General features: G+C 44.0%; 56 protein-coding genes, 1 tRNA gene and 1 pseudogene (2 of these 58 only partly in view). 29 read left to right on the plus strand and 29 right to left on the minus strand.

Annotated features, from left to right (window positions below; translation table 11 throughout):
- The 7 genes from ligD to CO230_RS06515 all read left to right on the plus strand — a co-directional run.
- Positions 1 to 306, plus strand: the 3' end of a protein-coding gene (ligD, locus tag CO230_RS06485; RefSeq protein ID WP_122027854.1) for a DNA ligase D. 1,551 nt of this gene lie to the left of the window's left edge; 306 of the gene's 1,857 nt are visible here — the last part of the coding sequence; its start codon lies beyond the left edge, outside the window; its stop codon occupies positions 304 to 306.
- A 53-nt stretch (positions 307 to 359) separates the two neighbouring features.
- Positions 360 to 797 carry a DUF6526 family protein gene (locus tag CO230_RS06490; RefSeq protein ID WP_122027855.1) on the plus strand — a complete coding sequence of 146 codons (438 nt, stop codon included), beginning with the start codon at positions 360 to 362 and terminating at the stop codon, positions 795 to 797.
- A 29-nt stretch (positions 798 to 826) separates the two neighbouring features.
- Complete coding sequence (locus tag CO230_RS06495) at positions 827 to 991, plus strand: phosphatidate cytidylyltransferase (protein ID WP_122028916.1); 165 nt, start codon at positions 827 to 829, stop codon at positions 989 to 991.
- 11 nt (positions 992 to 1,002) lie between these two features.
- Positions 1,003 to 1,860 (plus strand): glucose 1-dehydrogenase, encoded by an 858-nt coding sequence (locus CO230_RS06500; RefSeq protein ID WP_122027856.1) that lies wholly within the window; start codon positions 1,003 to 1,005, stop codon positions 1,858 to 1,860.
- Between the two features lie 31 nt (positions 1,861 to 1,891).
- Positions 1,892 to 3,001, plus strand: coding sequence for a DNA topoisomerase IB (locus CO230_RS06505; protein WP_122027857.1), 1,110 nt, complete (start codon positions 1,892 to 1,894; stop codon positions 2,999 to 3,001).
- 19 nt (positions 3,002 to 3,020) lie between these two features.
- The gene (locus tag CO230_RS06510) at positions 3,021 to 3,296 is read left to right on the plus strand and encodes a hypothetical protein (RefSeq protein ID WP_122027858.1); all 276 of its coding nucleotides are present in this window, start codon (positions 3,021 to 3,023) and stop codon (positions 3,294 to 3,296) included.
- A gap of 230 nt (positions 3,297 to 3,526) precedes the next feature.
- Positions 3,527 to 3,608, plus strand: a tRNA-Leu gene (locus CO230_RS06515).
- Between the two features lie 140 nt (positions 3,609 to 3,748).
- On the opposite strand, the gene CO230_RS06520 is transcribed toward CO230_RS06515, so the two are convergent.
- The 4 genes from CO230_RS06520 to CO230_RS06535 form a co-directional block, all read right to left on the minus strand.
- The gene (locus CO230_RS06520) at positions 3,749 to 4,426 is read right to left on the minus strand and encodes a DedA family protein (RefSeq protein WP_122027859.1); all 678 of its coding nucleotides are present in this window, start codon (positions 4,424 to 4,426) and stop codon (positions 3,749 to 3,751) included.
- A 72-nt stretch (positions 4,427 to 4,498) separates the two neighbouring features.
- Positions 4,499 to 5,311: a hypothetical protein gene (locus tag CO230_RS12260; RefSeq protein WP_185140485.1), complete on the minus strand. Its 813-nt coding sequence runs from the start codon at positions 5,309 to 5,311 to the stop codon at positions 4,499 to 4,501.
- Positions 5,312 to 5,578: 267 nt separating this feature from the next.
- Positions 5,579 to 7,789, minus strand: a complete 2,211-nt coding sequence (gene katG / locus CO230_RS06530; RefSeq protein WP_122027860.1) for a catalase/peroxidase HPI — start codon at positions 7,787 to 7,789, stop codon at positions 5,579 to 5,581.
- 306 nt (positions 7,790 to 8,095) lie between these two features.
- The gene (locus CO230_RS06535; RefSeq protein ID WP_122027861.1) at positions 8,096 to 8,701 is read right to left on the minus strand and encodes a DUF4142 domain-containing protein; all 606 of its coding nucleotides are present in this window, start codon (positions 8,699 to 8,701) and stop codon (positions 8,096 to 8,098) included.
- Between the two features lie 242 nt (positions 8,702 to 8,943).
- Here CO230_RS06535 and CO230_RS06540 point away from each other — a divergent pair, with 242 nt between their 5' ends.
- The 4 genes from CO230_RS06540 (at position 8,944) to CO230_RS06555 (ending at position 13,019) form a co-directional block, all read left to right on the plus strand.
- On the plus strand, positions 8,944 to 9,948 hold the full coding sequence (locus tag CO230_RS06540) for a cyanophycin synthetase family protein (protein ID WP_162989995.1): 1,005 nt from the start codon (positions 8,944 to 8,946) through the stop codon (positions 9,946 to 9,948).
- A gap of 135 nt (positions 9,949 to 10,083) precedes the next feature.
- Entirely contained in the window at positions 10,084 to 11,586 is a 1,503-nt protein-coding gene (locus tag CO230_RS06545) for a Mur ligase family protein (protein WP_122027863.1), read from the plus strand.
- Between the two features lie 9 nt (positions 11,587 to 11,595).
- Positions 11,596 to 12,432: a cyanophycinase gene (locus CO230_RS06550; protein WP_122027864.1), complete on the plus strand. Its 837-nt coding sequence runs from the start codon at positions 11,596 to 11,598 to the stop codon at positions 12,430 to 12,432.
- A gap of 155 nt (positions 12,433 to 12,587) precedes the next feature.
- Positions 12,588 to 13,019: an SH3 domain-containing protein gene (locus CO230_RS06555; protein ID WP_122027865.1), complete on the plus strand. Its 432-nt coding sequence runs from the start codon at positions 12,588 to 12,590 to the stop codon at positions 13,017 to 13,019.
- Between the two features lie 56 nt (positions 13,020 to 13,075).
- Here CO230_RS06555 and CO230_RS06560 read toward each other — a convergent pair whose 3' ends face one another.
- Together CO230_RS06560 and CO230_RS06565 are read right to left on the minus strand one after the other, a co-directional pair.
- Complete coding sequence (locus CO230_RS06560; protein WP_122027866.1) at positions 13,076 to 14,821, minus strand: endonuclease; 1,746 nt, start codon at positions 14,819 to 14,821, stop codon at positions 13,076 to 13,078.
- The gene (locus tag CO230_RS06565) at positions 14,811 to 15,365 is read right to left on the minus strand and encodes a tRNA methyl transferase PRC-barrel domain-containing protein (RefSeq protein WP_228438054.1); all 555 of its coding nucleotides are present in this window, start codon (positions 15,363 to 15,365) and stop codon (positions 14,811 to 14,813) included. The genes CO230_RS06560 and CO230_RS06565 overlap by 11 nt, the downstream gene beginning before the upstream one ends.
- A gap of 399 nt (positions 15,366 to 15,764) precedes the next feature.
- Here CO230_RS06565 and CO230_RS06570 point away from each other — a divergent pair, with 399 nt between their 5' ends.
- Complete coding sequence (locus tag CO230_RS06570) at positions 15,765 to 17,867, plus strand: type IA DNA topoisomerase (protein ID WP_122027868.1); 2,103 nt, start codon at positions 15,765 to 15,767, stop codon at positions 17,865 to 17,867.
- Positions 17,868 to 17,971: 104 nt separating this feature from the next.
- Positions 17,972 to 18,472, plus strand: coding sequence for a peptidylprolyl isomerase (locus tag CO230_RS06575; protein WP_122027869.1), 501 nt, complete (start codon positions 17,972 to 17,974; stop codon positions 18,470 to 18,472).
- 219 nt (positions 18,473 to 18,691) lie between these two features.
- On the opposite strand, the gene CO230_RS06580 is transcribed toward CO230_RS06575, so the two are convergent.
- Positions 18,692 to 19,405 (minus strand): 3-ketoacyl-ACP reductase, encoded by a 714-nt coding sequence (locus tag CO230_RS06580; protein ID WP_122027870.1) that lies wholly within the window; start codon positions 19,403 to 19,405, stop codon positions 18,692 to 18,694.
- A gap of 471 nt (positions 19,406 to 19,876) precedes the next feature.
- Between CO230_RS06580 and CO230_RS06585 the strand changes: the two genes are divergently transcribed.
- Together CO230_RS06585 and CO230_RS06590 are read left to right on the plus strand one after the other, a co-directional pair.
- A complete protein-coding gene (locus tag CO230_RS06585; RefSeq protein WP_122027871.1) occupies positions 19,877 to 20,290 on the plus strand; it encodes an HNH endonuclease in 414 nt (137 codons plus the stop codon).
- 154 nt (positions 20,291 to 20,444) lie between these two features.
- Complete coding sequence (locus CO230_RS06590; protein ID WP_185140486.1) at positions 20,445 to 20,834, plus strand: ATP-binding protein; 390 nt, start codon at positions 20,445 to 20,447, stop codon at positions 20,832 to 20,834.
- Positions 20,835 to 21,019: 185 nt separating this feature from the next.
- Here CO230_RS06590 and mnmE read toward each other — a convergent pair whose 3' ends face one another.
- The 3 genes from mnmE to CO230_RS06605 form a co-directional block, all read right to left on the minus strand.
- Positions 21,020 to 22,405: a tRNA uridine-5-carboxymethylaminomethyl(34) synthesis GTPase MnmE gene (gene mnmE / locus CO230_RS06595; RefSeq protein ID WP_122027872.1), complete on the minus strand. Its 1,386-nt coding sequence runs from the start codon at positions 22,403 to 22,405 to the stop codon at positions 21,020 to 21,022.
- Positions 22,406 to 22,627: 222 nt separating this feature from the next.
- Positions 22,628 to 23,164 carry a hypothetical protein gene (locus CO230_RS06600; RefSeq protein WP_122027873.1) on the minus strand — a complete coding sequence of 179 codons (537 nt, stop codon included), beginning with the start codon at positions 23,162 to 23,164 and terminating at the stop codon, positions 22,628 to 22,630.
- 1 nt (position 23,165) lies between these two features.
- Positions 23,166 to 24,290 (minus strand): hypothetical protein, encoded by a 1,125-nt coding sequence (locus CO230_RS06605; RefSeq protein WP_122027874.1) that lies wholly within the window; start codon positions 24,288 to 24,290, stop codon positions 23,166 to 23,168.
- A 365-nt stretch (positions 24,291 to 24,655) separates the two neighbouring features.
- Here CO230_RS06605 and CO230_RS12365 point away from each other — a divergent pair, with 365 nt between their 5' ends.
- From CO230_RS12365 to CO230_RS06615, 4 genes are read left to right on the plus strand one after another with little or no spacing between them, the layout of a single operon-like run.
- On the plus strand, positions 24,656 to 24,898 hold the full coding sequence (locus CO230_RS12365; RefSeq protein WP_228438221.1) for a hypothetical protein: 243 nt from the start codon (positions 24,656 to 24,658) through the stop codon (positions 24,896 to 24,898).
- The gene (locus CO230_RS12370) at positions 24,895 to 25,290 is read left to right on the plus strand and encodes an MFS transporter (protein ID WP_262601759.1); all 396 of its coding nucleotides are present in this window, start codon (positions 24,895 to 24,897) and stop codon (positions 25,288 to 25,290) included. Before CO230_RS12365 ends, CO230_RS12370 begins: the two co-directional genes overlap by 4 nt.
- Before the next feature lie 8 nt (positions 25,291 to 25,298).
- Positions 25,299 to 26,117 (plus strand): MFS transporter, encoded by an 819-nt coding sequence (locus tag CO230_RS12375; protein WP_228438056.1) that lies wholly within the window; start codon positions 25,299 to 25,301, stop codon positions 26,115 to 26,117.
- A gap of 33 nt (positions 26,118 to 26,150) precedes the next feature.
- Positions 26,151 to 27,314 (plus strand): M20 aminoacylase family protein, encoded by a 1,164-nt coding sequence (locus CO230_RS06615; RefSeq protein ID WP_122027875.1) that lies wholly within the window; start codon positions 26,151 to 26,153, stop codon positions 27,312 to 27,314.
- 71 nt (positions 27,315 to 27,385) lie between these two features.
- Here the strand turns inward: CO230_RS06615 and CO230_RS06620 are convergent.
- The 3 genes and pseudogenes from CO230_RS06620 to gyrA all read right to left on the minus strand — a co-directional run bounded on the left by CO230_RS06620 (position 27,386) and on the right by gyrA (position 33,375).
- Positions 27,386 to 29,157, minus strand: a pseudogene (locus CO230_RS06620) (aminopeptidase P family protein).
- Positions 29,158 to 29,298: 141 nt separating this feature from the next.
- Positions 29,299 to 30,687, minus strand: coding sequence for a tetratricopeptide repeat protein (locus tag CO230_RS06625; protein ID WP_122027876.1), 1,389 nt, complete (start codon positions 30,685 to 30,687; stop codon positions 29,299 to 29,301).
- A gap of 24 nt (positions 30,688 to 30,711) precedes the next feature.
- Positions 30,712 to 33,375, minus strand: coding sequence for a DNA gyrase subunit A (gyrA, locus tag CO230_RS06630; protein ID WP_122027877.1), 2,664 nt, complete (start codon positions 33,373 to 33,375; stop codon positions 30,712 to 30,714).
- 149 nt (positions 33,376 to 33,524) lie between these two features.
- On the opposite strand from gyrA, the gene CO230_RS06635 reads away from it, so the two are divergent.
- Positions 33,525 to 33,839, plus strand: a complete 315-nt coding sequence (locus CO230_RS06635) for a DUF4286 family protein (RefSeq protein ID WP_122027878.1) — start codon at positions 33,525 to 33,527, stop codon at positions 33,837 to 33,839.
- On the opposite strand, the gene CO230_RS06640 is transcribed toward CO230_RS06635, so the two are convergent.
- Complete coding sequence (locus CO230_RS06640) at positions 33,836 to 34,870, minus strand: acyl-CoA reductase (RefSeq protein WP_122027879.1); 1,035 nt, start codon at positions 34,868 to 34,870, stop codon at positions 33,836 to 33,838. The two genes, CO230_RS06635 and CO230_RS06640, sit on opposite strands and share 4 nt — an antisense overlap.
- A 79-nt stretch (positions 34,871 to 34,949) precedes the next feature.
- The gene (locus CO230_RS06645; RefSeq protein ID WP_122027880.1) at positions 34,950 to 35,438 is read right to left on the minus strand and encodes a CinA family protein; all 489 of its coding nucleotides are present in this window, start codon (positions 35,436 to 35,438) and stop codon (positions 34,950 to 34,952) included.
- Between the two features lie 90 nt (positions 35,439 to 35,528).
- On the opposite strand from CO230_RS06645, the gene CO230_RS12540 reads away from it, so the two are divergent.
- From CO230_RS12540 to CO230_RS06685, 8 genes are all read left to right on the plus strand, one after another.
- Positions 35,529 to 35,942 (plus strand): FAD-dependent oxidoreductase, encoded by a 414-nt coding sequence (locus CO230_RS12540; protein ID WP_122027881.1) that lies wholly within the window; start codon positions 35,529 to 35,531, stop codon positions 35,940 to 35,942.
- Positions 35,943 to 35,947: 5 nt separating this feature from the next.
- Entirely contained in the window at positions 35,948 to 37,030 is a 1,083-nt protein-coding gene (locus tag CO230_RS12545) for an FAD-dependent oxidoreductase (RefSeq protein ID WP_410492875.1), read from the plus strand.
- 7 nt (positions 37,031 to 37,037) lie between these two features.
- Entirely contained in the window at positions 37,038 to 37,268 is a 231-nt protein-coding gene (locus CO230_RS06660; RefSeq protein ID WP_122027883.1) for a hypothetical protein, read from the plus strand.
- Between the two features lie 286 nt (positions 37,269 to 37,554).
- Positions 37,555 to 37,905 carry a 4Fe-4S binding protein gene (locus CO230_RS06665; protein ID WP_122027884.1) on the plus strand — a complete coding sequence of 117 codons (351 nt, stop codon included), beginning with the start codon at positions 37,555 to 37,557 and terminating at the stop codon, positions 37,903 to 37,905.
- A 78-nt stretch (positions 37,906 to 37,983) separates the two neighbouring features.
- On the plus strand, positions 37,984 to 39,048 hold the full coding sequence (serC, locus tag CO230_RS06670) for a 3-phosphoserine/phosphohydroxythreonine transaminase (protein WP_122027885.1): 1,065 nt from the start codon (positions 37,984 to 37,986) through the stop codon (positions 39,046 to 39,048).
- 15 nt (positions 39,049 to 39,063) lie between these two features.
- Entirely contained in the window at positions 39,064 to 40,023 is a 960-nt protein-coding gene (locus CO230_RS06675; RefSeq protein WP_122027886.1) for a D-2-hydroxyacid dehydrogenase, read from the plus strand.
- 7 nt (positions 40,024 to 40,030) lie between these two features.
- On the plus strand, positions 40,031 to 41,275 hold the full coding sequence (locus CO230_RS06680) for a DUF1015 domain-containing protein (RefSeq protein WP_122027887.1): 1,245 nt from the start codon (positions 40,031 to 40,033) through the stop codon (positions 41,273 to 41,275).
- 48 nt (positions 41,276 to 41,323) lie between these two features.
- Positions 41,324 to 41,680 carry a diacylglycerol kinase family protein gene (locus tag CO230_RS06685; RefSeq protein WP_122027888.1) on the plus strand — a complete coding sequence of 119 codons (357 nt, stop codon included), beginning with the start codon at positions 41,324 to 41,326 and terminating at the stop codon, positions 41,678 to 41,680.
- A 67-nt stretch (positions 41,681 to 41,747) separates the two neighbouring features.
- Here CO230_RS06685 and CO230_RS06690 read toward each other — a convergent pair whose 3' ends face one another.
- The 5 genes from CO230_RS06690 to CO230_RS06710 form a co-directional block, all read right to left on the minus strand.
- Entirely contained in the window at positions 41,748 to 43,691 is a 1,944-nt protein-coding gene (locus CO230_RS06690) for a prolyl oligopeptidase family serine peptidase (protein ID WP_122027889.1), read from the minus strand.
- Positions 43,692 to 43,779: 88 nt separating this feature from the next.
- Positions 43,780 to 45,171 carry a dihydrolipoyl dehydrogenase gene (gene lpdA / locus CO230_RS06695; protein WP_122027890.1) on the minus strand — a complete coding sequence of 464 codons (1,392 nt, stop codon included), beginning with the start codon at positions 45,169 to 45,171 and terminating at the stop codon, positions 43,780 to 43,782.
- A gap of 85 nt (positions 45,172 to 45,256) precedes the next feature.
- Positions 45,257 to 45,886: a DUF305 domain-containing protein gene (locus CO230_RS06700; RefSeq protein ID WP_122027891.1), complete on the minus strand. Its 630-nt coding sequence runs from the start codon at positions 45,884 to 45,886 to the stop codon at positions 45,257 to 45,259.
- 103 nt (positions 45,887 to 45,989) lie between these two features.
- Complete coding sequence (locus tag CO230_RS06705; RefSeq protein WP_122027892.1) at positions 45,990 to 48,419, minus strand: thiamine pyrophosphate-dependent enzyme; 2,430 nt, start codon at positions 48,417 to 48,419, stop codon at positions 45,990 to 45,992.
- 161 nt (positions 48,420 to 48,580) lie between these two features.
- Entirely contained in the window at positions 48,581 to 48,790 is a 210-nt protein-coding gene (locus CO230_RS06710) for a hypothetical protein (protein ID WP_122027893.1), read from the minus strand.
- 331 nt (positions 48,791 to 49,121) lie between these two features.
- On the opposite strand from CO230_RS06710, the gene CO230_RS06715 reads away from it, so the two are divergent.
- Positions 49,122 to 50,702, plus strand: coding sequence for a helix-turn-helix domain-containing protein (locus tag CO230_RS06715; protein ID WP_162989996.1), 1,581 nt, complete (start codon positions 49,122 to 49,124; stop codon positions 50,700 to 50,702).
- An 82-nt stretch (positions 50,703 to 50,784) separates the two neighbouring features.
- Here CO230_RS06715 and CO230_RS06720 read toward each other — a convergent pair whose 3' ends face one another.
- From CO230_RS06720 to CO230_RS06760, 9 genes are all read right to left on the minus strand, one after another.
- Positions 50,785 to 51,030 (minus strand): putative signal transducing protein, encoded by a 246-nt coding sequence (locus tag CO230_RS06720; protein WP_122027895.1) that lies wholly within the window; start codon positions 51,028 to 51,030, stop codon positions 50,785 to 50,787.
- A 109-nt stretch (positions 51,031 to 51,139) separates the two neighbouring features.
- Positions 51,140 to 52,474 carry an L-lysine 6-transaminase gene (lat, locus tag CO230_RS06725; protein WP_122027896.1) on the minus strand — a complete coding sequence of 445 codons (1,335 nt, stop codon included), beginning with the start codon at positions 52,472 to 52,474 and terminating at the stop codon, positions 51,140 to 51,142.
- Between the two features lie 35 nt (positions 52,475 to 52,509).
- The gene (locus CO230_RS06730; protein ID WP_122027897.1) at positions 52,510 to 54,090 is read right to left on the minus strand and encodes an aldehyde dehydrogenase family protein; all 1,581 of its coding nucleotides are present in this window, start codon (positions 54,088 to 54,090) and stop codon (positions 52,510 to 52,512) included.
- Between the two features lie 116 nt (positions 54,091 to 54,206).
- Positions 54,207 to 54,746, minus strand: coding sequence for a GNAT family N-acetyltransferase (locus CO230_RS06735; protein ID WP_122027898.1), 540 nt, complete (start codon positions 54,744 to 54,746; stop codon positions 54,207 to 54,209).
- A 10-nt stretch (positions 54,747 to 54,756) separates the two neighbouring features.
- On the minus strand, positions 54,757 to 55,800 hold the full coding sequence (locus CO230_RS12580; protein ID WP_122027899.1) for a bifunctional transcriptional activator/DNA repair enzyme AdaA: 1,044 nt from the start codon (positions 55,798 to 55,800) through the stop codon (positions 54,757 to 54,759).
- A 41-nt stretch (positions 55,801 to 55,841) separates the two neighbouring features.
- The gene (locus CO230_RS06745; protein WP_122027900.1) at positions 55,842 to 56,057 is read right to left on the minus strand and encodes a hypothetical protein; all 216 of its coding nucleotides are present in this window, start codon (positions 56,055 to 56,057) and stop codon (positions 55,842 to 55,844) included.
- Between the two features lie 3 nt (positions 56,058 to 56,060).
- Positions 56,061 to 56,660: a DUF2911 domain-containing protein gene (locus CO230_RS06750; RefSeq protein ID WP_122027901.1), complete on the minus strand. Its 600-nt coding sequence runs from the start codon at positions 56,658 to 56,660 to the stop codon at positions 56,061 to 56,063.
- 104 nt (positions 56,661 to 56,764) lie between these two features.
- The gene (locus CO230_RS06755; protein WP_228438058.1) at positions 56,765 to 57,469 is read right to left on the minus strand and encodes a hypothetical protein; all 705 of its coding nucleotides are present in this window, start codon (positions 57,467 to 57,469) and stop codon (positions 56,765 to 56,767) included.
- A gap of 51 nt (positions 57,470 to 57,520) precedes the next feature.
- Positions 57,521 to 57,671, minus strand: partial view of a hypothetical protein gene (locus CO230_RS06760; RefSeq protein ID WP_122027903.1) — the 3' portion only. 140 nt of this gene lie beyond the right edge of the window; only the last 151 of its 291 coding nucleotides appear in the window; its start codon lies beyond the right edge, outside the window — the gene reads right to left on this strand; it ends in the stop codon at positions 57,521 to 57,523.

Raw genomic sequence — 57,671 nt, forward strand, 5'->3', positions numbered from 1 at the left:
CAGGAACTCCCCGAGATCACCACATTGGAACGTGCTTTACAGAAACGCGACAAAAACAAGATATATCTCGATTATCTGCAAAACCGGCGTGGCCAAACCTTAGCGAGTGTCTATAGTTTGCGCCCAAAGAAAGGCGCACCAGTCTCCATGCCGCTGGAATGGGATGAAGTAAGGACCGGTTTGAAACCTACCGATTTCAATATTGAAAATGCCCTGGAGCGTATCAAAACCAAAGGTGATCTGTTTAAACCTGTACTTGGTAAAGGGTTTGATATGTTAAAAGCCATCGAAGCCCTCGGGAAATAGCATTTTTATCATCTGGCTTCATCATTTGGAAGCATTTTTGATATCGCTGAAACATGAAAGAACAGAATTACCGCAAACACCGGAAGTTTTACGCGCCTCACCATTTCATTTACCTACCGTTATTGATGGTACTATTGGGATATGGTATTTGGCAAAGTTTCAATGAAAGCCAGCAGCAGCTTACCTGGATACTGTTTTCAGTGGTGATATTTCTGTTGCTGTATTTGGCCGTGATGCTAAGGCAGCATTATGCGCTAGGGAACCAAAACCGTATTCTGCGTTTAGAGTTTAGGCAACGGTATTTTGAACTCTTTGGGAAAAGTGCCGATGATGTGCTGAAGCATTTAACATTCGGGCAGATCGCTGCACTTCGTTTTGCATATGATGAAGAGTTTAAACTGCTTCTTAGCCGAGCCATCACTGAAAAGATTTCAGGTGATACCATCAAAAAATCCATCACCAAATGGAAGCCTGATTACCATCGGGTATAACCATGTACCAAACATTAAATATAGATATTATGAAAAAGTTTACATTACTCAGTCTTTTTGCGGTAGCCATAATGACGCTTACAAGCTGCGACGCTATCGGGACCATCTTTGAAGCCGGCATGTGGTGGGGGATCTTCCTTGTAGTCGGTGTTATCGGTCTCATTCTATGGTTGTTTACCCGGGGTAGAAAATAAAAAGAAATCTTATGCAAAAGGAAGGTAAAGAAAAAATAAGGCCGGCTCAGGCACAGCCCAAGCCAGGTCTTGAAGAAAAAATGAAGCCAACTCCCGAAAGCAAACCAAAGCTTCCCGGTCCAAAACTTGAAGGCAAAGTCGCCATCATCACTGGTGGCGACAGTGGTATCGGTAAAGCCACGGCGTTGCTTTTCGCGTCTCATGGCGCCGATGTTGCTATCGCTTATCTAAATGAAACCGAAGATGCCAAGGAAACGCAGAAAGAAGTTGAGAAACTTGGCCAAAAATGCCTGCTGATAAAAGGAGATCTCGCAAAAGAAATTAACTGCCGGAAGGTTATCCAAAAAACAGTGGATGCGTTCGGTAAGATTAATATTTTAGTGAATAATGCAGGTATTCATTGGGAACAGCAGGAACTCACTGATATTTCTACCGAGCAGTTGATGAACACATTCAATGCTAATTTCTTTTCCGTATTGTGGCTGACAAAATACGCCATGGAATATCTGAAGAAAGGCAGTTCAATCATCAATACCACCTCCGTAACCGCGTATCGTGGCAGCGACCATCTGATGGATTACGCCGCTACCAAGGGTGCCATACTTTCATTCACCCGCAGCCTCTCCGCCAATCTTGCTGAAAAAGGAATCCGTGTGAATGCCGTAGCGCCGGGGCCTATCTGGACACCGCTTATCGCGTCCACGCTTTCCCCCGAAGATGTAGCGAAATTTGGCAGCGATACGCCTATGAAGCGCGCAGGTGAACCCAATGAAGTGGCTACATGCTTCCTGTTTTTAGCCAGCGATGATGCATCTTATCTTACCGGTCAGGTACTGCATCCGAACGGTGGCGAGATTATCGGTGGATAATTAACAAATATTGAAAATTCTTTTAGATCCCATGACGACCACAGAAAAAGATCCCGTAACCGCGCTTTCACCTGCCAAGATCGTGAAAATCATGAAAGACCCGGTGAAATCCGCACGGGCCGTAAGTCTGGTATATACGACTGACCGCGATATGGCGGGTATCATCCGCAGGAAAAGTGGGAAGAAATTCATTTATTTTGATGGAGATGAAAGAATAAAGGATCCTGAAGAAATCGCACGTATTAATAAACTCGCGATTCCACCCGCATGGGAGAATGTATGGATTTGCAGTCTGCAAAACGGGCATCTACAAGCCACCGGAACAGACGCGAAAAACAGAAAGCAATACCGCTATCACCCAGTCTGGAACGCGCTGCGCAACCACACCAAATTCTACCGGATGCTTCAGTTTGGCTATGCGTTACCAAAAATGCGCCTTCAGCTTGAAAAAGACCTCTCTCTAAAAACCCTAGAGAAACGCAAAGTCCTTGCAGTGGTCGTAAGCTTGATGGAGCGGACAAATATCCGTATAGGCAACAGTGTGTACGAAAAACTATATGGGTCATTCGGGCTTACCACGCTTAAAGACAAACATGTCGCGGTTACTGGCCAGAAAATCAATTTTTCATTTAAAGGAAAAAAAGGGGTGTATCACGATATCGACCTTAAAAACCGAAAACTTGCAAAAGCGGTACAAAACTGTAAAGACATCCCGGGGAAGGAACTCTTTCAATATTATGATGCTGATGGCAAGCGACACACCATTGATTCGGGTATGGTGAATGATTACATCAAAGAAATCAGTGGTGAAGACTTTACGGCAAAGGACTTCCGGACATGGTCTGGCACGGTAAACGCTTTAATTGCATTTAAAGAAATAGGTGCCGCGGAAGAGGATTCTAAATACAAATCGAAAGTCAAGGAAGCGCTAGAGATAGTGGCTGCAAATCTTGGCAACACCCCTACTGTTTGCCGCAAATATTATGTACACCCATTGGTGATCAACCTTTATGAAAACAATTCGATACGAAAATATCTAGATGAACTTGATGAAATTGAGGTGGATGACGGCAAATCCGGACTTACCAAAGAGGAAAAAATCGTAATGAAGATCCTCGAAAACGAAAAATTAACCAAATAAACATTAAAAAATAACTTTTATGAAAATTGTACATCAGGAAAACGAAATCACATTGCTGCGCCTTGGACCTGCAAGATCAGAAGCAGAAGTGGTGAAAAGAGAACTTTTTTTTGACATTAAAGGACAGGAATATTCCTGCGACGTCCTGCTTGAACGCAATGCTACGGGAGAAGATTATGATGATCCCGAGAATTTTTATCAGATGAATAAAGAAATGGTAGACGCGGCCCTTACGCTGTTCCTGTCCGAAAATCATCTGTACAACAATCTCGACAAACACCACGACAATGAATAAACAAAACAGCCAAGGTGCTGTTTCTTTTAATGGAAATTTAAAACATCTGATGAAGACCGGACTTGGCAGGCCGATCCTTGGTTTTTACAGTGATGTGAGATTTTAAAGACTAAAAATCTGGCAATTTTCATAAGCTTACTTAGATAACCTGTGAATCGTTTTTCTCTCGGAAATATTTCTGATAAAAAAGAATTGATTATCCCCGAGGATTTGTATATTTGCACCCCGAAGCCCGGATGGTGAAATTGGTAGACACGCTCGTTTCAGGTGCGAGTGCCCACAAGCTTGCAGGTTCGAGTCCTGTTCCGGGCACCTGATAAACACACTTTTGAGTGTGTTTTTTTTGTTTAAAATGATTTCCTTACAGCCGGAAATCTTGTTCGTCAGCCGAACTTTCGGGTGGTAATATCGGTATAAGAGAGCGAAAAAAACCGGCTGAAGCGCCGGTTACATTATTTTTTCTTCTTTAGGAACTTCGCGTTGATATATTCCCACACCATCGGTAGCAATGAAATACCAATGATACCGAAAATCACCGTTTCAAAGTTTTCTTGTACAATCGGCAGATTACCAAAGAAATATCCGATAAGTGTAAGGCCGAACACCCACACGAAAGCCCCGATTACATTATATCTGATGAAGGTTGCATAATTCATCGAACCAATACCAGCCACGAACGGTGCAAACGTACGTACGATGGGTACAAAACGGGCGATGATGATGGTTTTAGGGCCATTCTTTTCATAGAACGCTTGGGTTTGGGCAATGTACTTTGGGTTTACAAGTTGTTTTTCCCCCATCTTCCAGCCGAGTATGCGTAAACCGACGTTCTTGCCAAGGTAATAATTAAGGGTATCACCCAGGATGGCCGCTACCGTTAATAGGCCCAGCACGAGCCAAAGATTCAGGCTGGCGGTTTCGCCTAAAGCGCCAATAACGCCAGCGCAAAAGGTGCCTGCGGCAAAGAGCAGGGAGTCGCCCGGTAGAAACGGCATCACTACCAAACCGGTTTCCACGAAAATGATGAGGAACAGGATCAGGTAAATCCATACGCCATAATCGATGATCATGGTGAACAGATGCTTATCGAGATTTAAAAAGAAATCAAGTACGGTTTGAATAAATTCCATAGAAAATAGTTTGAAAGGCGTAAAAATAAGCTAAACAATTGAGACCTGAAAAGAAACAGGCCGTTATACACGTTACAGCAAAGCTTTAACGGTTGCCAGCACCCTGCCTGCCGACATCCCACTGTTGAGACTATCCGTCGCGATGTCAAAGGCCATCATTTCTTTCTCAAGACAGATCTCAGCAGTTTCTACGAAATGATAGAGTGTATCGGGATCGACTTCCATATCATGCAGCTCAAAGTTTTCCGCGAGCAGTTCTACCAACTCTTCATGCGTTTTCTCTCCTACATTAGCGGTGATAATGGGCATCAGCACTTCATGACTCAGGAATTCTTCACCCGCTTCAGGAAAATATTGTTGCAGTTGCGCTATACTCAGGCTTTGTTTAGCACTGGTAAGAATACAGGAAATTATCTGGTTCAGTTCGTATTCATCATTATGAATATCATCATCTTCCTCCTCCCATTCTTCATCTTCGATAGCTTCTGTTTCATTAAAGTCCTCTTCGTCATAATCAACCGATTCAGGTTCACCATACGCTTCATTTTCAGTTAGATCATCTTCCATCTCGAATGTTGGTTCAAGAGTTTCTGGCACCGAAAATTCTTGGCCAGCTTTCAGTTCATTCATAACCAGTTGATGAAAATTGGCAAATCGGAAATTATATTGCTCATCAAGCTCGGTAAGTTCGGCTTCGGTTTCGGCAAGCAGTTCGGTGTCTTCTTCAGTAATTTCTTCTGGTGTAGCCACGTTGCTTAGCCAATATTTGTCACGCTGCAATATACAATACACTTTAAAGATGACTTTTTCGGCAGCTGGGCGGTCGCTTTCAATCATCATATCGAAAGCGGTCATGTTTTCAAGGTAAAAATTTTTGTCGATCATGGGAGAAGTCTTGCGGTTGCAATAATACGAAATGCAGGCAAACTTAGGGAAAATTATCAATTACCGCCGACGTTTTTGATGGTTCCACTTGGTTTTTTTAGCCCGTGGTGGTTCTTTCTCCTATTTTTGTACATGAATTTTTTAGGAAATAACCTTTTACTTTATCGCTGCGGAAGAACTTGCTGTGACAATGATATTTTAGTCTGATACATGACTAAGAGAAAAACCCTCCCGAATATCGGGAGGGTTGATATGAAAATATATGATTTAAAGCAAATCGTAACGGTCAGCGTTCATGACTTTGGTCCATGCTTTTACAAAATCTTTTACAAATTTTTCTTTGTTGTCATCCTGTGCATACACTTCAGCATAAGACCGCAGTATGGAATTAGAACCGAATACCAAATCAACTCTGGTGGCAGTCCACTTTACAGCACCGGTTTGGCGGTCGACAATGTGGTATAAGTTTTCGGCCGCTGGTATCCATCGGTTAGCCATATCGGTGAGGTTTACAAAGAAATCATTGGTCAATACCCCTTCTTTATCAGTGAATACCCCATGTTTCGCACCACCGAAATTAGTGCCCAGAACCCGCATACCACCAATCAAGACTGTCATTTCCGGTGCGGTAAGCCCCATCAGCTGTGCGCGGTCGAGCAATAATTCTTCAGGTTTTACCGCATACTGTGCTTTGGTAAAGTTTCTGAAGCCGTCATATAGGGGTTCCAGATATTCAAATGATTCAATGTCCGTCTGTTCCTGTAGCGCGTCTCCCCTGCCAGGTGCGAATGGTATTTTGATGATTACACCGGCTAACTGTGCAGCCTGCTCTACCGCGGCCGTACCCCCTAGGACGATCAGGTCGGCGATGGACACTTTTTTAGTGAAAGCAGCCTGTATTTCATCGAGTTTTGTAAGGACTTTATGAAGTTTTTCCGGCTCATTTGCAACCCAATTGCGCTGCGGCATCAGTCTGATGCGTGCACCGTTGGCTCCTCCCCGATAATCTGATCCCCTGTAAGTCCTCGCGGAATCCCATGCAGTAGTAATCAATTCACTACGGCTAAGCCCGCTGTTGAGTAACAATTGTTTCAGTTCGGCCACATCTGCTTCAGAGAGCGTATAATCAACCTCAGGAATTGGGTCTTGCCAGATCAAATCTTCTGCGGGGACATCAGGTCCCAGGTATCTGGATTTCGGGCCAAGATCGCGGTGTGTCAGTTTAAACCACGCTCTAGCGAAAACTTCAGAGAAATAGTCGGGATCCGCCAGAAATCTTTCAGAAATGGCACGATATTCCGGATCTACTTTCAGCGCCATATCCGCATCGGTCATCATTGGGTTTCGCTTCACGCTGGGGTTATGTGCATCTACAGGCATGTCTTCTTCGGCGATGTTGATGGGTTCCCACTGGTGCGCCCCGGCTGGTGACTTGGTAAGCGCCCAGTCATATTTAAAGAGCAGTGTCAGGAATTCGTTGTCCCAACGGGTTGGTGTTGTTGTCCAGGCACCTTCAATTCCGGAAACTACGGTATTTCCTGCATTACCGGTACCTTTAGGGTTGTGCCATCCCAAGCCCTGTTCTGTAACATCAGCCTCTTCAGGATCACCGCCTAAGACAGAGGCATCACCGTTCCCATGTGCTTTCCCTATCGTATGTCCGCCTGCGGTAAGGGCTACGGTTTCTTCGTTATTCATACCCATTCTTCTGAAGGTGACTTTCATATCCTGTGCGGTTCTCAGCGGATTTGGGTTGCCATCCACCCCTTCCGGGTTCACATAAATAAGGCCCATCTGTACCGCCGCCAGTGGGTTTTCAAGGCTTTCGCGGTTCTCATCGCTGTCATAGCGGTTTTCGGTAGCGGCAAGCCATTCTTTTTCAGCGCCCCAATATACATCTTTCTCGGGATGCCAGATGTCTTTCCTACCACCGGCAAAGCCGAAAGTCTTTAGTCCCACTTCTTCATAAGCTACAGTGCCGGCGAGAATGATGAGGTCTCCCCAGGAGATTTTGTTTCCGTATTTCTTTTTAATGGGCCATAGCAATCGGCGTCCTTTATCGGTATTCACATTGTCGGGCCAAGAGTTCAGCGGCGCAAAACGTTGGTTACCGGTATTGCCACCGCCACGGCCTTCCATTACGCGGTAGCTGCCGGCGAGATGCCAGGCGGTGCGTACAAACATGCCGACATAATTTCCCCAGTCTGCAGGCCACCAGTCCTGGCTATCGGTGAGCAGAATTCTGATGTCATTCTTCACAGCTTCGAGATCAAGACTATTGAAGGCTGCCTTGTAATCAAAATCTTCTCCCAGTGGATTGGTTTTCGTATCGTGCTGCGAAAGGATATCTAGGTTTAGTGCATTCGGCCACCATTCGGTTACGGCATTTGCTGTGCCGGTAAGTCCACCATGAATTACGGGGCATTTTCCGCCTGTAGAATTGTTAGCGGTATCATTTTTTTCGTTTTCACTGTGAATGGTTTCACCTTGATGTGGATTGTTTGCTACCGACTGATTATGTGCTGTAGCCTCTTGTGCTGCATGGAACGGGCAATGTCCTTGTACTATTCATATCATTATTTTATGCAATATTATCGTAAATTGTAGCTGATGCCAACCAAAACCTATCTATAATGAACATGCATAAAATAGACATGATGTATTTAGAAATTATCAATTAATTTATAAAGTCTATTAAATATACTTAAGTTATTTTCTGATTAATAAATATATAAACTAAAAAAACCCACCGAAATGGTGGGTTATAAGTGGGTTTATAATGTATTATTTTACAGCAGTCTGTATTTCTTTTGCCTGTGTAAGATGTGCTTCAAGCGTTGGGAGTGTTTTGCCTGCCCATTGGGTAAGGGTTTGGTCGCTGCCACCTGTGTTTTGCTTACGGAATTTCTCAATAGTTTCGGTGTGGTGCTGTACCATCATATCCATATAAGCGCGATCGAACTCGGCTCCTTTTTTGTTCTTCAGGTCGTCATGCATTTTCTGCTGTGCGGCATCAGCATTGGCAGGAAGTGTATATCCGGCTCCAGTTGCCCAACTTTTCAGTTCGTCATTGGCTTTTGTATGGTCTTTTACCATCATATCACCGAATGCTTTTACACGGCTGTTTGCGCCATTCTGTGCAGCTAACTGCCCCAGCATCACTTCCATCATACCGCCTTTAGCCGCATCATCAGCAAACATCTTGTCTTGGTCGCTAAGGTTGGTGGTTCCCTCAGAAGCACTGACAGTAGCGGAATCTGTAGTCATCATCGTATCGGCCGGCATTTCCATGGCAGAACTGTCGGTGTTACTTTCAGTACTCGTGGTTTCGTTTTTCTTACAGGCCATCAGCGTAGCCACGCACATAAGTGTCAAAACTGATTTTTTCATAATAGTAAAATTTTATTGTTAGGTGATATAATGTTGATAATGAACGGAATATCTGCAAGCAACAATTCTGCCAAATCGTTAATGCATCCATCTGCCAATGAAATTAAATACTTCAATAGTAGAAGGTTCGCTTAATATATACTTTAGGTGATTGATATAAAACCTTTCCGGTTAATGGAACTCCCTTGATAAGGCTGCAATGTGGTAAGGAATTTGATAAGTGGATTCCATATTCAATGCATATGAAAATCATCAGTACTCAGTATTTAAAGGGACCTAATGTTTGGAGTGTCATGCATCATGGTCTTGTTCAGGTACGCCTTGATACCGAAAAAACCACTCTCCCCCGGGAGTTGATTAATTTTCTTCATCGTCAGCTTTATACGCTTCGGCTACAACATCCCGAAGAACTCTTACCGTCTGGGAGCGTTAATAATGCCAATCCTAAGTCTGATACCCCAGAATTTCTTGCGAAGTTTTATATAGAAGTGGCACTTGCGCTACAACATGCCGTAGGCAGTAAAGGAAGTTTCAGCGATTTGCGGCAGACCCGTGAGCCAGGTGTTTACCGACTCGTGTTTGCGTGTGATACCGAAGAAGTGGGGCGATATTCCGCGCAGGCTGCCTTACAACTTCTGCACGTCTGGCTTTCCGGCCTGGAAGCGGACCTTCATCGGCATCTACAAGAGTTACAGCAACTCAAGGCCAGGTATGGTTTAGGGCCAAGTACCCTAAGTATCGTAAAAGCTGCGGAAGAACGCGGCATCCCGTGGCTTCGTCTGGACCGTCATTCAAGTGTACAGCTCGAATATGGGAAAAACCGCCAAATGATTCGTGCCACCATCACGGGCCGTACCTCTTTCACCGGTATCCACATCACCGACAGTAAGGAACGTACTAAAAACATCCTCTGCGAAGCCGGCATCCCTGTGCCACAAGGCGGTACGTGTACGACTTTGGAAGAACTAAAAATATTGATAGAAGATATGGACTATCCATTGGTGATAAAACCACTGGATGCCAATCACGGTAACGGCGTCTGCATTAACATTACCGATAGCGCAGCGGCAGAGTTGGCCTTTCACCATGCGAAAACCTTCAGCGATACCATCATTGTAGAAACTTATATTGAAGGAGAAGACTTCCGGTTGCTGGTCATCAACGGTAAACTTAGCGCTGCCGCACACCGTTTGCCCGGCCATGTTACAGGAGATGGCAGATCCACGGTAACTGAACTGGTAGAATAGGTAAACAGACATCCCGATCGCGGCAACGGTCATGAAGCAATACTGACAAAAATTACGCTCGACTCTGATTCGGACCGTCTTCTTGCCCTGCAAGGTTTAAGTACCGACAGTATTCCAGCGGAAGGACAGCGTGTCATGCTGAAATCCACCGCCAACCTTAGTACAGGCGGCACCGCTACTGATGTGACAGATGAAATACATCCTGAAAACCGTTTTATGGCCGAACGAATCGCAGCCACAGTTGGCCTCGACATTTGTGGAATTGATGTGATAGCGCCTGACATCAGCACCCCATTATCTCAAAATGGTGGTGCGGTGATAGAGGTGAATGCGGCACCCGGCTTCCGTATGCATCTGTCGCCCAGCAACGGCACCCCCAGAAATCCAGCGCGTGAGGTCGTTGACATGCTCATTCCTCCAGGCACGGAAAGCCGAATCCCTATCTTCTCAGTAACCGGAACCAATGGTAAGACCACCACTACCCGCCTGCTCGCTCACCTTACGCAGCAGTGCGGTTATACTACGGGATATACCACTACCGACGGGGTTTACATCAATCAGCATCAAATAAATTCTGGGGATTGCTCGGGACCATCCAGCGCATCATTGCTGCTGCGCGACCCAATGGTAGAATTTGCGGTACTTGAAACTGCGCGCGGAGGTTTGTTGCGTGCGGGCCTGGCCTTCGACCAATGTGATGTAGGCATCGTCACGAATGTACAGGAAGACCATTTGGGACTTTGTGATATTCATACGCTGGAAGAATTGGCGGAAGTAAAAGCTACGGTTCCACGAACGGTAAAAGCAACAGGTTATGCGGTACTGAATGCGGAAGATCCACATTGTGTGAAAATGGCTGGTGAACTGAACTGTCAAGTTGCTTATTTCAGTATGGAGCATGATCATCCAGTGCTGCTCGAACATCTGGAGCTTGGTGGTATAGCTGCCTATATCAAAGATCCCCTTGTGATATTGGAAAGGAATAAAGTGCAAACCGAATTGGCGAAAGTGGCTGACATACCACTTACGATGAACGGTTCCGCTGTCTTCATGACTGCAAACATATTGGCGGCCGCGGCCGCGGCATTCGCCTATGGATTTTCACCGGAGCAGATCCGGCAGTCTTTCATGAGTTTCCGACCGTGCTCGGAAACAACGCCGGGCAGAATGAATCTTCATGAATTCGGGAACTTCTCGGTACTCGTAGATTATGCACACAATCCGCACGGCATGCGAGCGATACAACAGTACTTGAGCCATATCACCGCCAAGAGAAAGATTGGCATCATTTCAGGTGTCGGCGACCGACGTGACGATGATATTGCAGAAATGGCCAGATTGGGTGCAGAAATGTTCGATTATCTTATTATCCGTCAGGAACATGACCTGCGTGGCCGCACGCTCGAGGAAATGCACCGCCTGATGACCACAGTGCTTGCGGAAACGCACCCCCAACTGAAATATACCTTGATCCCTGATGAGGCCAAAGCCATAAAACATGCGATGGAGATGGCCGGGTGTGGCGATTTCATTGTCGCCCTGTGCGATGATTACCGCCATGTCACCGACATTATTGAATCTTACCGAAAAAGCAAAGCAACCATTTCTACAGAAGAAACTTTGGATTATCTTAACTAATGAACTAATATGAGAGGCAAATTATTGATTATCGGTGGCAATGAAGATAAAAGCGGCCACGAGCAGGAATTTTCAGAAAGCAACATCTTAAAAAGATTCATTGATGAAAGCCGGAAAGGCAATAAATCGAAAATAGAAATCATCACCGCCGCTGCCAGCATTCCTGAAGAAGTCGCTGAGGATTATCTGGAAGCCTTTGGCAAATTGAAGGCTAAAAACGTAGGCGTCATGATCATGCAGAACCGTGAAGAAGCCGACCACCCAGACATACTTGAAAGACTACGGAATGCAGATGCGGTCTTCGTTACCGGTGGTGACCAACTTCGGCTCACCTCGGTACTTGGAGGATCCAAATTCTACCAAATTTTAAAAGAAAAACTTAATGAACCCGATTTTATATATGCAGGGACCTCCGCCGGCGCTGCAGCCGCTTCGGAAAGTATGGTGTTGAACGGCACAAGTGAAGAGGCTCCCTACAAAGGAAAAGTACATACTTCAACCGGTTTCGCTTTCGTGGAGGATGTGATTTTCGATACGCATTTCATCAGCCGTGGCAGGATTGGCCGTCTGTTTGAGATCATTGTCAGCAACCCAAAGATATTAGGCGTAGGGCTTGAAGAGAATACGGCGTTGCTTGTCCACCGCAATAAGATGGAAGCTGTAGGCCCCGGATGTCTGATCATAATAGACGGACAGCACATCATACAAAGCAACCTCAACGATGTAGAAGAAGGCGCACCGCTTTCGATTGAAAACATGGTACTTCACCTGATGAGTGAGCATGACATATTTGACCTGAAAACACGGAAATTAAAAATCATCAATCCCCCGGAAGAAGAGATTTAAAAAAAACATCTGGCACTGGCAGAAGTCAGTGGAAAGTTGTGACTGTTATTTTTTAATAAATATTTTAATTAAAGACATCAACCATTGGTATCAACCGGAAAAATATTTATCTTACGGCCTATAATTTGAAGCCAGCGCGTTGTTAAACACACTTGATGAAAACTTTTTTATACTACGCAGCGGTAATGAAAACCGCACTGCCCTTGGCGCTGATGGCGGTAAACATGCTACCCGCCACCCCATTTCTGGATAAGCCATATATACCAAATGGCGGTGTTAGGCACCTTGATTCTATAAAAACGAAGATGTACGGCCAGCAGCAAAACCTGGATATGTATCATGTCATCAGAAACAAAAAAAATGCATCAAAAAATCGAATCAATATAGTTAATGTAAAAAATGGTTATCTGGTGACGAAATACGACCGTGTAAATATCAGAAAACAGCCCAACATGAGTGCCGAAATTGTATGTAATCTTCGGCAGGATACCAAACTTATTTTTCTTGAAAGACATGTGTCTTGGTATAAAGTTAAGGTACCACGCACGGGACAGATCGGTTTCATACATCAATACATGGTAAAATAAGGCATAAAAAAAGCCGTCTGCAGAAAAGTGCGACGGCTTCTTTCGTTAAAGCATCATTAGTCGATGATCAGTTTCGCAGACTGGGTTTTGGTAGTGACGAAATACACTCCTTTCGCCAGTTTTTTCAGCACGATTTTCTGTTGATTGTTCACATTATCGAAGCGCTGCAACAGTTGTCCGCTAAGGCTGTACACGCTTACGGTTTCCTTATTGCCAATCCCACTAATCGAAAATTCGCTGTTTCGTACCGGGTTCGGGTGAATCTTGATTTTATTAGACTTCACCGCACTCTGATCTGTTGATAACGCTGAAAAGCAGGTCCAGCTAAGGTCATCAATAGACATTCTTACGCCGCTGGAATTATCAGCAACCAGTTCAATGGTGAAGTCACCTGCCACATTGATGTTTGCAACAGTAACCGTCTGCGCTGTTTTAGTAGCGGTTATTTTGCCTTTTTCCACCCCATTGATCTTTAAGGTGTACGTAGCTGAGGTATCAGAGAATGGGAGATAAGTTTTTACGGACAAAGTGCCGATGCCTCCTGAAATAACGGAAGACTTCAAGGTCCCATTTCTGATGCATATCGCCTGGCTTCCGTCAATGTAAACCGGCGAATCATTGCGTGCTGAGGTAGCCGTCCAGTTGATACCGTTATTGTTCCAGGATTTATCAGAATAAGACGAAGAACTGCCCGATACGTTGTTGAAATCTTCGGTACCGCACGTAGTCCCTACACCTGTCGGTGGTGCGGTGGTAGTAGCTTCGGCCACATTACTGGCGGCAGAACGGTTGCCAGAGGTATCACTAGCGATGACATAAAAAGTGTATGAGGTAGCAGGGGCAAGACCGGTAACTGTGGCTTCCGTACCAAATACCGTGATGTTCGGTAATCCGTTTACATATACTTCATAGCTTCCTAAAGCCAGGTTGTCGGTAGAGGCCTTCCAGGATAGGGATACCGAGGTCTGTGCCTTGGCGGTAACTGTGAGTTGTGTAGGAGCTGTTGGGGCTTCAGTATCGCCCGCAGTACCGCCACTGAAAGTATCTGGCCAGTTGTTCTGTGCAGTTGGCCCACCCCAGATCGCGGTCGCAAGATAAGGGTTGTCGATGAACGGGTTTCTGTTCTTCTGTGTTTGTGCTACCACGTTATTCCGTTGTATTTCAAAGGCAGACACAGGGTCTTCCACGTTCCATTTCAGCAGTATATCTGGGAAATCAGAGGAATATGTGCTGGGATTCATCGTGATGTTCAGTGGCAGCGCGCGGCTGTTGTATCTTACGTACATGTACATCAGGATCCTTGCGACATCACCTTTCCATTCATCACCTGGGAACCACCCCCCACGGCTGGTTTTGTACGCCTTAGCACCCGCACCATCATCAAACAGCAGACTGCCGCGGGTACTGTTGAGTGAAGTATCGGCAGGACGGAGGTGATGACCGTCGGCACCTGGGCCGGAAGTCCCGAGGTTGGGTGTCCCTTTGGATTTTGCGTACACATGCTCGCGGTTCCATGACCCGCCCTTCGGCCGGCTTCGCTGGTGTGTTCCTGATGCCTCAGAACCATAGATGAGTAGCAGGTTAGATGAATTGCTAGGATCTACATCACTGGTTTTCATAAGTGTCTGCAACTCACTGTATGAAATCACTTTGCTGTGCGTATTGGTGATTAAATTGGCGAGGTCCTCTTTCAGGGCGTTGCCTTTTTTAGTAAAATTAACACCCGAATAATAGCTGGGTGCACTTTGTGCGTATAGTAAGCATGAAACCACACTTACTAAAAAAGATAGTTTAATTCTCATATCGTTTGTTTGAATTATGAATCGTCATGTGAAGTATCTGGTCAGTATATACCTCAAGGCTGCCATTGAGTATCGTCACCGGAACTTCGTTCTGGAAGACAATGAAGAGGTCCTCCCCAATACGGTGCAACATTGCCAAAGGAAGATGCGATTGGATAGTGGAAACAACCTGTGCGGATAGCGGATAGGTGGCCGTATTGAAGTTATCGCTGGGTATCGCATGATTTAAAGCAAACCGGAAAACACATGCTTTCAAACCCGGGTGGTCAGCCCCTTGCCCAACAAATAGGCGGTTTTCGCGTTCATCAATACCGATGACGAACAGTGGGGCTTTTTTTCCGCCAACCCCAATGCCTTTACGCTGCCCGAGCGCAAAATGTTCGCAACCCTCATGCTCACCTACCAGAAAACCATCGAATAATGAATATGATTTTGGGAAAGCGGCCTGCTGCAGTAGGTCAGCCGTAAGAAGCCCTTCAGTAGCGCCAGCCTCATAAATGGTTGAGGTAGCAGGGATTTCTACGATTTGTCCTTTCCTGGTCATACTGAACATTTGCATACCAAAAGCCGTATGCAAGCCTTTAAATTAAGGGTAGCTAAGGTAGCTATTTTCTGGGATAAACGGCATGACAAATTTCAGTAGTTAAAAATAATGATACAGTAGATAAACACGCGTTTAAACATCAGTTGTAAATATGTGATTATATGTTCATTATAACCTGAAGGTACTCAGGTAACATTTGTTGATTTTTATCACGTATCAGATCCTAGATCTTAAATACGTTATTTATGGATCACCTGAATTTGCAGCTGGCTGGCTTTTTAGGCAGATAAAAAGGTTATGATAATGCACAATTTTTATATCAAATACAATAACCGCCCACACCGTTCATCTTGAAAAAAAACCGCAAATTTGCACTCCGATTCGAACAGGTAGTTGATTATGAAATTATGCATTGCCGAAAAGCCCAGTGTGGCCCGTGATATTGCCAAAGTCTTAGGTGCAGACATGCCTAAACAGGGATATTATGAAGGCAACGGATATTGGGTGACCTGGACCTTCGGGCACCTCTGTACCTTGAAGGAACCTCATGACTATAGCCCGCACTACAAATCGTGGGACCTGATCTTCCTGCCCATCATTCCGCAGAGTTTCGGGATCAAGCTCATCCCGAACCCGGGCGTTGAGAAACAGTTTAAAATCATCGAAAGATTAGTGGCAGACTGCGAAGAGGTGATTAACTGTGGGGATGCGGGACAGGAAGGGGAACTTATACAGCGCTGGGTACTGCAAAAAGCCAAATGTAAAAAACCCGTACAGCGATTATGGATTTCTTCCTTAACTGAAGAAGCCATTAAAGAGGGATTCGCCAACCTAAAACCCGGCTCAGATTACCAGAATCTTTACCTGGCCGGCAATGCCCGTGCGGTAGGCGATTGGCTGCTCGGTATCAACGCTACGCGACTTTTTACCCGAAAATTTGGCGGTGGCAACGGGGTACTCTCTATCGGGCGTGTACAGACTCCTACTTTGGCCATGCTCGTGCAGCGCCAAAAAGAGATTGACGCGTTTACCAGTGAAGAATATTGGGAACTGAAAACCACCTACCGCGACGTACTCTTCAGCGCAGCGATAGACCGGTTGAAAACCCAGCAGAAAGCAGACAGCGGACTTGCTTACCTAAAGCAGCACCCTTTCGAGATTGTGTCGTTTGAAATCAAGGAAGGGAAAGAGAAAAACCCCAGACTGTTTGACCTTACCGCACTACAGGTGGAGGCCAACCGGAAATTCGGGTTTTCCGCAGACCATACCCTCAAATACATCCAAAGCCTTTACGAGAAAAAGCATACCACATACCCAAGGGTAGATACCACTTACCTCTCTGAAAATCTTTATCCCAAGATCTCTGGGATCTTGCAACGCATGCACCATTACCAAGCCCTTATCGCTCCCCTGCTCGATGCGCCTATACCCAAAAGTAAAGCTGTGTTTGATGATACGAAAGTGACCGATCACCATGCCATCATCCCCACCGAGGTACCGCCAACCGCAAGTCTAACAAAAGAGGAAAAGCAAATCTATGACCTCGTCGCCCGACGTTTCATCGCGGTATTTTATCCTGAATGTAAGATATCTAACACTTTAGTGGAAGGAAAAGTAGGTACCATACCCTTCAGGGCCAACGGTAAACAGATCCTGGAACCGGGCTGGCGTGCGGTGTATGATAAAGACAAAAAAGAAGAATCCACTAAAAAGGATAAGGAGGAAGAGCAGCATATCCCGAATTTTACCAAGGGCGAACAAGGCCCACACGAACCCCTGGTACATCAGGGTAAAACTTCGCCACCGAAACCCTATACCGAAGCCACCCTCCTGCGCGCGATGGAAACAGCAGGAAAACAGATAGATGATGAAGAGCTGCGCGAAATGATGAAGAACAACGGTATCGGTCGCCCGTCAACCCGTGCCAACATCATCGAGACACTTTTTAAAAGAAAATACATCGAACGGAAGAAGAAAAACATCTTCGCCACCCCGACCGGCATCGACCTTATTGATACCATTGATGACGAGCTGCTGAAAAGTCCTGAACTTACCGGGGAATGGGAATACAAGCTACGGAAGATAGAGCGTGGCGAGTATGAGGCTCAGCTTTTCAAAGAAGAACTGGTGACGATGGTGACCGATCTTACCCGGAAAGTCATTAATGACAATACCCGCACAGTGACATTTCATGCAAAAGCCGAAAACGCTGAACCCAAAATAAAGAAACCACGAAAGATACAGGAAATCGTTTGGGATTCACACCCATGCCCGTTATGTAGTAAGCCTTTAATGAAAGGTAAAGCCGCTATCGGCTGTTCGGCCCACCAGCAGTGCGGTTTCAGGGTTCCGTTCGTGGTGATGGATAAGAAACTCACCGAAAAACAACTGCTAGACCTCATCACCAAACGGAAGACCACTAAGTTGAAAGGCTTCAACGGACAGGCAGAAGGCATCCTGATACTGTCAGACAGTGGTGAGGTGTCTCTTCAACAGAACTAATTCCTACAGCACTGTATTTTAATTCAAAAGTTTACCTTTGTAGCAGGAATCTTCCTTATTATTATTGAACAGAGTCGCCCATACGCCGCTCAAAAAAACATCACATGACAATAGACAACAATTACGTAGTAGCACTGCACTACACCCTAAACGCCGTGGAGGCTGACGGAACCCAGACCTTCATCGAAAAAACGGAGACAGAGAACCCTTTTGTATTTCTGTATGGCGTAGGCATGATGCTGCCTAAATTCGAAGCGGAACTTAGCGGCCTAAGCGCTGGCGACAAGCGTTCCTTCACCATCACACCTGAAGAGGGTTATGGCGAAAGACAGGAAGGAGCCACTACCCAACTTCCGGTAGAAATGTTCGAGCAGTCGGGTATGCCACCGGTAGGCGCTATGCTGCCGTTACAGGATGCTGATGGTAACCGCGTAAACGCCGTGGTATTGGAAGTAACACCTGACACGGTTGTGGTAGACCTCAACCATCCGATGGCTGGTAAAACACTGACTTTCGATGTAGAGATTGTAGCTACAAGGCCTGCGACCGAAGAAGAACTCAATCATGGTCACGCGCATGGCATCGATGGCCACAGCGGACACTAACAACCCGTTGACAATATAAAGAGGCTGCTTCCAATATCGGGAGCAGCCTTTTTTTAATTGTAATATAACGTGGAATCATAAATCCTGTGATCCATATCTCTCTTTAACCGCAAAAACCAACAGGATATTCCGTGTCTGTCTACAGCTATTAACTGAGATGCGGAGTAATAAGCGTTGTGAGTGATTAAAACCTAGCGAGGCCCATAACTTCATAAAGGATTACGGATTTGTCGAGAAAATAGAACCATTCGCAATCAGTGCGCGGCGGTTCATTTTGAGGATATCACGTACCCATTCTGCAAAATCTTCGGGCTGAAGTATTTTCTCCGGATTCCCATCTGTGAGTCCGCCCTGGATCGACATGTCGGAGGCAATGGTACTCGGTGTGAGGGTAATCACCCGGATGTTTTCCTTGCGCCATTCGGCCATCATGGATTGTGAAAGAGAGATGACTGCAGCTTTTGAGGCGGCATAAGCGGACATGTTCGGACCACCTTTCAGCCCGGCTGTTGAAGCCACATTTACAATGTCGCCGGCCCCGGCTTCCTTCAGATAGGGATAAACGGTTTTCGCAGCGTAATATACACCGAATAGATTGGTTTTAATCACCTGCTCCCAGGTTTCGCTTGACATGTCATTCAATTTCCCGAAATCACCAATCCCAGCGTTATTCACCAGAATATCCACACCGCCAAGTTCGCGGGCCAGTGTTTCGATACCTTGTCTTACCTTTACTTCATCATCAATACTGAATACCGCATATGTCGCCTTTACACCAAAGGCTGCCAGCTCGCTGGCGGCGGCTTTTAGGTTTTCCTCATTACGGCCGGTGAGGCCAATATTTACGCCTTCTTTAGCCAGAGCGGTCGCAACCGCTTTCCCAAGTCCACGTCCACCACCGGTAATAATCGCGTTTTTTCCTTTTAAGTTCATAACAAAATATTTTGTGCAAATTTAGGGATTTGAAGCGAGTTGTTTGGGAAAGAGATAATTCAAACAAAATCTACAGTGTTAGTCCCGTCCTAAAATAGGTTACAAAAAAGTAAAAGATTAAAGAAAGAAAAGCTGTTAGGACAATCAAATAATCTTAGATTTCCACGTTCTTGTTAAAATGCGCGACTTAACCACGGGTGAGAGACGTCTACACATCTATAAAAAGTATCGGTAGGATCCGCGAAATTTTAAACCCGAAGTGACAAAGACTATGCTGAGAAAATTGTATTTGAAGCGTGCGCCTTACTTCGGCTTTCCTTTTGGTCTTCTCTCACCCTTCTTCCCAAATTGGCCTTTTTTCCGAAGCAATCCGCAACAAATCCGCAACAAGCCTGCAACAAAACTGCTTTTGGTGCCGACTTAGACGGACACAGATGGACACCACCAGACAAAACCGGACAATAGCGGACAATGGCTTTATTTTTCGCTGTGGTGGTGAGAAAAGTGAAAGCTCAGTTAGGTACCGATTACTTTTTGTGGAAGATGTATCGTACGATGTTGAGGCAAACACTGCATCAATCTATCCTTCTGAAAGTTTTTTATGTTGTAAGAAATTTTATTAAAAAGTATTTTTTTTCAGAAGGTTATGATGACACATTAACAAACGGAATTGCACTTTGTCCAAATCTTCACAGAGCATCTGATAGAGGCTTGATTTCTATCTCTGATGATTATAAAGTAATTATCAATAAAAATTTTGTAGAAAAACCTTCGATTTACAATATTTCTCAATTTGCAGGAAATAAAATATCACTCCCAATAAATTCTAATTTTCATCCTGCTTTAGACAATCTTTATCAACATCGAAAGAGATTTAATTTCTGAACTATTACGCGTTTGCGTGAGGGATAGAAGCGAAAAGCCCACAGCGAGGAACGAGCGAGGACTTGTAGCGGATAGCCCGACCCGAAGGGACACGCCCAAGTAAAAAAACCTAAATCACTTTCATATTTATTATCTGTATAATACATTTATGAATATGGATAAAGTGCCTATTGAGGACAATTATAGCGGTCTTCGATATGTATTACATATTGATGAAGCCCATAATGTATTTAAAGAAAAGAAATCACAAGAAATTTTAGAAAAATTGTTGCGTGAAGTCCGTTCACAGGGAGTAGCTGTAATGCTTGTTTCACAAGGCATTGAAGAATTTAACCAACCAACATTTGATTTTTCTGAAATGTGTCAATCAGCATTTTTAATGCAAATAATAGACGGCAACAATTGGAAATCTGTTAGTAAATTCTTAGGAGCTGGAGAAAAGCAAAGAGGTAAAATAAACCGATCAATGGAAGCCATTAATCCAAGACAAGCAATTTCCAATATTAAAGAGTTTGAGTTCGGAGAAATTTTTAATACGAAGTAAAATGCTATAGATAGTAATCAAGATAACATAATTCAAGGAAACCCAACCAAAACATTTTTTATTGAAATGATTACGAGATATTTTGATTGCTCCTAAGGTAGAAATTGAAAAATATAATGATATTTACAAATATTTACTAATCACATTATTATAATTGCAATTTATATACAATGTAAAAACACAGTCTATTTCCCGATACAAAACTTAGAAAAAATATTCCCCAATACTTCATCGTTCGTGAACTCGCCTGAGATTTCTCCTAAATGTTCGAGGGCATTGCGAAGTTCGTAGGCGAGCAGTTCGGTGGAAATGCGCGAGGTGATGGCCTCCTCCACCCGTTCTACGGCATCCAGAGATTTCTGCAATGCTTCAAAATGCCGCTGATTGGTAATGACGACATTGCTTTCGCCGGTTTTCAGCTGTGCCACGTAGGCTGAAAGTTCATTCTTTAACTGCTCAAGATTATGGTTTGATTTTGCTGAAATCTCAATGAACGTAAAATCCGTTCCCAGCTGCTGGCGGAAATCTTCTTCCATCTTTTTGTACTGATGCGCTGGCGCTTCATCGGTTTTGGTGGCACAGATGATCGTCTTCAGTTCAGGGCGCAACAGGGGCTTGAGCATCGCTATATCTTCTGTGAGGTCCTGCGTGTTGGCATCGGTGAGGTAAATCAGGATTTCTGCCTGATCCACTTTTTCTCTTGCTTTCTGTACGCCGATGCGTTCAATCTCATCGGTCGTTTCGCGTAAACCTGCGGTATCAATCAGGCGGAAGGCGTTGCCTTTGATGTGTATCACCTCTTCAATGGTGTCGCGCGTGGTGCCTGCGATGGCGCTCACGATGGCGCGTTCTTCTTTTAAAATTGCATTCAGCAGCGTTGATTTTCCGGCGTTGGGCTTCCCTAAGATTGCCACCGCTACCCCATTTTTCAGGGCATTTCCGTACTGGAAACTATCCAGAAGTGAACGCAGTTTTTCTTCGATGCGGCTGAGCAGATGCTGTAGCGCGCTGCGGTCCGCAAACTCTACATCTTCCTCAGCGAAATCAAGTTCAAGTTCAATAAGTGATACAAAATTCAGGAGGTCTGTGCGAAGCACCGAAATTTCATTCGTGATGCCACCTTTCAATTGGTTCAGCGCCACCTTTCGTGAGGCTTCATTTTCAGAGGCGATGAGGTCGGCGATGGATTCCGCCTGTGACAGATCTATTCGACCGTTCATGAAAGCGCGCATCGTGAACTCCCCGGCTTTGGCCATCCGCGCACCGTTCTTCAGCAATACTTCGAGAATCTTTTTGCCAATGTAAGGCGAACCGTGATAGGTAATTTCGATGGAATTTTCGGTGGTGAATGTTTTGGGTGCCAAAAAAACTGAAACCATCACTTCATCCACCGTTTCTTCGCCGTTTTTGATGAAACCGTAATGCACGGTGTGCGATTTCACATCTTCGAGGTTTTTACCCTCGAAAACACGGTTGGTAATTTCGACCGCCTTTTCGCCCGAAAGCCTGATGATTCCCAGAGCTCCGGTTCCGTTGGCCGTAGCTATCGCGCAGATTGTATCGTTATGCATGACGCAAAAATACGCAATAATACGAGTTTATATAAACTCTAAATTTATCCTTTTGGCAGGACGCACTATGCTAGTACTAAAAAACCGACTAATAAATATGCTGTAAGCCATAAACGCCCTACGGAAATTCTGAAAAACGAGTTATGTACCAAATCTTTAGAGGATGGTTGGTATAACTACTGATCTCAAAATATTTCTGACAGATTAAAGCTTTAATGAATTTTAATAGCTCCAAAAACTCCACTCAGTGCCATTGTAAACAGCCAACACCATCAGTTCTGCGTTCCGTAAAAGAACCATCGTACCAGGGGCAGGATTTACAATATTCTGGTAAGCGTTAGTCATTGGCAACACCATTGCTTTTGTGTTCGATTCAAGTACCAGCACACCGTCAGCGGATGAAGCAGTACTGCCAATTATGGCTTTTGCACCGTTCTGCTCGGTAGTTCCGGCCTGTAAAGCAAGCGCGGCTGATACGTTGCTGTGTTGTACAGTCAGGTTTTCCCATGTAGTTCCGTTGAAAACTTTTACAAAAGCCGCGGTAGGCACCGAAGCATCCAGCACGATGGTACCAGGAGTGGTAATTGCCGATTTGTCGGTCACATACGGAAGAATAATTCCGCGGTCGCCGGTGGCTGCAAATTCAAGCAGAACCGATGTTTTATCTGTCGCTGTGCCGGTGGCATCGCCAATGATGACCTGCGCGGAAAGGGCAAGACTCCCGGAAATAAGACCTAATAACACTAAAAAATTCTTCATATCAGGGACATGTTTTTCTGTTAAAGCACTTCCAACCCACCAGAGCGCCTACATAAATTTTAAGACAATTATCCGTGGTATCGTAAACCATCATTCCTTCCACCGGTTTCTGAATGTTTGCGAGTTCAGCGGTGGACATTCGGGTAGGCACAAAACCTTTTTTACTTGATTCAAGCGCTATAAATCCACCGTTGCGTGCCTGTGGCCACTCGTTCGGCGCCGCACCTGCCCGACCTAAAGTAGTGACTCCCAGTTTTGTGGGCACACTCAGGCCCACGCTGTTGGCACTTTCCAGACAGTAAATAGACATCGAGTTCGCACTGTATGCCGAGAAAGCCACATCACTCTCTCCAGAAAGAACCTGAACAAAGCGAACGGCACTGCTGTAGTTTGTTGCGGTAATTCCGAAATCACTTAATTTAAAGGTAAGCATCCGAACATCCCGGGTGGTATTAGATAAACCCGCACCGGTATTATAAGTGTGCGGACAGCCGCTTACATTATAAAAATTCCAAAGTGCCTTTCCTAAAGAAGTTACACCATCAAAATTCACCGTTATTGGGTTTCCTACGGTATTCCCATTCACATCGGTAAATTTAAAAACATCCGCCTTTGTACCGGGCTGTCCCACTTGTGTCACAATGATATCCGGAATATTGTCTGAGATGTAGGTTGGATTGATATCTGCCAATACATTTACCAGAAAAGAAAGTTCCTGAGTTGGGATATTAAACATCGCGGTGCTGAGGTCAAGACCGTTTTTGCCATCCCTTAAATAATAACTTAATGGAATTTCGCAAGAGATTGAAGGCCGCACCGCTTGGGTTTGTTCAACGCCATTTTGGTAACGCGCGGTGCCGATAAAGTAACTTGTACCTCCGCTACTTGTCGTTAGAGAGGTCGGGAATCCCCTGTAGTTCTCGTTCACGTATGTTCCTACTTTAGACCCGAACAGCACAGGATCAATACCAGTTGAATAATTCACGGTACCGATCGTAAAACCTAAAAGATTATTATTATCGTCAGCAGTAACATAGGAAGTACTGTTGTCTTTAGAAATCCAATATCCTTTATAATCACCGTAAATTGCATCAGGTCTTACCTGCCCTTGCACCGAAATCCCCATTAATAAACCTTAACTTAAAAATACTTTAGCCAGTTTGCGCTGTATCATTCAGTAAAATTTTAGAAGCGCAAATCTATGAAAAAATTCCGGTTCTGCCGCCTTCCGGCTTGATTTACAATTGGTAAGCTATCTTCTTCGCAAAACATCAGATGTAACAGTCCTTGGAATCTTGGCTTTGGTTTCGGACTCAGTCCGTCCTCACAGTGGATGCATGAATTTTCCACTGGCCAGATGCAGAATCTTCAAAATCGGCTTGTCACAACTCACTCCTTAACATCACTTTTGGTGTTGGTTCTAATGACCATTCCAGGCACTTAAAAATACCGAAGAGGGCCGAAAATATAACCTTAATCCCTAAACATAAAATGATGAAAAACTTAACCGAACCGCAAGCATTCCGCGGCAACGACCGGTTGCTTTACGGCATTATCCTGGGCGTTCTGGCCTTTTGGCTGTTCGCACAAACTACTTTGAACATCAATGTCGGTATGGCCCAGGACCTGTCCATGGAAATGGACATGATGAACATCGCCGTCTCGATCACGTCGCTTTTTCGGGAATCTTCATTGTCGTGCTCGGCGGTCTTGCGGATCGGATCGGGCGGGTGAAAATGATTCAATTAGGTTTTATTTTCAGCATCATCGGTTCGGCATTGGTCGCTATCACCCCCGCCGGCATACTGGCGACTCCTGTACTGATGGCGGGCCGCATTTTCCAGGGACTTTCTGGCGCGGCTATTATGCCTGCCAGTCTGGCGCTTGTGAAAGCCTACTGGGACGGCGCTGCGAGGCAACGCGCGGTAAGTCTATGGTCGATCGGCTCATGGGGCGGCTCCGGATTCTGCGCGCTCTTCGGTGGGCTCATCGCTTCCAATCTCGGCTGGCGCTATATTTTTTGGGCAACGGTAGTAGTTTCGGTTATTGGATTTTTAATGGTAAAAGGCACACCCGAAGTAAAGGCGAACCAAAACCCGGCTATAAGTTCGATTTGGCTGGCGTGATCACTTTTATGCTGTCGATTATTGCGCTGCAGATTCTGCTGAGCAAAGGCAGCGATTTTGGCTGGACAAGCCTTTTGTCGATCGGACTTTTCGTGGGTTTCCTGATTTTCGGATTTATATTTTACCGGATTGAAAACGGCAATTTCAACGCTTTTGTAGATTTCAATTTATTTAAAAATTCCACCTATACCGGCGCCACGATTTCCAACTTTTTATTAAACGCCACCGCCGGAATTCTGATTGTCTCGTTGTCTTTGGTTCAACTCGGCGCAGGTTTGAGTTCACAGGAATCAGGTTTACTGACTTTAGGATATGCCATTGCGATCGTAGTGTTCATCCGTGTGGGTGAAAAACTGCTGCAAAAATTCGGCGCAAGAAAACCGATGATTTGGGGCTGCCTGATTGTAGGTTTGTCGATCATTTTGCTGATGCAAACGCAGCTGATGACCGACACGTACAAGATTCTGGCGGTTATCGCTTATACGCTTTTCGGTCTGGGACTGGCTTTTTATGCCACGCCGTCTACGGATGCTGCTTTATCAAATCTGCCCGAAGATCAGGCTGGTGCAGGATCCGGAATTTATAAAATGGCATCCTCGCTGGGCGTGGCGTTGGGCGTTGCCATTTCTGCCGCAGTATTCACGGCATTAAGCGGAAATGACGGACCGATCGAATGGATGGACGGTCTCATCAGTTTTGCTGGCCGGCAGGATAATCTCGCGGTTCGGCAAGGTGCTCTTGTCGCCTTGGGGCTGAATTTAGTTATGGTGATTTTGGCCATTATTTCAATTGTCATGACCGTTCCCAAACACCAAAAAACCAATTAATAATTCATGTTTAATCCTATTAATAATACTGAAATGGACACTGCAGTTTTAGATAAAATAAAAGCGGACAAAGAAACGCTGAGATCGTGGATGAACCACATGCACCAAACGCCTGAGCTGGCAATGGCTGAAACGAATACTTCGAAATTCATAACCGAAAAGCTGCACGAAATCGGTGGTTGGGAAATTGCCGATGGTATCGGAAAAACCGGTATCGTCGCCTCTATGACTGTAGGTAACGATGAAAAATCAATAGGTTTACGCGCTGATTTTGACGCCCTTCCCATTGAAGAAACCAACCATCTTTCGTATAAAAGCACGATTCCCGGCAAGGCGCATCTCTGCGGACATGACGGCCATACGACCATGCTGCTGGGGGCGGCGAAATACTTAGCTGAAACCAAAAATTTCAACGGAACAGTCCGGCTCATCTTTCAGCCCGGTGAAGAAACGATGGAAGGTGCGCGGGCGATGATTGAAGATGGACTTTTTGAAAGATTTCCGGTAGATGCCGTGTTTGGAATGCACAATATGCCGGGTCTTGAACTCGGGAAATTTTATTTCAACACCGGGAAATTCATGGCCGCGGTAGATAACTGGGAAATTGAGATTACCGGAAAAGGCAGTCACGGCTCGATGCCCGAACTCGGCATCGACCCCATCGTGTGCGGCGCATCGCTGGTAATGGCGCTTCAGACCATCGTGTCGAGGAATCTGTCGCCGTGGCATAATTCGGTGGTGAATGTTGGTTCGTTCCAATCCGGACTTGCGGGCAATGCGGTGCCGCAGAAAGCACTTTTAAGATTAAGTATCCGAAATATGGATCCCGATGACCGTAATATGGTTTTGGATAAAGTCCGCGCAATCACAAAAGCACAAGCGGAAGCATTCAGTTGCGAGGTCGAAGTCCGTGAAGGAATTCCGGGCACGGTGCTGGTAAATTCAGATGAAGAGACACATTGGGCAGCCGAAGTGGCGAAGAAAACTTTTGGTGAAGAAAATGTCGTGACAGATGCTCATCAGTATATGGGCAGCGAGGATTTTGCGTTTATGCTCGAAAAGAAAAAAGGCAATTACTGCATGGTCGGAAACGGTGACACCTACATGGTGCATCATCCACAGTATGTTTCTAATCAGGAACTGCTGCCGGTTGGCGCAAGATATTGGGTGGCATTGGTCGAGAATTATCTTCAATAACAGGATTCACCATTAATAAAAAACACGGCTGCAAAAATATTGCAGCCGTGTTAATTTTAATTTAAATACTCCTACAGTGGTTTCACCTGTTCGAGGAACCAGTCTTTCACTTCGCCTTCAAGGTCGTTTTCAAGTTTTTCGCGGCACCAATCGTGGTAGTTGTTGAGCCAATCTTTTTCCGGTTGAGTCAGCAGTTCAACATCAATAACATTTCGGTCGAACGGGCAGATGGTTAATGTTTCAAATTCATAGAAAGTACCGAAATCGGTTTTTTCTACTTCGCGTACCGCAATCAGGTTTTCGTGACGGATTCCGTAATGGTTTTCAAGGTAAAATCCAGGTTCGTTTGAAAGCACCATTCCCGGAATCAGCTCCTGCGGATTCATGTCCTTGCGGATGTTCTGCGGCCCTTCATGAACGTTCATAAAGCTGCCCACACCGTGTCCTGTGCCATGATTGTAATCTTTGCCCTCCATCCACAACGCCAAGCGTGCAAACGCATCGAGCTGAACGCCGCGTGTTTCTTTTGGAAACTTCACCATCGAAAGCTGGATCAGACCTTTTAAAGCTAAAGTCGAATTGCGTCTGAACTCATCTGACGCAGATCCAAGCGCAAATGTACGCGTAATATCGGTGGTACCTTCAAGGTATTGTCCGCCCGAATCGACTAAGATCGTGGCTTCATTTGTTATTTCTTTGCTGCCTTTTTTTGGCGCTGAATAGTGCATGATTGCGCCGTTTTCTTTAAAACCGACAATGCTTCCGAAACTTTCGCCCACAAAATTTTTTCCTTCCGCACGGAAACCGCGGAGTTTTTCGCCAATTGAATATTCGTTCATCGCTTCTTTTCCGGCCTGATGCGTCAGCCAGTACAGGAATTTCACCATTGCCACGCCGTCGCGCTGCATCACGGTACGGAAACCTTCCAGTTCGGTTTCATTTTTAATGGCTTTCATCAGATTTCCCGGAACAGGTGCTTTAATGAATGTATTACTGTTTTTTAAAGTCTCAAAAATGGATTGATTACTGTTCGGTGAAATCAGGATCTTTTGGTCCTTCACCTCCTTCAAATAATCAAAGAAAGCATCATAGTCCATTACTTTTACAGCTGAATTCTGCATCTGCTGTTTCGCCTCTGCGTTGAGTTTTTCCTGATCAACAAAAAGTATGGCTTCATCCAGTGAAAGGACAATATATCCTAAAAAACCGGATTCGACTGTACATCGCTGCCACGTAAATTAAGCGTCCACGCCACATCATCAAGACTTGAAATGATGTGCCGCGTCGCGCCGAGATCCTTCATCTTTGAACGGATATCGCTGAGTTTTTGCTTCACTGATTTTCCAGCTCTTTCAACCGGATGTACGAAAATAGGATTTTTCTCTTTGTTTACACTTCTTTCGAGCCAAATCTCTTTAAGTAAAGGCAAATCAACCAGTTGGATATTTTTAGCCGCTAATTTCTGCTCTACAGTTTCCCAGTTCAGATTGGAAGTTGCTAGGGCATTCAGCGCCACTCTACCGTTTTCGGGCGTTTGGGAAATAATCCAGTCGATGTAGTTGGGCGTAGATTCTTCGCCTTCCTTCATCAGATCGATGCCTGAACCTTCGAGTTCTTTCGGTGCCTGCACGAAATAGCGGCCGTCAGTCCAAAGTCCTGCTTTTTCTTTGGCAATCACCACGAATCCTGCGGAACCTGTGAAGCCCGATATCCACGACCGCTCCTGCCATTCATCGGGCAAATATTCGCTCATGTGAGGATCTGCCGAATAGATGATGAAGGCGTCGATGTTATTTTCCTGCATTTTGCCGCGCAGTGCCGCTATTTTTTTTGAAGAGGTCATAATTTGAATAATTTGAGGTGAATTTACGAAGAAAATGAGATTTTAACGCTTTAAAAAGTTTAAAAACGCCCCTAAGGAAATGATTTAATAGAAAATGCACCGGAAAAAACCAGTGCATTTTACTAAGTATGTTTGAAATTTTTATTTTTTGCCTGCCTGCATCGCGGCTTCTTTGGCTTTAAATTCCTGGAATTTCGCTTCTTTTTTGTTTGACATGTATAAACCTTTCAGTAAGCTCACCGCGTCGATATTCTGCTGGTCGGTTTCGTACCATTTTTCGGCATAAGGCAGTGCGGCAGCCAGACGCGCTCTTCTCGCTTCAATGATTTTATTAGCCAGATCGGTTTTGCCGGCTTTCTTGGCCGCGTTGTAATCATCAATTGCTTTAGCGTCGTCACCCATGGTCACATACGTCAGGTTCTGCCAAGCCTGTGCCATATCAGGTTTTATTTCTACGGCTCTTTTGTAGGAAGCAATAGCGTCTTTCTCGGTGTTAGGATCCTTGCTCTGCAATACGCCCAGGTTGTACCAATTGGTGGCATCGTTCGGATTCTTTTCGATCTGGGTTTTCAGGTTGGCCACAAATTGATCCATCTTACCGGATTTGTAATAGGCTGTCCCCTGAAGTTCAGACAGTTTGGCGTTAGAAGGGAATTTCTTAAGCCCTTTTTCGATTAACACAAGCGCATCGTCATATTGGTTGTTTTCAATCAGTAAAGCGGCGTTGGTCTCATAAAGCTCTTTTTCGATGCTTGGTGAGGTTTCGATTTTGAAATCTGTATATTCCGAAGTGGCGCCTAACTTTTTATTAAGATCCCAGCTTACTTTATCCAAAGCTTCCAGTTCGCCTGATTTTTTGTTTTTGGCGCTGTAGGTGGTTTGTATCCCTGTATATCCAGAATCGATAAGTTCGTTATATACCTGGATGGCAGGTGCTTTCTGCTCGGCCAACGCGTAGTTTAGTCCGGCATAATAAAGGTACTGCTTGTTATCATTTCCACCCGCTTTCAGCAGGTCGTATACTTCCTTGAATTTAGGTGCGGCAACTGCGTAGTTCTTAGCGGTGTAAGCTTCCATCGCAGTTTTGTTTGCTTTCTCGATGAGTGGGTTGATTGTACCACCAATTTTTGAAACCATAGATGGCGTGTAAGTTTCCTCTTTCAGCCCCTGGATGCCGGATTTATCAGCTTCTGATTTCCCTACGAAATATACTTTGTTCTTGCTGCTGTCGCGACCGGTATAGATCTTATTCTTTCCGAGATCACTCATTTTGGCTAAATAAGCAGCGCCCTCAGCATTCTTACCTGATTTAATCAGTGACATGCCTTTTGCGTAATAATACTGTTCCAAAACGGCAGGTTCCACAAGGTAGGTCTTGTCTCCCATGGCAGTTTCGGCGGCGGCGATCTGGCTGTTGGTAGTGGCCACATCACCTGCATCTACGGCTTTAACCGCAGCAGCAATCTCTTTTTTCTGTGCAAAAGCGAACGCAGAAGATACGACCGCAATGCTTAATAATATTTTTTTCATTATATATTAATTTAAAATGGTTTATTATTGGGGTTCATCAGTGTTTTGATCTGGTGAGTCCTGCTGAGGGTTTCTGTTCTGTCTTTCTTCTTCCTCTTCAATCTTCCTTAACGTTTTTTCGTCGCCCATATTGCTTACCGCATTGTTGCCGGTTTGCGGAACTTCACTGAATTCCACCAAATCACTGTTTACGGAGGCTGGTAAAGCTTCGGTTTCCGCAGTCTCTTCCTCTACATCCTTATCCATCTCTACTTTGGCAATTGCGGCGATGGAATCGTTGTTTTTAAGGTTGATCATGCGTACGCCCTGGGTATTCCTGCCCATCACACGCATCTCATCCATTGCCATACGGATCGCTACGCCGGATTTGTTGATAATCATCAGCCCGTCTTCATCGGTTACATTCTGGATGGCAATTAGGTTACCCGTTTTCTCGGTGATATTCAGGGTGATCACCCCTTTTCCGCCACGGTTGGTCTCTCGGTAATCCAGCACGGCAGTTCTTTTACCATATCCTTTTTCTGAGACTACCAGCACTGTTTCACTCTCAAGATCATTGGCGACAATCATTCCGATGACTTCGTCGTTTTCCTCTAAGGTAATACCCCGCACACCGATGGATGTTCTGCCGACTTCCCGTACTTTCTCCTCAGGGAAACGGATACATTTGCCAAACTTGGTAGCGATCATTATGTGGGAATTACCGTTGGTGAGGTACGCGCTGAGGAGTTGGTCGTTATCCCGGATCTCAATGGCGTTGACCCCATTGGTCCTTGGGCGTGAGTAAGCTTCAAGCGAAGTTTTCTTGATGGTACCGTTCTTAGTGACCATCACCACACTCATCTGGTTGACGTACTCGGCGTCTTTAAGGTCATTGGTTCTGATGTAGGCTTTTATTTTATCATCCGGCTCAATGTTGATAAGGTTCTGTACGGCACGTCCTTTGGCTGTTTTGGAGCCTTCGGGAATCTCGAATACCCGCAGCCAGAAACACTTCCCTTTTTCGGTGAAGAACAGCATGTACTGGTGATTGGTGGCGGCAACGATATATTCAAGGAAATCCTCGTCTCTTGTAGTGGCCGCACGGTTACCTACGCCACCGCGGCTCTGGATTTTATATTCTGAAAGCGAAGTACGTTTGATGTAACCGGCGTGTGAAATGGTAAGCACTACTTTTTCATCCGGAATAAGGTCTTCGATGGACATTTCTCCACCTGAATAGTCGATTTCCGAGCGTCTTTCGTCGCCGTATTTTTCTTTGATTTCTAGCAGTTCGTTCTTGATGATTTCATATCTGCGCGGCTCGTTTGAGAGTATATCCTCAAAATCGCGGATCATGTTCATGATTTCCTCGTACTCGGCCCGGATTTTATCCAGTTCCATGCCGGTAAGCCTGGCCAGTCGGAGATCGAGGATGGCCTGTGCCTGAATTTCGGAAAGATCAAATTCATCGATCAATCCTTGCTTGGCTTCTGCCGGATTGGCACTGTGCCGGATGATGGAAATGGCTTTATCAAGATCATCCTGTGTACCGATCACCTTCATGAAGCCTTCGAGGATATGCGCTCTCTCGCGGGCTTTCTTCAATTCATATTCGGTGCGGCGGATCACTACTTCATGGCGGTGTTCCACGAAATGATAGATGATATCTTTAAGGTTCAGCTGCTCCGGACGGCCTTTCACCAACGCAATATTATTCACACTGAATGAAGTTTGCAACGCGGTGTATTTATAAAGCATATTCAGCACCACGTTCGGTATCGCGTCGTTCTTCAGTTCATAAACGATCCGTAAACCCTGACGGTCAGATTCGTCACGGATTTCGTAGATGCCAGGGATTTTATCTTCTTTTACGAGTTCGGCCGTTCTGGCGATCATCTCCGCTTTATTAACCTGATAAGGCACTTCTGTAACGATGATGGCATTACGGTTGCCGACTTCCTCGAAATTGATCTTCGCACGCAGCATGATACGTCCGCGGCCTGTATGGAACGCATCTCGCACGCCGTCGTAGCCATAAATGATCCCACCAGTCGGGAAATCCGGCGCGATGATGTGCTTCATGAGCTCATCAATGGTAATTTCTTTATTATCAATATATGCTACGATAGCATCTACACTTTCAGAAAGGTTGTGTGGCGCCATATTGGTCGCCATCCCTACCGCGATACCCGACGCGCCATTTACAAGCAGGTTCGGTATCTTCGTAGGCATCACCGAAGGTTCGGTAAGGGAATCATCAAAGTTGTTCTGAAAATCCACCGTTTCTTTATCAAGGTCGGCAAGTACCTCATCCGAGATTTTCTTTAGCCTGGCCTCAGTATAACGCATGGCTGCTGGCGGGTCACCATCCATAGAACCGAAGTTCCCCTGCCCGTCCACTTGTGGATAACGCAGGCTCCAAGGTTGTGCCATACGGACCATGGCATCATATACGGACGAGTCGCCGTGGGGGTGATATTTGCCTAATACATCGCCTACGATCCTGGCTGATTTAAGGTATTTCCGGTTAGAGAAAACGCCGAGTCCATACATACCGTAAAGCACTCTTCTGTGAACGGGTTTTAAACCATCTCTTACATCGGGCAGCGCTCGAGAAACGATCACCGACATTGAATAGTCGATATAAGAGGATTTCATTTCATCAACAATGTTGATAGGAATTAACCTTTCTCCTTCTTTTTGCATAATCTTTTTTAATAAAATGAAAATCAAGCGTTTAAAGTTACGCCTGATGGTTCCTTTCTTTTTAATTTTAAGAACGTGCTAATTTACGAAAAAATTACCGATTTTTGCGTGTGAAATTCATCATAGAACAGAAAAATAACTAATAGATCATGAGTGTTTTAAGCATCACCTTCCATACCCCTGCAGACCTGATTCCGGCCTGGACCGTCTTTATAGAGAATGACCTGCACCAAATGGCCGAAAACCTGATGGATGTGGAGAAATACATCCTCTCTGAGGTACAGAGCGACATGATCAATGAGGGTAAAAACACCAATCTGCTGCTGGTATTTGCCGATGATGAAAAGCGGGAAGAGTTCCTAAGTCTGGAGCTTAAGAATATCATCGAAAGAATGGAAGGCAAGTTCGGGCAGGATGTAATGGTCTTCAAAACACTGCTTGACCCTGTAAAATCGCGCTTTTAGATCACTTCAAGAAATCTCATCGTATCCACATGGTCGGCATAGGTGGATAAACCGGGCTGCTGCGCTTTCCCCAACGGCACCGTCTCGAAACCTAGATCTACGTTGCTTACCACCGCCTGGATGTCATTTTCATGTTCCGCCACGAATGCGCGCACTTCACCCAGATCATTGTACCGTGAAAAATTGATTACTGAGAGTGGCGAGAACAGCTGCTCATCTTCTTTCAGCATCACAAAATTATTGTCCCAAAATTTCTCTTGATTCAACAGATATACCGCACGGTTGTATTCGTAATTGTTGGCGTATTTATGGTGATTGATGACCTCTTTAAAGTTGATGAAATTTTCAAAAAGCCGTGAGATTTCAAAGTTTTCCGGAATCAGGAGTCGCGTCACATTCCGACAACCCAACCCGAAATAGCGGAAGATGTCTTCCGCCAACAGTTTCAGTTCATCGTCGGTTTCATCTCCACCCAATACAGCTATGGAAGTGCGATTTTTACGGATAATGCTTAGATAATCCTTAAAATAATACTCCAGATATCGGGCGGTATTGTTGCTGCCTGTAGCGATCACCGCATCAAAATTATCGAGTTTTTCAACAAACTCATATTTTACGTTTCCACCAGAAAATTCCTTCCATTTTCCCATGAGAAACGGCAGTAACTGTCTGTCCTTTGACGACGGCTTGATTACCGCGGTATGATTGCTTAAGACAACAGCCAATACATCGTGAAAGCCCACCATAGGGATGTTCCCGGCAAGTATGAGGCCGACACGTTTACTGGTCTGTGGCACTTTATAGGGACTCAGCCAGGCATTCAGTTGAGATTCCGTAAGCAGATTTGCCCAACTTTCAAGTGCATGACGTTGGTTTTCCTGCGTAAACCAAGGATTTCCAATCTCAGATTTTCGGAGTAAGGCTGCCAAATAATCTTCCTCTGAAGTGTATTGATGCGGTTCTTTCTTCAAAAAATCAACAAAAAATTCTCCTAAACGGCAAAGTCCTACAATCTGCTGGTGTCTGTTCATAACTGATAATAAGTTGCAAAAATAGGATAATCACCGCAACTTTAGTAGAAATTCAGGATAGTTTTTGCACCGGCCATCTTTATGTAAGCACTTCAAGCAACGCATCAATGATTTTTATCGCATAAATCTCCTGGTTTTCAGCTAAGGATTTATTCTTTTCCCCCATAATTTTTCTTGACAATACTGTCTTGCCTTCTTTAGCGATTGAAATGTAAGCAAAACTGTTATTGATGCCTTCTTCAGGGATAGGTTCAGCGTATCCGGTGATGGAAATACCAAGCTCTGCATTAAACTTCCGTGAAATCTCCAGCGCCATTTTTTCAGCAATATCCTTAGAGACCGAGTTGCATTCTTCCGCAAAAATAGGATTGATGTTCAACTGCTTGGCTTTTTGGCCTTCATTATAGGCAGTTAGGCCGCCCTGAAAGAAAGCCATGGAGTTTTCTGCCTGTGAAAAAACAGTCTGCAGAAGGCCAGAAGTACAACTTTCAGCCACCGCCAGGGTGAGTTTCTGTTTACGCATCTGCACAGCGACTTGGGCAAGGTTTTTGTTATCTTGAAAATTCATCGTAAAAAGCTTTTAATTCTGCTCTGTGAAGGTTTTCACAAATTTGATTGAAGGTGATTTTACACAAAACTTTAACAAAAACAATTCCAAATGAATAGAGACGGCTATAACAAAAGTATCTGGGAAAATGTGAAGTTTGCCCCACAAAATACAGCCTATGAACTCGAAATTTACGACACTGTTATTGTAGGTGCAGGCATTACCGGACTTACCTTGGGGCTTGAACTGCAACAGCGTGGCCAGCGGTGCCTTATTCTTGAGCAACAAAACATTGGTTTCGGTACCACTGGTGGCACTACCGCGCACATCAATACCTTTTTTGATGAATCTTATGACCGGCTTATCAGTAAATTTGGTGAAGATAAAGCACAGACGATCGCGGATCATGCGGTGAAGGTACCTGAAAAGATTAAACAAATCATACAGCAACACCAGATAGATTGTGAATTTGATGTATGTAAATTTTACCTTTTCAGCGCTGAAAAAAACAGGACAAACAACTAGAAAAGATCCTCGAAGCGCATGAGCAGTTGGATGTACCATCACGCAGCGTGGATGAGATTCCGTTTACTGTACCGTTCCGTAAAGCGATTGAGATCGACGGGCAGGCACAGTTCCATCCCCTTAAATACATCAAAGGTCTCGCCGCTGCATTCGTTGAAAAAGGCGGTAAAATAAGAACCGAAGCCCGCGTTGTAGAACACGAAGCCAAAGAACAATACATCCAGATCGCGTGCGCAAATGCAACCTATCGTGGTAAAAACTTGGTTTGGGCCACACACATACCGCCAGGGATGAACCGTTTCAGTGCCCTCACCGCTCCCTACAGAAGTTACGCACTGGCCGCGAAATTAGCCACATCACCGGCACAGATGGCACAGGCCGCTGACCTGTACGATCTTTACCATTACTTCCGGTATCATCAGGCTGAAGATGGCTATTATCTGATCGTAGGCGGTTTCGATCATAAAACAGGTCATGAAGATGATACTGAAAAACCTTTTGATGACCTCGTTAACTATGCCACAGAAAATTTCACTTTCACAGAAATCGTATCGAAATGGTCGTCACAGTTCTATGTTCCGGTAGATGGTTTGCCTTATATCGGTAAAATGCCCGGGGAAGAAAATATATTCGTGGCTACAGGTTATAACGGAAATGGCATGACTTGGGGTACCCTAGCCGGAAGCATACTGGCTGATGTGATTTTAGGTAAAGAGAATGAACTTGGCGACATTGTTTCTCCAGACCGAATTGAAGTTACCGCCAGCGCCAAAGAATTTGTTAAGGAAAATGCAGATGCTGTTTTCCACCTGATCCGTGATCAATTTACCGCTGATAACAAAAGTGTTTTAGAGGAACTGCTGCCAGGCGAAGGCAAAGTCATCAATTATAATTCGCAACGGGTGGCCGCATACAAAACCGAAAAAGGAAATCTCGAACTTGTTTCGGCTGTTTGTCCACACATGGGCTGTATCGTAAACTTTAATAATTCAGAGAAAACATGGGACTGCCCTTGTCACGGGTCACGTTTTAAGACATGTGGCGAACTGATTACAGGACCCTCATTAACCGGACTAAAAGAAATCTAAAGCACATATGGAAAATTCAGAATCAAAAACCGCCCGAGGGATGACCACGGTGATCCCCGGTAGAAACACCACCGTACATCATGGTTTGGGTACCACCAATATTATCGTTTCACTGTATAATGTGGCTACCGGCAACGAGCTGAATAGTGGAATTACCATCGTGGATGAAAACAATGTCTTGATTACCACGGCCAGTGGCACACCAGAGGAAATAAAAGTAGTCGTTATCGGCTTTTAGACACACCGCAATGCAGAACCAAATGAAAAATTATCATTTACAACTTATAAAAATGAAATTGACGATGATAAACCGTTAAAAGTAATTCTAATTAATAATTTATCCTTTTTTAAACATTTATAATAGGCCACGGAATCTTCTGTGGCTTTTTAAGTAAAACCCTGTATGTCAGAGATCATATTGCCACAATGTTATGTTAAATGAAATCCTCATATTGTACAATAAATAGACAATAAAGCAGGGAATTTTTTTTATCTTTGTGCAAATTTAAAAACATACCATAGCAATGGCTATCAAAATAACTGATGAATGTATAAACTGTGGTGCCTGTGAGCCAGAATGTCCTAACAATGCGATATACGAAGGCGCGGTGGACTGGAAGGCCTCTGAAGGGACAGCACTGAAAGGAAGAGTGGTGATGAAGTCCGGACTTACCATTGATGCTGATGAGCCACAGGAACCAGTAAGCGACGACATCTATTTCATTGTCACCGATAAATGTACCGAATGTATAGGCTTCCATGAAGAGCCACAATGCGCAGCGGTTTGCCCGGTAGACTGTTGTGTGCCCGATGAAGACCATGTAGAGTCTGAGGAAAGCCTCTTGAACAAAAAAGCTTTCTTACACGGAGAATAATACTTCCGCTCACTCATTGTGGGCGTTTTTTATATCCCAAAAACACATATTAACGATAAACAATTTTATGCCTAACCTATGAATAAAATTCATAATTTCAGTGCAGGGCCCTGCATTTTGCCGCAGGAAGTGTATGAAAAATCAGCGGAAGCTGTTTTAAATTTTAACGGAAGCGAGCTTTCATTACTCGAGATTTCCCATCGCAGCAAAGATTTTGTTGCGGTGATGGATGAAGCGCGTGCCATCGTAAAAAGGCTGATGAAGCTCGGCGATGAGTATGAAGTGCTTTACTTGGGCGGTGGCGCCAGCCTTCAGTTCCTGATGGTCCCCTTCAACCTGTTGAAAGCCGATGGTGGAAAAGCCGCGTATCTGGATACGGGTACTTGGGCCGCCGGTGCAATCAAAGAAGCCAAATATCTCGGGGATGTCGATGTAGTTGGTTCCTCAAAGAAAGACAACTACGCTTACATCCCCACAGATTATATCGTAGGCAGCGGGTATGATTATTTTCATTGCACTTCAAACAATACCATCTACGGTACGCAGATGAAAGAGTTTCCGGAAGTGGATACCCTTATGGCCTGCGATATGAGTTCCGATATATTTTCCCGCAAAATAGATTTTTCAAAATTCGACCTCATTTACGCGGGTGCCCAGAAGAACATGGGGCCAGCAGGTGTCACCCTTGTTGTCGTTAAAAAAAGTATCTTAGGAAAAACAGGGCGCACCATTCCGTCTTATCTGAATTATCAGTTGCACATCGAAAAAGAGTCTATGCTGAACACCCCACCGGTATTCCCCGTATATGCATCGCTGCTCACCTTGCAACAGCTCGAAAAAAACGGGGGAATTGCCGCTGCGGAGCAACGCAATATCGCAAAAGCCCAACTGCTGTACGATGAAATCGACCGTAATCCTTATTTCGAGACTTTCTGTCGTAATGAAGACCGTTCACTCATGAACGTTTCATTCAAAATTACCGATGAGTCGAGAAAATCCGCATTTGATGAAGCCTGGAAAGCGGCCGGAATTAGCGGCCTGAACGGTCACCGCAGCCTAGGCGGTTACCGCGCCAGCCTTTATAACGCGATGCCTATTGAAAGCGTGCAGGTGCTGGTGGACGTCATGAAAAACTTTGCATAATTATTACTGATTTTTATGAAAGTTTTAGCAAACGACGGAATTTCCGACTCGGGCAGGATTGCCCTTCAAAACGCAGGAATTGAGCTGATAGACACCACTGTATCCCAAGAACATCTGGCGGGTTTCATCAATGAGAACCAGGTGGATGTACTGTTGGTTCGCAGCGCCACTAAAGTACCGGCAATACTGATAGACGCTTGCCCTACCCTGAAAATCATTGGACGTGGTGGCGTTGGTATGGATAATATCGCGGTGGAACATGCCATTGACAAAGGTATTTATGTCATCAACACGCCCAAAGCATCGTCAAGATCTGTAGCAGAACTGGTATTCGCGCATTTTTTCTCCCTCGCAAGATTCCTTCATGAATCTAACCGACTGATGCCACTTGAAGGCGACACCCATTTCAAAGCCATGAAAAAAGCATTCTCATCAGCTGTAGAACTGGAGGGTAAAACGCTTGGTGTCATCGGGTTTGGTGGGATCGGTCGCGAAGTGGTTAAAATGGGTATTTCGCTGGGAATGAAGGTAAAAGTCTTCACCCGAAAGCCACGCACAGAAACCGTTTCCATCAGTTTTTTCGATGGGCAGCAAGTTGATTTCAACATCACTTCCGGCAACGACTGGGACGAGTTTCTGGCCGACACGGACTTCATCAGCATCAATACACCAAAATCCGAAGAGTACATTCTCGACACCCCACAATTCATGAAAATGAAAGACGGTGTTTTCATCGTAAACGCGGCAAGAGGCGGAGTTTTAAATGAAGTCGCGTTGCTCGATTTTATTGATAACGGGAAAATCGCAGGAGCTGCACTGGATGTTTTCGAGAACGAACCTGCGCCGGAGTTGCCTTTACTGATGAATCCCAACCTCTCCTTATCACCCCATCTTGGTGGTAGCACCCGCGATGCACAGCAAAAAATAGGTGCCGAACTCGCAGCACAAATCATTGAATTAAAACACAAACTTTAGTTATTATATGCCAACCTTTAAGCCGTTCCGTGGAGTAAGACCCAGCGAAGATTATGTTGACGTATTCCCTACTCACCCGCTGGATAATTTTTCACAGGAAGAAATTAATAAAAAAGCCCAACTGGAATCCTCTTACATACAAATGATTAAACCGTATGTAGTAAGCAAATCAAAAGATATAGACCGCAACCTGCGCAAGATCCGTACAAATTTCGAGGAATTGCTGGGTGACAAAAAACTGGTACAGGACAACTCTTCCTATTACCTCTATGAGCAGGTTTTGCCTAACAAATCTGTGTACCGCGGACTGCTAGGTCTTGTAAGCGTGGATGATTTCTGGAATGGGAAAATCAAAAAACACGAATCTACACTTACCCACAAAAAAGAAAAACTTGCATATTATCTGGAAAAAGTTAACATCCAGGCAGAACCGGTATTGCTAACTTACATGGCCAATCCAAAAGTGGAACTGCTGATGAACCATGAAGAGAAAAATGTACCTATACTGAATTACGTGGATGACAGCAAAGTACGCCACAAAGTCTGGAAGATTGATAACCGCCTGAAAATGCAACAGTTCAAGGAAGTTTTGGAGCAGATTGACTCCTTCTACATCGCTGATGGACATCACAGGATTGGCTCTACCGCATTGAATGCCAAAAACCAACAGGCAAAAAACAAAAAACATACAGGGACCGAACATTATAACTACGTGTTCAGTTTCATCGTATCAAACCAATCCATTAAAATACACGATTATAACAGGTTGTTGGATGATCTTAGTGGCCTTTCGGAAGAAGAATTTCTGTCGCGTATTGAAGAGAACTTCTTGATTCATAAAAAAGGTGAATCTCCTTACTATCCTTCGCAGAAATTCCATATCTCCATGTATTTAGGGGGCGAATTTTACTCTTTACACGTAAAACACGACCTCAGGAAAAAGATGAGCGAAATGAATGACCTCGACCATTTTCTGCTGGAGGAGTTTATTTTTAAAGACATTCTGGGTATAGAAGATCCTAAAACTACCGATAAAATCACCTACATCAAAGGAGACTCCAGTGTGAAAGGAATTATTGAAATGAAAGAAAAAATAGATTCAGGCTCACATAAAGTTGGTTTCGGCATTTATCCGGTGAGTTTCAATGATTTACGAAAAGTTTCTGATAAAAATATTAAGATGCCTCCGAAGTGCACTTACATTGAGCCTAAACTGGTAACCGCCCTCATCATGTACGATATGAAACAATAAATACTTCTTTCCGCTCTTTTGGGAGCGGCTTTTTAATTATATAACTGTATGAAAAAACCGTCTTTTTACCGAAGTGTACAAAATGCGCTGCGTGGTGTAGGTGTAATGATCTGGAGTGAAAGAAACTTTCAGATTGAAGTTTTGGCTTTGCTGCTGAATGTTTTTCTGATAATATTTCTAAAGCTGTCAGCTACACATTCAGCAATGATCCTGTTGGTTTGCTTTGCCGTTTTAAGTGCCGAAATGCTCAATACAGCTATTGAAAAGCTATGTGATTTCGTACATCCAGATTTCAGCAAATCTATAGGTATCATTAAAGATGTGGCTGCCGGCGCTGTCGTTCTTTTAGCCTTCATTTCGGTAATTGTTGGGGTTTTGATCTACTCACAATACTTTTTTATTTAAGAAAATCTTAGATATTCTACTAAAAAAAGCCATTTCACAGGAAATGGCTTTTATTATTTTATTGAAATTATTTCAGCAGGTATTCTTCCATGAAGCGGATGACTGCTAAACGCTGGAAATCTACATTCTCTTTCTTCCGGAAGCCATGGCCTTCGTTTTTCGCCTCCAGATACCACACGGTGTTGCCCTGGGCTTTCAGTTTGTCGCGCATCTGTGTAGCTTCGGTTACTGGCACGCGCGGATCATTCGTTCCCTGGATGATGAACATGGGTTTTTTAATTTTATCGGTGTTGTTTAATGGCGCAATTTTCGTGAAGAAGGCGCTCATTTTAGGATCGCGTTCGTCACCGTATTCTACCCTTCTCAGGTCACGGCGGTATTCTTCGGTGTTTTTCAAAAAGGTATTGAAATCTGATATTCCTACAATATCTACAGAACAGCGGATCTTATCGGCATACTCATACGCTGTAGCCAAGGTCATAAAGCCGCCATAACTTCCGCCCATGATCATGATCCTGTCCTTGTCGAGTTCAGGTTGTTTCGCAATCCAATCAAGCAAGGCACCGATGTCTTTTACAGAGTTCATACGGTTAAAGCCATTATCACTCGCAAGATATGTTTTACCGAAACCTGAAGACCCGCGGACATTAGGGTAAATAAGTGCTACGCCCATTTCGTTTGTGTAGTAATTACTAGAACCTAACGAGGATGCCATCGACTGTCCTTCCGGGCCACCGTGGATGTTGATGAGCACCGGTCTTTTACCCATGAATTTTTTAGATACAGGATAATAAAAACCAGTGATTTTCATATTATCGAAACTGTTCCATTCAATGAGTTTTGGCGCAGACATGTCTGATTTTTGCATTTCACCCTGCTCACTTTCTGTCCATCGTTCTATTCTGTTGGTTGCGAGGTCGAGGCGGTAAATATCCGCAGATGAATCATAAGTGGATTGGGAGAAAAACAAGGATTTTCCGTCAGCAGTGAATTCGAAATTATTTACAAGACCGATAGGCAAGCCTTTGATCTCTTCATATTTTTTAGTCGCTGTATCCATCAGATACAGCTTGTTCAGGCCGCTCTCATTGGTTTCAAATACAATTTTAGCACCGTCTTTAGAGAGGTTATAGTTAGAAACCTCCCATGGGATGGCACTGGTAAAATAATTGATTTTCTTTGTTTTGAGGTTAAATGTAGCCAAACGGTCAAACTCATTATCACGGTCGGTCACAAACCAGATTTCATCAGTATTTTTACTGAATTTGGCACTTCCCTGAACGATTTGTCTATCGTTCCTGTTGGTAATAGCTTCAAGTTTTTGGGTTTGGGTATCGAAGAGATAAAGATGCGATTCGTTAGCAGAAACATACTCTCCGATTATCAGTTTCTTGCCGTCTTCTGAAATATCATTAATGCCCCAGCCGCCGCCTTTTACCTGAAGTACGAGCTTTGTTTCGGCTGGTTTCAGCGGATTCATGAAATAGATGTCGCGGTCGCCGCCATTTCTTTTCGTAGATGAAAAATAAAATCCGGAACCGTCTTTTCTCCATGTGATTCCACCATTTTGCGACCTGCCGCCATCGGTAAGCATGGTAGATTCCATGGTTTTTAAATCGAGTTTAAAAAGTTGCCCGAACTCATTACCACCGATATCTTTAGTGTAGATCAGATATTCGCCTTTTGTAGGTTCATATTCGGCACCATTTACCGGCTCGTCGAAGAAAGTAAGCTGCTTTCTAGCGCCCATCGGTTGTGAAAGTCTGTGAAGCTGGTTGGTTGATGCAAAACGCGTCACCATAATCAGTTCCTGGCCATTTGGATGAATGGCAGTGAAGTTGGCACCGCGGCTTTCAGAATATTTTTTTATTTTTTCGCTCAGGCTTTTCGGGATCGCCGGGATGTTTTCCGCGATAAGATTTTCATTGGGCACAATGACATCATTTTTGGCTTGCGCAAAAAGCACGGATCCGGAAAATAAAAGTACCGGGAAGATATACTTGTAATTCATGAATTAATTTTTTGTTAAGATATGAATTTTATCAATAAAAAAAACCACAGAAAAATCTGTGGTTTGTATCATATTCAATAATGAACGGTTAGATGTGGATTACTTCACCATAAGCAGCCGCCGCAGCTTCCATGATCGCCTCAGAAACGGTTGGGTGCGGATGAATCGCCTTGATGATTTCATGACCGGTAGTTTCAAGTTTACGTGCAACGACAGCTTCTGCAATCATATCGGTAACACCTTCACCAATCATATGGCAGCCAAGCCATTCGCCATATTTCGCATCAAAAATCACTTTGATAAATCCATCGGTATTGCCATTTGCGGTCGCTTTACCACTGGCTGATAACGGGAATTTCCCTACTTTAATTTCATAACCTTTTTCCTTGGCTTGTTTTTCAGTAAGACCTACTGAAGCTATTTCGGGACTGCAATAAGTGCATCCTGGGATGTTGCCATAATCTATCTTTTCTACGTGCAAACCTTTAATTTTTTCCACACATGTAATCCCCTCTGCAGAAGCTACGTGGGCAAGTGCCTGGGTCGGCAGGATGTCTCCGATGGCATAATAACCCGGAACGGAAGTTTCGTACCACTCATTCACCAATACACGGCCTTTGTCGGTTTTAATACCTACTTCCTCAAAGCCTTGGCCTTCAATATTTGCGGCTATACCAACTGCGGAAAGCAAGATATCAGCCTCTAAAGTAACATTACCATTTGCTGTTTTTACATTTGCCTTCACGCCATCGCCTTTTGTATCTACGCTTTCAACAGAAGCATTGGTCATGATTTCGATGCCTGATTTTTTCAGGGATTTTTCAAGGTGTTTTGAGATTTCCTCATCTTCTACAGGAACGATGTTCGGCATAAATTCTACGATTGTCACTTTAGTTCCCATCGCATTATAAAAATCCGCAAATTCTACCCCAATCGCGCCAGAACCTACGACAATCATGGATTTTGGCTGTTGTGGTAAGCTAAGTGCTTGGCGGTAACCAATTACTTTTTTACCATCCTGCGGCAGGTTTGGCAGTTCGCGGGATCTTGCGCCGGTTGCAATAATGATGTGCTGCGCGCTATATTCTGTCGCTTTACCGTCTTTATCGGTAACGCTTACTTTTTTACCTTTCTGAACTTTGGCCGTCCCCATGATCACATCGATCTTGTTCTTTTTCATCAGGAAAGAGATCCCACCGCTCATTTTGGTGGCAACACCGCGGCTGCGCTGTATGACTTTGGAGAAATCGAAACCGGGGTTTTCAACAGGATTGAGTCCATAATCTTCCGCATGTTTCAGATAATTAAAAACGTGCGCTGATTTCAACAATGCTTTGGTAGGAATACAACCCCAATTGAGACAAATACCGCCTAAATTTTCTTTTTCGATGATAGCGGTTTTAAAACCTAACTGTGAGGCTCTGATGGCGGTTACATATCCACCGGGACCACTGCCGATGACAATAATATCGTAGTTCATGAATATTAAATTTATGCGAATTTACGTAAAATTTCCCACTGTTGACATAGTTACAGTGATTTCAAAGGCGCGTTGACGGTTGGTCTTAATTACGGGAAAGCCAATTTTGCAGGAAGGTGATTTCTTTCTGCTGTGCAGCGACGATTTCTTTTGAAAGTGCGAGTAATTCGGGTTGCTTACCGTATTTCAGATACACTTTTGCCATGTCAACTGCACTCTGGTGGTGCGGGATCATCTGTGCCGCATAATCTTTATCTAAATTGTTATGAACTTGGGGTTTTGCGTTCATCATCGGTGCCATCGAAGCCTGTAATTCTTTCTGGAAAGCGGCGTTGTCCGGCGATTTTTCTTTAAGATCATCGAAGCGGTCCATCAGGTCTTTTTCTTTTGTTTGGCTCTGTACCACTTTTTTTGCGAAATCCTTAAGTTCCTGGTTGGTGCCTTTTCTCAGCAGTATTTCAGAGATTTCAATTGCGCCTTCATGATCTTCGGCCATCATTTCCGCAAAATCGGCATCGTTATTCCCAGTGGGTTGCTTGGTATGCATATCCTGCATCATCTCTTGCATTTCCTGTAAAATCTCATTTGATTGTGTTTTGCCGCTGGTTGTAGGTGTACTGCTTACATCTTTAATATCGGCCTGACCAGATTTTGGCTTGTTATCACATGAAACCAAAAAGAACGCAAGTGTTGCTGTTAAGAATAGTTTTTTCATAATGTTTTTTCATACGCTTCTACAAAAATGATGCTGCTTTGATACTTGTGTAAATATCACAAAAAAGCGACTCCCTGAGTCGCTTTGCTTTTCTTCGATCCAATTAAATTTTCGGAAACTTCTGTGGATTGTTTTCATGAAACATGGTATAAATTTTCTCAACCATATCATCCACACTTGGTTTACTGAAATAATCTCCATCGCTGGCGTAAGCCGGACGGTGATTTTCTGCACTGATGGTGAGCGGATCTGCATCCAAATACCTGAAAGCTTTCTGTTTTTCCATGACTTGTTGCAGGATAAACGCTGATGTACCGCCTTCTACATCCTCATCAATAACAACCAGTCGGTTGGTTTTTTGAACGCTTTGTGCAATCTCATGTGTTAAATCAAACGGAATGAGTGACTGAACATCAATGACTTCGGCGGAAATACCAATTTTTTCGAGTTCCTCGGCCGCTTCCATCACGAGTCTCCATGTGGAGCCATACGTTACTAAGGTTACATCTTTTCCTTCCTTTGTAATTTCAATTTTACCTACAGGCACGGTAAACTCACCTAAATTTTCAGGTTGTTTTTCTTTAAGACGATAACCGTTGAGACATTCTACAATCACAGCAGGCTCATCGCTTTGCAGCATTGTATTATAAAAGCCGGCAGCTTTAGTTAAATTACGCGGTACAAGTACTAAAATCCCTTTTGAAAGATTGATTATACCTGCCATTGGTGAGCCGGAATGCCAAACCCCTTCAAGTCTGTGGCCACGTGTACGGATAATTACGGGTGCTTTTTGCCCGCCACGTGTTCTGTATTGTACTGTGGCCAAATCATCGCTCATACCTTGAATACAATATAAGATATAATCAAGATACTGTATTTCCGCAATAGGTCTGAGGCCACGCATGGCTAAACCAATGCCCTGACCGAGAATGGTAGCTTCACGGATGCCGGTATCTGCCACGCGAAGTTCGCCGTATTTCTCCTGCAAACCTTCCAGACCTTGGTTGACGTCGCCAATGTTACCTGCATCTTCACCAAAGACGAGTGCTTCAGGATATTTTTCGAAAATTTTATCAAAATTATTCCTTACTACAACTCTGCCATCCACCATTTCTGAGTTTTCTGCAAAAACAGGTGCTACTTCTTTTATATTAGTAGCTTTCCACTGAGATTGTGAGTACAGGTGAGAGGAGTAATTATCTTTCTCTACAGCAAAAATTTCATTGTATAGATTTTCAAGTGCTGCTCTTTCCGCGGAATGGCTGCCACGTGAAATAAACAATGATTTTCTCACCAAATGGAAAATATCTTTTTTTGCGACAGCAATAAGTTTCGTGAATTTTTCCAATTCTTCTGCAACGCCTGTATGCTGAGATTTCAGGTCCTCTATCAGTGGTAATACCCTGTTTTTAAGATCTAAAATTGGTTTCTGATAATTTTCCCAGGCTTTTTTCTGTCCTTCTTTCACCAATTTTTTTGCTTCTTCATCAATGCGGTCAAGTTCTTCCGCGCTTGCCAGCACTTCTTCATTTCCTTCAATATCTATAGAATAGTCCAGAATCCATTCACGGAATTTTCTTAACCCATCAAACTCACCTTCCCATTTCAGGCGGTCTTCATTTTTGTATCTTTCGTGAGAACCAGAAGTTGAATGTCCTTGAGGTTGGGTAACTTCTACCACATGAACTACCACGGGTACACTTTCTGTTCGGGCAAAATGCTCTGCGCGCGCATACGCATCTAGCAGTGATGGATAGTCCCAGGCCTTTACCTGAATAATTTCGCAACCCTGGTTTTCGCCTTCTTTTCGTTGGAAACCTGAGAGCATTTCTGCAATGTCTGCCTTAGCACGCTGGTTCTGTGTAGGAACCGAGATTCCGTAGCCATCATCCCAAATCGACACTATCATGGGAACCTGTAATGCACACGCAGCATTAAGAGATTCCCAGAAATGACCTTCAGCAGTAGAAGCATCACCAATGGTTCCGAAAGCGATTTCATTACCGCCGTTTGAGAATTTCTCGGATCCTTCGAAGTGTACAGTTTTATATACTTTAGATGCCATTGCCAATCCTAGCAATCTGGGCATTTGGCCCGCGGTGGGCGAAATATCTGAAGAAATGTTTTTTTGCTCCATCAGGTTTTTCCAAGAACCGTCTTCATTTAAACTTCTGGTAGCATAGTGGCCGTTCATTTGTCGGCCTGCTGAAGCTGGTTCGCGTTCAATACTGGTATCTGCGTATAATTGTGCGAAGAAACTTTCTATAGTTACAGCGTCTATGGCCATCGCAAAAGTTTGGTCGCGGTAATATCCGGAACGGAAATCGCCATTTCTGAAAACTTTTGCCATTGCGAGCTGCGGAAGTTCCTTGCCATCGCCAAAGATGCCGAACTTGGCTTTGCCGGTAAGCACCTCTCGCCTACCTAAATAAGACATTTCGCGGGAAATCCTGCCGAGTTTATAATCCTGAATTACTGAAGTCCTGAAGTCCTGAAAAGAAATCTGTTGCGTTTCTATGTAGGTGCTGTCCATATAAAAGTGGTTATTTTTCAAAGATACGAAAATAATGAAAGTTGAATAAACTATACTGGAAATGCTGAATTTTATTTACTGCATAAAAAAGGTTCTTCCGCGACGAATCACGGAAGAACCAAACACAAATGATGAAAAAAAATATTATAGTTTAGGTGGTTTTATTTTCTTGGCGGTGGTAATAATTCGCCGTCTGCTTCCAATGGTGCTGGTGTAGCTAACTCTGTATTGGCATTTAATGCACTGTTAGGATCTTGTATTTTCTTTAATGTTGCTATTTCTGTTGGTGATAGGACTTCATCTGACTGTCTGCAGGAGTTTAATGTTAATGTAGTAAAAACTGCTGCTGCGATAAGGGTTAAATTTTTCATGCGTTTAATTTTTACAAATGTATGCCGGTTGATAGGTATATAGCAAAAAATTAAACAGGTGTTTTTTAAAAAATCACACCAATTTTATAAATTAATTAATAGGATTTCCAAAAATTGCACTATTATTGTAAAACAAATGATTGAAAATGATTTATCTATCTGTTAATCATTTTATTACGACAGTATGCAGCTGAAAATTAGTTATCCAATTATACTCCTGATTTTTTTATTTTCATGTGTTTTTTATAGCTCACAAGACCTAAAAAAAGTGACTTTGACCAATGAAGAAATTGAAAAAAGGATTGATTCAAATAATAATGATTCTGTGCAAATGTGGAATTTAATAAATCTCTACATTTCAAAATCAAAAAAAGAAAAAAACCTCGAAGCATTATTCTATGCATATCGTTATGGAAGCATAGCAGGTAAATTCCCGACAAACATAAAATATGCTGATAGCGCATTATCTGTAGCGAAGAATTCAAATCTAACAAAAACTTTGATTGATGCTTATTTGAACAGAGGTAATATCAATATGGCAGAAGAAAATTATCAAAAGGCTTTAGAAGATATATTAAATGCGAATAAACTCTCACAACAAATAGGTAACGAGTATATTTATAACAAAACTATATATATAATTGCTCAGAATAAGATATATTTAGGACAATATGAAGATGCTAAAAAGGAACTAGAGGTTTGCTTAACGTTTTTTAAGAGTAATTTACACAACAAAACAGCGCTTGGGAAAAATTATGAGATGTATTACCTCTATTCCCTGATGAGTTTAATAGATTCTAATACAAAACTTGGTTTATTTCAAGAGAATAGAATACATTTAGCAGAAGCTTTCCAGTATGTGAAGAATAATAATCTTAATCAGTACCTTCCGTATTTCATAACTTCTGAAGGACTTATAGCTTACTATTCTAAAGACTACACTACGGCAATCTCAAAATTGTCTGAAGCTATCCGGCTGTATAATGACCAATGGACGCACATTACCGAAATTTACTATCTCGGGCTTTCCTACTGGCACACCGGAAAAAAGCAGCTTGCCATTAAATACCTGGAAGAAATCGATAAACATTATACCAAAACTAAAAAGCTTGATCCACAGTTCCGCTCTGCGTACGAAATCTTAATTAAATATTACACCTCTACCGGTAATACCGATAAACAGCTTGAATACATTAACAAGCTGATGTACCTCGACCGTTCCTATGAAAAAAATTATAAATATCTCTACCAAAGAATCGTAAAAGAATACGATACCAAGAAACTGGTAGCAGAAAAAAACCGTATTGAAAATACCCTTCAGAACCAACGCATCATGTTTGTGGGCGTATTAGTGGTGATTGTGGGTGGTTTTGTATTTTTTGGCATCCGGATTTACCGCGAAAAACAGAACTATAAAAAAAGATTTGAAGAAATCCTCGCCCATCAGAGTGCGGAAACTCCGCAGGAAGAAACCGTTGCGACACTCAACTCGCTAGATTTGCCTCAAGAACAGAAGTTCGATTACGAATATTACAACAAAATCCCAGGCTTGAATCCCCTGTTTGTAGAGAACATTCTTCAACAACTTGATATTTTCGAGACTGAAAAAAGATTTTTGGATCCCCAGATTTCACAAAAGTTGCTCAGTGAGGAGTTTGGCACCAATTCTACCTATTTCTCGAAAATCATCAATACCTATAAAGGCAAAACTTTCACCTTATATATTAATGACCTGCGTCTTGATTATATCATCAATCACCTGAAAAATGATATAAAATACATCAACATGGATGTAAAAGAACTTGCTGCCATCGCAGGATTCTCCAGTGCGGAAAATTTCTCATCCAATTTCCGCCGAAAATTTGATATGAAACCTTCGGTTTTCATTAAAATGATGCGCGATAAACTATAAACAACCAACAAAAAAAACCGGAACTAAAAAAAATTAGCTCCGGTTTCTGTAAAACGTAAAATTTAAAACTATGATATAGGTTTTAGGGTTTCAGACTAAGGTCGAGGTCGGACTCTTTTAGGTATTGGTCAATAATTTCAAAAGCTCTTTGCTCATCCTGCAGGTTTACCATCAGGCGGATCGTGTTAGCGGTAGGCGTTGTTGTAAAAGACATATACTTATCATTAGTGAAAGCTGGGATTTGCTGCGCTTCAAGCTTAGATTTTATCAACTGAATTTCGGCAGATTTCTCACTTTCAAACACAGATACTCTCGTTTCTCTTTCCATTTCTTATAATTTTGAGTTATAAATGTATAAAATAAAGCTGGTAAATAAATATTAATTAATATTAAAATTTAAAACTTCATGAGTTATTGACCTTAAATATATAACCATATCAAATTTTATGCAGATTTTCTGCAATTTTATTTATCGCTAACTGAATCTCTTCCTTTGTCACATTCAAATGAGGCCGAAAGCGGATCGAACGCATGCCACACGCCAAAATAATGAGTCCGTCATTATAAAGTTCTTCCCGAAGCTGGTCTCTGGCAGCTCCCGAAGGTAAATCAATCGCACACATCAAACCACGGCCCCGAGCATTTGATACTTTATCCGGATATTTCTGCTGAAGTTCCTGTAGTTTTTCGAGCAAAAATTCACCGACAACTTTGGCGTTTTCTACCAGATTTTCTTTCTCGATTACCTCCAAAGTCAGTTGAAAGCGCAGCATATCGATGAAGTTTCCTCCAAACGTAGAATTGATTCTCGAACTTTCACGGAATACATTCTGCGGCACTTCGTCAAATTTTTCTTTGTTTGCCAGGATTCCACAAACCTGGGTTTTCTTTCCAAACGAAATGATGTCTGGTTTCGCAGTGAAATGTTCAAAAGCCCACATTTTGCCGGTAATCCCAATGCCCGTTTGCACTTCATCGAAGATCAGCAGCACTTCATTCTCATCGCAAAGGTCACGCAAACCGGTGAAAAATTCGTCGCGGAAATGATTATCACCGCCTTCTGCCTGAATAGGTTCAATAATAATACACGCCACCTGACCCGGATTGCTGATAATCGCCTCCTGAATGTGCAGCAGCGCAAGTTGCTCATTTTTAATGGTTTCTTCTAAATTTTCTTCCGTAATCGGGAAATTCAGGTGCGGATTGATGATTCTCGGCCAGTCAAATTTTGGGAAATACTGATGCTTGCGCGGATCCGCCGTATTTGTAAGGCTTAATGTATAGCCGCTCCGCCCGTGAAAAGCCTGTTTGAAATGAATACAGATTCCCGCTTCCTGATCAAGTCCTTTTTCAAAATTCTTACGTGTTTTCCAGTCGAAACATGCTTTCATGGCATTCTCCACGGCTAATGCACCGCCCTCGATAAAGAATGCGTACTGCAGTTCTTTCGGAATCGCCACGCGTGAAAAAACGTCCATAAAATCTGCAAACTCCTGCGAATAAACATCCGCGAGCGTGGGTTTGTTTACGGCCATTCTGCCAAGCCAACCTGATTTTTCCATTAAGTAAGGATGGTTGTAACCGATCGAAGCGGAACCAAACATCGAAAACATATCAAGGAAATCTCGGCCGGTCAGCCTGTCATGAATCCAACTCCCGTGTGATTTTTCAAAATCCATCACGAAGTCGAAACCATCGGCCAGCATGTGCTTACCGAGTGTTTCTTTTACTTTATTTATCGTTTGGGGTTTAGAAGCGATTGCGTCGTTCATAGTTTAAAGTGGTTTTTTAGTTAAATTTTGAATGGTCAAACAGCATCGACTTCATCCTTCGCGTCACCACTCAGGTCGAATTTTATTCCCTGCGCCAAAGGCAGACTGGTCGTATAATTGATCGTGTTGGTTTGGCGTCTCATGTAATATTTCCAGACATCAGAACCGGACTCGCGGCCGCCGCCAGTTTCTTTTTCCCCACCGAACGCGCCACCGATTTCCGCACCGGATGTGCCGATATTTACATTCGCGATACCACAATCAGAGCCTGAATGTGAAAGGAAAAGTTCGGCTTCACGTAGATTCTGCGTCATGATTGCAGAGCTCAAACCTTGTGGAACATCGTTCTGCATCTCTATCGCTTCTTCCAGCGTCCGGTACTTCATGACATATAGGATGGGTGCAAAAGTTTCGTGCTGCACGATCTCAAACGAATTTTCGACTTCCGCGATGCACGGTTTCACGTAACAGCCCGATTCGTAATTTTCTCCATCCAGTACACCGCCTTCTACAGCAAACTTTCCGCCTTCTGCTTTTATTTTTTCAATGGATTCGAGATATTGTTTCACCGCGTCCTGATCGATCAGCGGCCCGACATGATTGCTTTCATCAAGCGGATTCCCTATTTTCAGCTGGCCATACGCCTGAACCAACCGATTTTTCACTTCTTCATATTTGCTTTCGTGGATAATAAGTCGTCTCGTCGAGGTACATCTTTGTCCTGCAGTTCCCACCGCGCTGAAAACCGCACCGATAATCGACATGTCCAGATCTGCATTTTCAGTAATGATGATCGCATTATTTCCGCCAAGTTCAAGAATCGATTTGCCGAAACGTTCGGCCACATTTTTGCCGACTTCACGTCCAACTTTGGTGGAGCCGGTAAATGAAATGAGTGCGATGTTTTTGTCTTTAACCAAAAGATCACCGATCACGTGATCGCCTACGATCATTGTTGAAATTCCTTCCGGCATGTCGTTTTCCTTAAGGACCTCATTCATGATATTCTGACACGCAATAGCGCAAAGCGGCGTTTTTTCTGATGGTTTCCAGATCGTTACGTTTCCGCAGATCCACGAAAGCGCAGTATTCCACGACCAAACTGCAACCGGAAAATTAAACGCTGAGATGATCCCGACGATGCCAAGCGGATGATATTGCTCGTACATGCGGTGTCCCGGCCTTTCGGAATGCATGGTGTAGCCATGAAGCTGGCGCGAAAGTCCAACCGCGAAATCGCAGATGTCAATCATTTCCTGCACCTCGCCGAGACCTTCCTGTAGCGATTTCCCCATTTCATACGAAACGAGTTTACCTAAATCATCTTTATATTCACGTAATTTCAAGCCGAACTGTCGTACCAACTCCCCTCGTTTCGGGGCCGGAATCATGCGGAATTCTTTGAAGGCGGCTTTTGCTTTTTCCACGACATGCGCATAGTCTTGCGCGTTGGCTGTGGTGATTTTCGCAATGAGTTTTCCGTCGGTTGGCGAGTAGCTTTCAATGATATAACCGTTCGCAAAAAACTCTCCGCCGGTGGAAACACCTTTGTTCTGTTCCGAGATTTTTAGGTTTTTAAGGCTTTGTTCAATTCGGTAGTCAGTTGATGTGGGCATTAATATTTAGGTTTTTAATTTCACCTAAATTACAAATTTTTGGCTGACCGGGAAAATTTTACAGCGATTTCGATAAGTAAATGCTTTATATTTTTTAATGATAAATCTGCTATAAATTAAGTTCCTGAAAGAGTCCACTGCTGTGCCGAAATCGTATAGATCACATTAGTTTTGGGTGTTTCACCAAAGTAAGCGATCTCTTCTTCGCCGGTTTTTATCGCGCCCAGTCTTTCTATCGCGATCTGCGAGCGGATATTCTCTTTTCCGACATGAAAGATAACTTTATCCACATATTGAAAAGCATAATCGAGCATTAATTTTTTAACCGCCGGATTAATCTTTTTGCCCCAGGAGTTCCTTCCGTAAAAAGTATAGCCAATCAAAACGGATTTGTCATCTGCATCGTAATCGTAAAAACGTGTGCTGCCCAGCACATCGTTGTTCTTTTTATCTAAAACCAAATAAGCACCCTTACTTTCGATGGCTCCTTTAAAGAAATTTCCGAAAACATCCCTTTTGTAACGGTCCGGGTTTGGGTGCTGAGCCCATATCTCCGGGTCGGAAGCAACTTTGTACAGTCTTTCAAAATCGTCTTGCTGCAACTGAATCAGTTTTAGTTTTTCATTTTCAAGGATGGCAGGTATGGGGAAACTCATGATGTGATGTTTAAAATAATATAGATTTTTCCAGTTCCAGCAGTTTTTGTTTGCGCCATACGCCGCCGCCGTAGCCGGTCAGCAATCCGTTGCTGCCAATGACGCGGTGACACGGAATAATGATCGAAATCTTATTCAATCCATTCGCGTTCGCCACCGCGCGTACGGATTTTGGGCTACCCAAGATATTCGCCTGCTCCTGATAGCTGCGTGTCGTCCCATACGGAATGTTCCGCAAAACTTCCCATACTTTTAGCTGGAAATCAGTTCCTACAGGTGAAAGCGGCACCGTAAATTGCTGGCGGGTTCCTTCAAAATATTCCGCAAGTTCTTTTTCTAAGGTTTTAAAATGCGGATTATCACCCTGCATAATATTGGCTTTAAAGTGCCGCGAAATGTCTTTAAGTTCCGTTGGCAAAGCTTTCCGGTCCGAAAATTCGAGCAGGCAGATTCCGTTTTCATCTGCGCAGGCAATCATCGTTCCCAGCGGCGTTTCGATTCTTTTTAAGTCAATCACCTTTTCCGACTTACCCTGAGAGGGTGCGACACCGAAGATATTCTTAAAACTTTCACCAAAGCCGCTGAGGCTTTCGTAACCACATTCGAACGCGGCGTCGGTCACATGCTCACCGGAATTCAGTTTCTTAAAGGCTGAATTCAGTTTGAACATCCTTTGAAACGCATGGAAAGTAATGCCGTGATGCTTTAAGAACCATCGGCGCACGGCCGCCGGCTCCAGACCGCGCTGCACAAGATCGTAATCTTTGATTTTCAAGGACGGGTCCGCCGAAAGTTCACTCAAAAGCTGCTGAATCGCCGGCGGGGTGCCTTCAGGATTCTCGAGGGGTTTGCAGACTTTGCACGGGCGGTACCCTTTCAGGATCGCTTCTTTGGTATGGCTGAAGAATTCCACGTTTTCCGGTTTCGGTTTGCGCGCATTGCAGGTCGGGCGGCAGAAAATACCGGTCGTTTTTACGCCCATCCAGAAAACGCCTTCAAAGTCAGGGTTTTTATCAAAGGACGCTTGGTACATGAGTTCGGCTGAAAGTTCCATGTTGTAAATTTAAAGCAAATATAGGTGTGCACGGATGTGTCTTACAACCGAAAAATGGACAGGTATTTTTTTAATAAAAAACCTTTGTCAATTAATGACGCCTGATTTTTAAACGAGGCTCGCAGCCCGGCTTGAGCGGAAATCCTTTTATTTTTGGCGGCGGCAAAGCCTCCGCCAAAAATAAAAGATTGGGAGCGGAAGACGGAAAAAGCTGCCCAAAAAAAGCCCCAAATATGATTGAGGCAATTATTGATCATTGTCTATTTCTTAGCCGCAGCATCGCGTTCGATCTGGCGGATTTCCTTTAGTTTGTCCACCACTTTGGTCGTCAGTTCGGGGTTTGCTACTTTTATGGGAACCGAAACTTTCGCCATGTCCCATTTAATCACCATATCCAGCGCGTTGTCATCCACCGGATTCAGTTCAATCCCGAACCACTCCTGCTTTTCGCTGAGGTTCTGCACCGGCGCGGAAACCTGCGTGACATTCAGTTTTTCGTCATAAGCGTACGCACCCCACTGTTGCGCATCTTTGTTCAGGATAAGTTTCCATTCCTTGTCTGTCGGGATTACAAAAAGACCGTAGGTTCCTGCGGGAACCGTGTTTCCGCCAAAGTTCACCGCCTGATCGAAGGTGATTTTGGTAGAAGAGTTCGCGCCCGCACGCCACACTTTATTATAAGGAACGAGTTCACCAAAGATCTTGCGGCCTTTCACGCCCGGACGGCCATAGTCCACCGTGATCTTAGAGGTAGAAAACTGCTGCTCCACTTTCTGCCGCGGGCTGGCAGCCGGCAAAGTGTACTGCGAATAAGCGGCCACCGAAGCCAGAAAAAGCGTGCTGAATAATAGTTTTTTCATGTCGTCAATTTTGAGTCCTAAGATAAGATTTTTTGCGGAAGAAAGAGCGGTCTATCGATAAACCACCCTTCAATTTCCTATTTAAATAAGTTTAAACTTAAAGATCATTCTACACTTTTTACTTTGATGCCGAGTTTCTCGAGCGTCTGATCGTCAGGGAAAAGCACTTTCGCAAATGAAACCAAGCGCGTATATTTTGGGTAAAGCAGATCCAGCGCTGTATCGCGGACTTCAGTGGCTTTCTGCGCTTCCCCGAGTTCTTTTTTCTGCGATTCCTTCAGCGCCGAAATCTCTTCTAAAGCCGCCTGCTGTGCCGCAATGGCAGCATCATCAATATTCACCGTGGCAGCTTTGGCTTTGAAAGTGGGATTGGCCAAAATCTGCGCATAGAAATTACTCACCTGCTGATACCACGCCGGGTAGGCACGCTTCACTTTTTCATCCGTGCCCAGTGTGGTATGTGCCTGGCGGTCACCGTTCATCGCGATCTTTGCCAGGTTCCGGTGGCGTCGGTAGGTGTTCTCTATCTCCGCTCTTTTCAGATTGAAACCTTCGGTTTGGGCGTACTGTTCACCATATTCCTGTATTTGCTTTTGGCTGAGAAGTTCCAGGTTAGTAATTTCATTCAGGTAACCGTCCAACATGGGTTCGGTGATGCCGACCGTGGCCAACTGGCTCAGGATCTCGGGTTGCTTCGCGTTGCTGAACGCGATTTTCATCTTAGCAATCAATTGCTCTGCGGAAATGTACCGGTTCTGTGAACTTGGCTTACCGGTGTCAGGCGTTTCATTTTTTGAGGTATTCATCATTTGTGTTATTTAAATGTAAATATAACACATAAATTGCATATTTAATGCATATTATATTGCAGAAATGGACGGGACATGTGTCCGGACCATTCCTGCAACCGTCCCGTTCATTTCTGTAAGTGTCCCGACCGTTTCTGCAGGTGTCCGGACTGTTTCTGTAAGTGTCCCGATCGTTTGTGTAATAGTCCGATTCATTTCTTCA

It is taken from the genome of Chryseobacterium sp. 6424, from assembly GCF_003692615.1.
GTDB lineage: Bacteria > Bacteroidota > Bacteroidia > Flavobacteriales > Weeksellaceae > Kaistella.

Bases quoted from the DNA above. Each gene is read 5' to 3' on its own strand.
- CO230_RS06490 (WP_122027855.1), top strand. From the start codon at position 360: ATGAAAGAACAGAATTACCGCAAACACCGGAAGTTTTACGCGCCTCAC.
- CO230_RS06495 (WP_122028916.1), top strand. From the start codon at position 827: ATGAAAAAGTTTACATTACTCAGTCTTTTTGCGGTAGCCATAATGACG.
- CO230_RS06500 (WP_122027856.1), top strand. From the start codon at position 1,003: ATGCAAAAGGAAGGTAAAGAAAAAATAAGGCCGGCTCAGGCACAGCCC.
- CO230_RS06505 (WP_122027857.1), top strand. From the start codon at position 1,892: ATGACGACCACAGAAAAAGATCCCGTAACCGCGCTTTCACCTGCCAAG.
- CO230_RS06510 (WP_122027858.1), top strand. From the start codon at position 3,021: ATGAAAATTGTACATCAGGAAAACGAAATCACATTGCTGCGCCTTGGA.
- CO230_RS06520 (WP_122027859.1), bottom strand. From the start codon at position 4,426: ATGGAATTTATTCAAACCGTACTTGATTTCTTTTTAAATCTCGATAAG.
- CO230_RS12260 (WP_185140485.1), bottom strand. From the start codon at position 5,311: ATGATCGACAAAAATTTTTACCTTGAAAACATGACCGCTTTCGATATG.
- CO230_RS06535 (WP_122027861.1), bottom strand. From the start codon at position 8,701: ATGAAAAAATCAGTTTTGACACTTATGTGCGTGGCTACGCTGATGGCC.
- CO230_RS06540 (WP_162989995.1), top strand. From the start codon at position 8,944: ATGAAAATCATCAGTACTCAGTATTTAAAGGGACCTAATGTTTGGAGT.
- CO230_RS06545 (WP_122027863.1), top strand. From the start codon at position 10,084: ATGCTGAAATCCACCGCCAACCTTAGTACAGGCGGCACCGCTACTGAT.
- CO230_RS06550 (WP_122027864.1), top strand. From the start codon at position 11,596: ATGAGAGGCAAATTATTGATTATCGGTGGCAATGAAGATAAAAGCGGC.
- CO230_RS06555 (WP_122027865.1), top strand. From the start codon at position 12,588: ATGAAAACTTTTTTATACTACGCAGCGGTAATGAAAACCGCACTGCCC.
- CO230_RS06560 (WP_122027866.1), bottom strand. From the start codon at position 14,821: ATGAGAATTAAACTATCTTTTTTAGTAAGTGTGGTTTCATGCTTACTA.
- CO230_RS06565 (WP_228438054.1), bottom strand. From the start codon at position 15,365: ATGACCAGGAAAGGACAAATCGTAGAAATCCCTGCTACCTCAACCATT.
- CO230_RS06570 (WP_122027868.1), top strand. From the start codon at position 15,765: ATGAAATTATGCATTGCCGAAAAGCCCAGTGTGGCCCGTGATATTGCC.
- CO230_RS06575 (WP_122027869.1), top strand. From the start codon at position 17,972: ATGACAATAGACAACAATTACGTAGTAGCACTGCACTACACCCTAAAC.
- CO230_RS06580 (WP_122027870.1), bottom strand. From the start codon at position 19,405: ATGAACTTAAAAGGAAAAAACGCGATTATTACCGGTGGTGGACGTGGA.
- CO230_RS06585 (WP_122027871.1), top strand. From the start codon at position 19,877: ATGGCTTTATTTTTCGCTGTGGTGGTGAGAAAAGTGAAAGCTCAGTTA.
- CO230_RS06590 (WP_185140486.1), top strand. From the start codon at position 20,445: ATGGATAAAGTGCCTATTGAGGACAATTATAGCGGTCTTCGATATGTA.
- mnmE (WP_122027872.1), bottom strand. From the start codon at position 22,405: ATGCATAACGATACAATCTGCGCGATAGCTACGGCCAACGGAACCGGA.
- CO230_RS06600 (WP_122027873.1), bottom strand. From the start codon at position 23,164: ATGAAGAATTTTTTAGTGTTATTAGGTCTTATTTCCGGGAGTCTTGCC.
- CO230_RS06605 (WP_122027874.1), bottom strand. From the start codon at position 24,290: ATGGGGATTTCGGTGCAAGGGCAGGTAAGACCTGATGCAATTTACGGT.
- CO230_RS12365 (WP_228438221.1), top strand. From the start codon at position 24,656: ATGATGAAAAACTTAACCGAACCGCAAGCATTCCGCGGCAACGACCGG.
- CO230_RS12375 (WP_228438056.1), top strand. From the start codon at position 25,299: ATGCTGTCGATTATTGCGCTGCAGATTCTGCTGAGCAAAGGCAGCGAT.
- CO230_RS06615 (WP_122027875.1), top strand. From the start codon at position 26,151: ATGGACACTGCAGTTTTAGATAAAATAAAAGCGGACAAAGAAACGCTG.
- CO230_RS06625 (WP_122027876.1), bottom strand. From the start codon at position 30,687: ATGAAAAAAATATTATTAAGCATTGCGGTCGTATCTTCTGCGTTCGCT.
- gyrA (WP_122027877.1), bottom strand. From the start codon at position 33,375: ATGCAAAAAGAAGGAGAAAGGTTAATTCCTATCAACATTGTTGATGAA.
- CO230_RS06635 (WP_122027878.1), top strand. From the start codon at position 33,525: ATGAGTGTTTTAAGCATCACCTTCCATACCCCTGCAGACCTGATTCCG.
- CO230_RS06640 (WP_122027879.1), bottom strand. From the start codon at position 34,870: ATGAACAGACACCAGCAGATTGTAGGACTTTGCCGTTTAGGAGAATTT.
- CO230_RS06645 (WP_122027880.1), bottom strand. From the start codon at position 35,438: ATGAATTTTCAAGATAACAAAAACCTTGCCCAAGTCGCTGTGCAGATG.
- CO230_RS12540 (WP_122027881.1), top strand. From the start codon at position 35,529: ATGAATAGAGACGGCTATAACAAAAGTATCTGGGAAAATGTGAAGTTT.
- CO230_RS06660 (WP_122027883.1), top strand. From the start codon at position 37,038: ATGGAAAATTCAGAATCAAAAACCGCCCGAGGGATGACCACGGTGATC.
- CO230_RS06665 (WP_122027884.1), top strand. From the start codon at position 37,555: ATGGCTATCAAAATAACTGATGAATGTATAAACTGTGGTGCCTGTGAG.
- serC (WP_122027885.1), top strand. From the start codon at position 37,984: ATGAATAAAATTCATAATTTCAGTGCAGGGCCCTGCATTTTGCCGCAG.
- CO230_RS06675 (WP_122027886.1), top strand. From the start codon at position 39,064: ATGAAAGTTTTAGCAAACGACGGAATTTCCGACTCGGGCAGGATTGCC.
- CO230_RS06680 (WP_122027887.1), top strand. From the start codon at position 40,031: ATGCCAACCTTTAAGCCGTTCCGTGGAGTAAGACCCAGCGAAGATTAT.
- CO230_RS06685 (WP_122027888.1), top strand. From the start codon at position 41,324: ATGAAAAAACCGTCTTTTTACCGAAGTGTACAAAATGCGCTGCGTGGT.
- CO230_RS06690 (WP_122027889.1), bottom strand. From the start codon at position 43,691: ATGAATTACAAGTATATCTTCCCGGTACTTTTATTTTCCGGATCCGTG.
- lpdA (WP_122027890.1), bottom strand. From the start codon at position 45,171: ATGAACTACGATATTATTGTCATCGGCAGTGGTCCCGGTGGATATGTA.
- CO230_RS06700 (WP_122027891.1), bottom strand. From the start codon at position 45,886: ATGAAAAAACTATTCTTAACAGCAACACTTGCGTTCTTTTTGGTTTCA.
- CO230_RS06705 (WP_122027892.1), bottom strand. From the start codon at position 48,419: ATGGACAGCACCTACATAGAAACGCAACAGATTTCTTTTCAGGACTTC.
- CO230_RS06710 (WP_122027893.1), bottom strand. From the start codon at position 48,790: ATGAAAAATTTAACCCTTATCGCAGCAGCAGTTTTTACTACATTAACA.
- CO230_RS06715 (WP_162989996.1), top strand. From the start codon at position 49,122: ATGTGGAATTTAATAAATCTCTACATTTCAAAATCAAAAAAAGAAAAA.
- CO230_RS06720 (WP_122027895.1), bottom strand. From the start codon at position 51,030: ATGGAAAGAGAAACGAGAGTATCTGTGTTTGAAAGTGAGAAATCTGCC.
- lat (WP_122027896.1), bottom strand. From the start codon at position 52,474: ATGAACGACGCAATCGCTTCTAAACCCCAAACGATAAATAAAGTAAAA.
- CO230_RS06730 (WP_122027897.1), bottom strand. From the start codon at position 54,090: ATGCCCACATCAACTGACTACCGAATTGAACAAAGCCTTAAAAACCTA.
- CO230_RS06735 (WP_122027898.1), bottom strand. From the start codon at position 54,746: ATGAGTTTCCCCATACCTGCCATCCTTGAAAATGAAAAACTAAAACTG.
- CO230_RS12580 (WP_122027899.1), bottom strand. From the start codon at position 55,800: ATGGAACTTTCAGCCGAACTCATGTACCAAGCGTCCTTTGATAAAAAC.
- CO230_RS06745 (WP_122027900.1), bottom strand. From the start codon at position 56,057: ATGATCAATAATTGCCTCAATCATATTTGGGGCTTTTTTTGGGCAGCT.
- CO230_RS06750 (WP_122027901.1), bottom strand. From the start codon at position 56,660: ATGAAAAAACTATTATTCAGCACGCTTTTTCTGGCTTCGGTGGCCGCT.
- CO230_RS06755 (WP_228438058.1), bottom strand. From the start codon at position 57,469: ATGATGAATACCTCAAAAAATGAAACGCCTGACACCGGTAAGCCAAGT.